Annotated in this window: 45 protein-coding genes (2 of these 45 running past the window's edge); 17 read left to right on the top strand and 28 right to left on the bottom strand. The window is 68.4% G+C overall.

Translation table 11 applies throughout. The annotated features are described in order from the left end of the window. Positions 1-1,654, top strand: the 3' portion of a protein-coding gene (locus tag SYV04_RS07835) for a S8 family serine peptidase (protein WP_321545010.1). It extends 260 nt beyond the left edge of the window; the window shows 1,654 of its 1,914 coding nt (coding positions 261-1,914); its start codon lies off the left edge, out of view; it ends in the stop codon at positions 1,652-1,654. 93 nt (positions 1,655-1,747) lie between these two features. Here SYV04_RS07835 and SYV04_RS07830 read toward each other — a convergent pair whose 3' ends face one another. Then, positions 1,748-2,293 carry an imm11 family protein gene (locus tag SYV04_RS07830; RefSeq protein ID WP_321545009.1) on the bottom strand — a complete coding sequence of 182 codons (546 nt, stop codon included), beginning with the start codon at positions 2,291-2,293 and terminating at the stop codon, positions 1,748-1,750. A gap of 133 nt (positions 2,294-2,426) precedes the next feature. Then, a complete protein-coding gene (locus tag SYV04_RS07825; RefSeq protein ID WP_321545008.1) occupies positions 2,427-2,966 on the bottom strand; it encodes a Wall-associated protein precursor in 540 nt (179 codons plus the stop codon). A 230-nt stretch (positions 2,967-3,196) separates the two neighbouring features. On the opposite strand from SYV04_RS07825, the gene SYV04_RS07820 reads away from it, so the two are divergent. Further along, the gene (locus SYV04_RS07820; protein ID WP_321545007.1) at positions 3,197-3,649 is read left to right on the top strand and encodes a hypothetical protein; all 453 of its coding nucleotides are present in this window, start codon (positions 3,197-3,199) and stop codon (positions 3,647-3,649) included. Here the strand turns inward: SYV04_RS07820 and SYV04_RS07815 are convergent. Further along, entirely contained in the window at positions 3,646-4,038 is a 393-nt protein-coding gene (locus SYV04_RS07815) for a DUF2379 family protein (protein ID WP_321545006.1), read from the bottom strand. The genes SYV04_RS07820 and SYV04_RS07815 overlap by 4 nt on opposite strands. A 249-nt stretch (positions 4,039-4,287) precedes the next feature. On the opposite strand from SYV04_RS07815, the gene SYV04_RS07810 reads away from it, so the two are divergent. After that, positions 4,288-4,743 (top strand): hypothetical protein, encoded by a 456-nt coding sequence (locus SYV04_RS07810; protein WP_321545233.1) that lies wholly within the window; start codon positions 4,288-4,290, stop codon positions 4,741-4,743. Between the two features lies 1 nt (position 4,744). On the opposite strand, the gene SYV04_RS07805 is transcribed toward SYV04_RS07810, so the two are convergent. Then, positions 4,745-5,275 carry a phage tail protein gene (locus SYV04_RS07805; RefSeq protein WP_321545005.1) on the bottom strand — a complete coding sequence of 177 codons (531 nt, stop codon included), beginning with the start codon at positions 5,273-5,275 and terminating at the stop codon, positions 4,745-4,747. A gap of 472 nt (positions 5,276-5,747) precedes the next feature. On the opposite strand from SYV04_RS07805, the gene SYV04_RS07800 reads away from it, so the two are divergent. Beyond that, entirely contained in the window at positions 5,748-7,700 is a 1,953-nt protein-coding gene (locus SYV04_RS07800; protein ID WP_321545004.1) for a DUF7151 family protein, read from the top strand. A gap of 89 nt (positions 7,701-7,789) precedes the next feature. Here the strand turns inward: SYV04_RS07800 and SYV04_RS07795 are convergent, their stop codons facing one another. Beyond that, positions 7,790-8,287 carry a GNAT family N-acetyltransferase gene (locus SYV04_RS07795; protein WP_321545003.1) on the bottom strand — a complete coding sequence of 166 codons (498 nt, stop codon included), beginning with the start codon at positions 8,285-8,287 and terminating at the stop codon, positions 7,790-7,792. A 193-nt stretch (positions 8,288-8,480) separates the two neighbouring features. Here SYV04_RS07795 and SYV04_RS07790 point away from each other — a divergent pair, with 193 nt between their 5' ends. Beyond that, on the top strand, positions 8,481-8,999 hold the full coding sequence (locus SYV04_RS07790) for a hypothetical protein (protein WP_321545002.1): 519 nt from the start codon (positions 8,481-8,483) through the stop codon (positions 8,997-8,999). Between the two features lie 17 nt (positions 9,000-9,016). Here SYV04_RS07790 and SYV04_RS07785 read toward each other — a convergent pair whose 3' ends face one another. From SYV04_RS07785 to SYV04_RS07775, 3 genes are all read right to left on the bottom strand, one after another. Then, positions 9,017-9,328, bottom strand: coding sequence for a hypothetical protein (locus SYV04_RS07785; RefSeq protein WP_321545001.1), 312 nt, complete (start codon positions 9,326-9,328; stop codon positions 9,017-9,019). Positions 9,329-9,846: 518 nt separating this feature from the next. Next, positions 9,847-11,556 carry an N-acyl-D-amino-acid deacylase family protein gene (locus SYV04_RS07780; protein ID WP_321545000.1) on the bottom strand — a complete coding sequence of 570 codons (1,710 nt, stop codon included), beginning with the start codon at positions 11,554-11,556 and terminating at the stop codon, positions 9,847-9,849. A gap of 57 nt (positions 11,557-11,613) precedes the next feature. Next, positions 11,614-12,825: a helix-turn-helix domain-containing protein gene (locus SYV04_RS07775; RefSeq protein WP_321544999.1), complete on the bottom strand. Its 1,212-nt coding sequence runs from the start codon at positions 12,823-12,825 to the stop codon at positions 11,614-11,616. Between the two features lie 115 nt (positions 12,826-12,940). On the opposite strand from SYV04_RS07775, the gene SYV04_RS07770 reads away from it, so the two are divergent. Continuing rightward, positions 12,941-14,740, top strand: a complete 1,800-nt coding sequence (locus tag SYV04_RS07770) for a hypothetical protein (protein WP_321544998.1) — start codon at positions 12,941-12,943, stop codon at positions 14,738-14,740. An 8-nt stretch (positions 14,741-14,748) separates the two neighbouring features. Here SYV04_RS07770 and SYV04_RS07765 read toward each other — a convergent pair whose 3' ends face one another. From SYV04_RS07765 to SYV04_RS07755, 3 genes are read right to left on the bottom strand one after another with little or no spacing between them, the layout of a single operon-like run. Continuing rightward, positions 14,749-15,321, bottom strand: coding sequence for a nucleotidyltransferase family protein (locus SYV04_RS07765; protein WP_321544997.1), 573 nt, complete (start codon positions 15,319-15,321; stop codon positions 14,749-14,751). Then, positions 15,318-16,430: an XdhC family protein gene (locus tag SYV04_RS07760; RefSeq protein ID WP_321544996.1), complete on the bottom strand. Its 1,113-nt coding sequence runs from the start codon at positions 16,428-16,430 to the stop codon at positions 15,318-15,320. Before SYV04_RS07760 ends, SYV04_RS07765 begins: the two co-directional genes overlap by 4 nt. A gap of 46 nt (positions 16,431-16,476) precedes the next feature. Next, entirely contained in the window at positions 16,477-17,490 is a 1,014-nt protein-coding gene (locus SYV04_RS07755; RefSeq protein WP_321544995.1) for a hypothetical protein, read from the bottom strand. Between the two features lie 263 nt (positions 17,491-17,753). On the opposite strand from SYV04_RS07755, the gene SYV04_RS07750 reads away from it, so the two are divergent. Then, positions 17,754-19,664 (top strand): trehalase family glycosidase, encoded by a 1,911-nt coding sequence (locus SYV04_RS07750; RefSeq protein ID WP_321544994.1) that lies wholly within the window; start codon positions 17,754-17,756, stop codon positions 19,662-19,664. Here SYV04_RS07750 and SYV04_RS07745 read toward each other — a convergent pair. Genes SYV04_RS07745 through SYV04_RS07735 form a run of 3 tightly spaced genes read right to left on the bottom strand, consistent with a single transcriptional unit; the run spans position 19,661 to position 23,345 of the window. Further along, entirely contained in the window at positions 19,661-20,668 is a 1,008-nt protein-coding gene (locus SYV04_RS07745) for a trypsin-like serine protease (protein ID WP_321544993.1), read from the bottom strand. The two genes, SYV04_RS07750 and SYV04_RS07745, sit on opposite strands and share 4 nt — an antisense overlap. 13 nt (positions 20,669-20,681) lie before the next feature. Beyond that, complete coding sequence (locus tag SYV04_RS07740; RefSeq protein WP_321544992.1) at positions 20,682-21,593, bottom strand: trypsin-like serine protease; 912 nt, start codon at positions 21,591-21,593, stop codon at positions 20,682-20,684. Between the two features lie 12 nt (positions 21,594-21,605). Then, positions 21,606-23,345 (bottom strand): N-acyl-D-amino-acid deacylase family protein, encoded by a 1,740-nt coding sequence (locus SYV04_RS07735; protein WP_321544991.1) that lies wholly within the window; start codon positions 23,343-23,345, stop codon positions 21,606-21,608. 69 nt (positions 23,346-23,414) lie between these two features. On the opposite strand from SYV04_RS07735, the gene SYV04_RS07730 reads away from it, so the two are divergent. Together SYV04_RS07730 and SYV04_RS07725 are read left to right on the top strand one after the other, a co-directional pair. Next, complete coding sequence (locus tag SYV04_RS07730) at positions 23,415-24,527, top strand: DUF3616 domain-containing protein (RefSeq protein WP_321544990.1); 1,113 nt, start codon at positions 23,415-23,417, stop codon at positions 24,525-24,527. 92 nt (positions 24,528-24,619) lie between these two features. Continuing rightward, positions 24,620-25,654, top strand: a complete 1,035-nt coding sequence (locus SYV04_RS07725; protein ID WP_321544989.1) for a zinc-binding alcohol dehydrogenase family protein — start codon at positions 24,620-24,622, stop codon at positions 25,652-25,654. Positions 25,655-25,671: 17 nt separating this feature from the next. Here the strand turns inward: SYV04_RS07725 and SYV04_RS07720 are convergent, their stop codons facing one another. Further along, positions 25,672-26,112 carry a DUF488 domain-containing protein gene (locus SYV04_RS07720; RefSeq protein WP_321544988.1) on the bottom strand — a complete coding sequence of 147 codons (441 nt, stop codon included), beginning with the start codon at positions 26,110-26,112 and terminating at the stop codon, positions 25,672-25,674. 62 nt (positions 26,113-26,174) lie between these two features. Between SYV04_RS07720 and SYV04_RS07715 the strand changes: the two genes are divergently transcribed. After that, complete coding sequence (locus SYV04_RS07715; protein ID WP_321544987.1) at positions 26,175-28,088, top strand: PEP/pyruvate-binding domain-containing protein; 1,914 nt, start codon at positions 26,175-26,177, stop codon at positions 28,086-28,088. 4 nt (positions 28,089-28,092) lie between these two features. Here the strand turns inward: SYV04_RS07715 and SYV04_RS07710 are convergent, their stop codons facing one another. After that, positions 28,093-28,293, bottom strand: a complete 201-nt coding sequence (locus SYV04_RS07710) for a hypothetical protein (RefSeq protein ID WP_321544986.1) — start codon at positions 28,291-28,293, stop codon at positions 28,093-28,095. Positions 28,294-28,458: 165 nt separating this feature from the next. On the opposite strand from SYV04_RS07710, the gene SYV04_RS07705 reads away from it, so the two are divergent. Both SYV04_RS07705 and SYV04_RS07700 read left to right on the top strand, forming a co-directional pair. Next, on the top strand, positions 28,459-30,126 hold the full coding sequence (locus tag SYV04_RS07705; RefSeq protein WP_321544985.1) for a hypothetical protein: 1,668 nt from the start codon (positions 28,459-28,461) through the stop codon (positions 30,124-30,126). Continuing rightward, a complete protein-coding gene (locus SYV04_RS07700) occupies positions 30,123-31,205 on the top strand; it encodes a hypothetical protein (protein WP_321544984.1) in 1,083 nt (360 codons plus the stop codon). Before SYV04_RS07705 ends, SYV04_RS07700 begins: the two co-directional genes overlap by 4 nt. Before the next feature lie 30 nt (positions 31,206-31,235). Here SYV04_RS07700 and SYV04_RS07695 read toward each other — a convergent pair whose 3' ends face one another. Beyond that, positions 31,236-32,084, bottom strand: coding sequence for an SDR family oxidoreductase (locus tag SYV04_RS07695; RefSeq protein ID WP_321544983.1), 849 nt, complete (start codon positions 32,082-32,084; stop codon positions 31,236-31,238). Between the two features lie 77 nt (positions 32,085-32,161). Here SYV04_RS07695 and SYV04_RS07690 point away from each other — a divergent pair, with 77 nt between their 5' ends. Then, entirely contained in the window at positions 32,162-32,569 is a 408-nt protein-coding gene (locus SYV04_RS07690) for a DUF4190 domain-containing protein (RefSeq protein WP_321544982.1), read from the top strand. A 17-nt stretch (positions 32,570-32,586) separates the two neighbouring features. On the opposite strand, the gene SYV04_RS07685 is transcribed toward SYV04_RS07690, so the two are convergent. The 5 genes from SYV04_RS07685 to SYV04_RS07665 form a co-directional block, all read right to left on the bottom strand. Further along, complete coding sequence (locus SYV04_RS07685) at positions 32,587-33,177, bottom strand: RDD family protein (RefSeq protein WP_321544981.1); 591 nt, start codon at positions 33,175-33,177, stop codon at positions 32,587-32,589. Positions 33,178-33,246: 69 nt separating this feature from the next. Continuing rightward, on the bottom strand, positions 33,247-34,296 hold the full coding sequence (locus SYV04_RS07680; RefSeq protein ID WP_321544980.1) for an alpha/beta hydrolase-fold protein: 1,050 nt from the start codon (positions 34,294-34,296) through the stop codon (positions 33,247-33,249). 113 nt (positions 34,297-34,409) lie between these two features. Further along, complete coding sequence (locus SYV04_RS07675) at positions 34,410-36,458, bottom strand: M20/M25/M40 family metallo-hydrolase (RefSeq protein ID WP_321544979.1); 2,049 nt, start codon at positions 36,456-36,458, stop codon at positions 34,410-34,412. A gap of 181 nt (positions 36,459-36,639) precedes the next feature. Beyond that, positions 36,640-38,007, bottom strand: a complete 1,368-nt coding sequence (locus tag SYV04_RS07670; protein WP_321544978.1) for a RagB/SusD family nutrient uptake outer membrane protein — start codon at positions 38,005-38,007, stop codon at positions 36,640-36,642. Positions 38,008-38,025: 18 nt separating this feature from the next. Then, complete coding sequence (locus SYV04_RS07665) at positions 38,026-40,983, bottom strand: SusC/RagA family TonB-linked outer membrane protein (RefSeq protein WP_321544977.1); 2,958 nt, start codon at positions 40,981-40,983, stop codon at positions 38,026-38,028. A gap of 362 nt (positions 40,984-41,345) precedes the next feature. Here SYV04_RS07665 and SYV04_RS07660 point away from each other — a divergent pair, with 362 nt between their 5' ends. After that, entirely contained in the window at positions 41,346-43,760 is a 2,415-nt protein-coding gene (locus SYV04_RS07660) for a sensor histidine kinase (protein ID WP_321544976.1), read from the top strand. A 7-nt stretch (positions 43,761-43,767) separates the two neighbouring features. Here SYV04_RS07660 and SYV04_RS07655 read toward each other — a convergent pair whose 3' ends face one another. Then, positions 43,768-44,709, bottom strand: a complete 942-nt coding sequence (locus SYV04_RS07655; protein ID WP_321544975.1) for a hypothetical protein — start codon at positions 44,707-44,709, stop codon at positions 43,768-43,770. After that, complete coding sequence (locus SYV04_RS07650) at positions 44,709-47,333, bottom strand: TonB-dependent receptor domain-containing protein (RefSeq protein WP_321544974.1); 2,625 nt, start codon at positions 47,331-47,333, stop codon at positions 44,709-44,711. The genes SYV04_RS07655 and SYV04_RS07650 overlap by 1 nt, the downstream gene beginning before the upstream one ends. A 214-nt stretch (positions 47,334-47,547) precedes the next feature. Between SYV04_RS07650 and SYV04_RS07645 the strand changes: the two genes are divergently transcribed. Both SYV04_RS07645 and SYV04_RS07640 read left to right on the top strand, forming a co-directional pair. Beyond that, positions 47,548-48,036, top strand: coding sequence for a cytochrome c (locus SYV04_RS07645; protein WP_321544973.1), 489 nt, complete (start codon positions 47,548-47,550; stop codon positions 48,034-48,036). A gap of 14 nt (positions 48,037-48,050) precedes the next feature. Further along, positions 48,051-48,410 carry a hypothetical protein gene (locus tag SYV04_RS07640; protein WP_321544972.1) on the top strand — a complete coding sequence of 120 codons (360 nt, stop codon included), beginning with the start codon at positions 48,051-48,053 and terminating at the stop codon, positions 48,408-48,410. Between the two features lie 118 nt (positions 48,411-48,528). Here SYV04_RS07640 and SYV04_RS07635 read toward each other — a convergent pair whose 3' ends face one another. Continuing rightward, positions 48,529-49,794: a DUF418 domain-containing protein gene (locus SYV04_RS07635; protein WP_321544971.1), complete on the bottom strand. Its 1,266-nt coding sequence runs from the start codon at positions 49,792-49,794 to the stop codon at positions 48,529-48,531. Between the two features lie 140 nt (positions 49,795-49,934). Here SYV04_RS07635 and SYV04_RS07630 point away from each other — a divergent pair, with 140 nt between their 5' ends. Further along, complete coding sequence (locus SYV04_RS07630; protein WP_321544970.1) at positions 49,935-51,356, top strand: serine/threonine-protein kinase; 1,422 nt, start codon at positions 49,935-49,937, stop codon at positions 51,354-51,356. 103 nt (positions 51,357-51,459) lie between these two features. Here SYV04_RS07630 and SYV04_RS07625 read toward each other — a convergent pair whose 3' ends face one another. The 3 genes from SYV04_RS07625 to SYV04_RS07615 form a co-directional block, all read right to left on the bottom strand. Next, positions 51,460-52,683 (bottom strand): type II toxin-antitoxin system HipA family toxin, encoded by a 1,224-nt coding sequence (locus SYV04_RS07625; RefSeq protein WP_321544969.1) that lies wholly within the window; start codon positions 52,681-52,683, stop codon positions 51,460-51,462. Further along, a complete protein-coding gene (locus SYV04_RS07620) occupies positions 52,680-54,254 on the bottom strand; it encodes a DUF262 domain-containing protein (protein ID WP_321544968.1) in 1,575 nt (524 codons plus the stop codon). The genes SYV04_RS07625 and SYV04_RS07620 overlap by 4 nt, the downstream gene beginning before the upstream one ends. 193 nt (positions 54,255-54,447) lie before the next feature. Then, positions 54,448-57,671, bottom strand: partial view of a CHAT domain-containing protein gene (locus SYV04_RS07615; RefSeq protein WP_321544967.1) — the 3' portion only. It continues 175 nt past the right edge of the window; 3,224 of the gene's 3,399 nt are visible here — the last part of the coding sequence; its start codon lies off the right edge, out of view — the gene reads right to left on this strand; the stop codon is at positions 54,448-54,450.

The raw sequence follows: 57,671 nt of genomic DNA, 5'->3' as shown, positions 1-57,671 counted from the left end.
GCGCACCCTCATCCTCTCCTTCAATGAGGACGCCGCCCTCCCGGCCGCCCTCAACACCCTCACCGGCACGCTGGGCCTGGTGCTGGGGCAGAACCTCGGGGCGCTCCAGGAACTGCCCATGGTGGCTGTGTCCCTGCCCATCACCCCGAGCCTGCTCAACACCCTCAAGCAGCAGCTCCAGCCGCTGGGCCTCATCTCCATCTACGAGAACCGCCCGCTTCACTACTTCCTGGATGTGAGCAACACCTACATCCGCGCGGACACCGCGCGCAGCGCCTTCCAGGTTACGGGCCAGGGCGTGGGCGTGGGCGTCATCGACTCGGGCATCGACGGCACGCACGGGGACTTCCCCAACGTGGTGGCCAACGTGAAGGTGGTGGGCAACGTGCTGGGCACGGGCATCGGCGGGGCGCTCTATATCGATACGCCCAACAGCGACCTGACCAGCGGCCACGGCACCCACGTGGCAAGCACCATCGGCGGCTCGGGCGCGCGCTCCAACGGGCTGTACAAGGGCGTGGCGCCGGGCGCGAAGCTGGTGGGCGTGGGCGTGGGCGATGCCATCAACATCCTCTTCGCGCTCGAGGGCTTCGACTACCTGATGGATCCGGACGTGCGCGAGGCCCACAACGTGCGCATCATCTCCAACTCCTGGGGCACCAGCGGCAGCCACTTCGCGCCGTTCGACCCGGTGAGCATCGCCAGCAAGCGCGCGTACGACGCGGGGATGATCGTCGCCTTCGCCGCCGGCAATGACGGCCCGGGCGCCGACACGCTCAACCCGTACAGCGCCTCGCCGTGCGTGATTTCCGTGGCGGCCGGCACCTCGCGCGACACGCGGGGGGCGACCAACCCGCTGCTCTCGCAGGACGCGCCGGGCGAGCTGGTGGACTTCTCCAGCCGCGGCATTCCGGGGGACGCGCTCCACCACCCGGACATCACCCTGCCGGGCGTGAACATCGTCGCCGCGCGCGCCACCACGGCGCTGCCCGCCGTCGCCGCGCCGTACCTGGGCCTGGACGGCCTGCACCCGGAGCCCTTCTACGCGGCGCTCTCGGGGACCTCGATGGCGACTCCGCACCTGAGCGGCGTGGTGGCGCTGATGCTGGAGGCCAACCCGACGCTGAACATGGACGGGGTGCTGGCGGCGCTCACGTCCACGGCGAAGCCCATCTACGTGCAGGAGGCGAACGGCACCACCCGGCTGCGCGAGGAGTGGGAGGCGGGCGCCGGCTACGCGGATGCGTACGCGGCGGTGAAGGCGGCGGCCTCGACGGCGGGCACGCGCTACACCACGACGACTACGCCGCTGCCGGGCTGGACGGGGACGGTGAGCACCAGCGTGCGGTTGCCGGTGCTGGACCTGACGCTGGTGTCGGCCGAGCACAACCACACGCTCACGGTGCCGGCGGGTAAGAGCGCCCTGCGCATCTCGACGAACTGGGGCAACCCGGGGTTCGACCTGGACATGTACGTGTACGGGCCCAACGGCAACCTGGTGGCCACGAGCGCGGCGGGGACTTCGGCGGGTGAGGCGGTCTCCATCCCCAACCCGGCCGCGGGTACCTATCGCATCCAGCTCAAGGGCTTCCTGAATGGCCCGACGAGCTACACGGGCACCGCCGCGGTGGATCAGCTCGTGCCGCTTCCGTAGGCAGTCCAATCCCCCATAGGCAGTACCCGAATGGGGCCGAGGCCTCCGGATCACTTGAGAGGGAGTGGTCCGGAGGCCCGGAACTTTTAGGGGTCAGGATGGGGCAGAAGGGGCTGCTTCGGGCGGGCCCAGGTGCAGCGGATCCCAGGTGTATTGCTCGGTGGGGGTCAGCTTCATGTTCGTCAGTCCGTGGCGCTGGATGAACTCGGCGAAGCGCTCGGAGACGACGATGCTCCCTTGGAGTCCTCGTGGACGGAAGATGTCCTCGCCTTGCCAGGTGCCCGGCTCCAGGCTGAATCCGTGGACGGAGTTGAGTCCGCCGTAGCGACACTCGGGACAGGTGATGGGCTGGGCGCGGCGGAAGCGGCTGCGCGTTTCATCCACGGCGCCACGGCCAAAGCACGCGGTGACGGAGAGGTAGCGCGGAACCTCGATTGCCCCAGCGCTCTTGCGCTTCCTGCGCACTCGCACCACCTCCAGGGGGTGGAAGCCCAGCAATCCGATCAGCCCGTCCGTCCGAAAGGCCTCGGCCATGCGCTCGGAGATGAGGAAGTCGTAGCCAGGTCCCTCCACGAAGTCGCCGAAGTCCTTGCCTGGGAGGTCCAGTTCGACGCGGTAGGGAGGGAGCCACGTTCGCATTCCGATGGGATCGCCACATCGCTGGCAACGGGGAGCTCCTTCCAGGCGGACAGGCTCGGCTTTGCTGAATTGGGTGTCGTGGCTCCCAGACAGGTCGTGCTTGAGCAGGAAGAAGTGCTGAGCGGGCTGAGGATCAGAAGCCATTGGGAAACCTCGCGCGCATCTCGGGGCGGTCGTAGATCTTGCGCAGGAACTCCTCGAACTGCTTTGGCGTCGCCTTGCTGTTTTCCTTGAGCCACTGGATGACCTCCGCGTCTACCTTGCGGTGCCAGTCCTGGTAGCCGCAGTGCGCTTCCTCGTCCTTGGCTTGGGTCATGTAGCGCGGGTCCCTCGGCCGGTATAACCCGTCGAGGGTTTCATGCTCCTTCAGCGCCTTGGCGATAGGCCGGGAGATCACATGGTGGTTCTGGCCCGTGCATTCGGGAGGCTCGGAGGTGCTGGATGAGGCCTGGTCGTCGGACTCGGCGGTCGCGGCGGATTGTGCCTGACGGGTCCCCTCTTCGAGCTTCACCGCCAGCAGGGCCTTCTCGATGGCGTCAGCGAGCTTGGGGTCGCTCACCCTCAGCGCCGTGCAGGCGCTGGCCTGGCCCTGCTTGCAGTGGCACACCACGGAGGGTTCGTTCTGTGCGCAGGGAACCTGTGCCACCAGGAGCAGGAGCAGAACGGGGAGCATTCTCTCCAAACTATCACGGGTGTGTTGGCCGACTCGGGCTGTGCATCTCCTGAGGAAGGCGGTTCTTCCCCTCAGCGCTCCATTTCGTTCGGATGGCCGCCTGCTACGGTCCCATAAGTCTTCGGAGGACCTGATACGTGATGGATGTGCGCTGGATGTTGTGGACTCTGCCGCTGGTTGCCTTGGGTGGCACGCCTGAGACGTCTTCTGCCAAGCCTCAGCAGCCGCCTGTGAAGTTCTCCTATAAGGAGTCGGGCTGTGATCCGGTGAAGGATCGCGAGTGCCTCTGCGTGGGGAACCCTGGCACGGCGGCGACCGCGCTCGCAGAGATTGGAGTGGATCAGAGCCTGCTCCCGACGAGTGGGTCTCCATGCATCAAGGGAGACTTCGATAAGGACGGCGAGCCGGACTACGCGTTCCCGGGTAAGGGCTTCTCGTGCAACCAGTCCGTGCCCGTGCGGGTGATCTTCACTCGTGGCGGGCAGGTGCGAGAGGTCGGGGCGCTCCCGCGAGAGGTGAGCTGCCTGCAACTCTATCCCCCGCGCCGCAAGCCCGGCCCTTACGGTGTGCCCGCGACGAAGCGGCAAGGGCTGGTCGATTGGGGCGAGGGGAACGCCACGTGGGTCTATCTCTTCGATGGGAAGAAGTGGCACGCCACGTCCTACCCCTCAGAAGAGGGCTAGGCCCGCTCGTTCATCTTTTCGAGCTCTCCCTGGGCGATCTTCCGGTACAGCGGGACAACCTCCACCGCGAGCACGTCGCGCATCTGCTGACGTGCTCCATCGAGGTCCCCCTTTTCCTGGAGGCGGTACATCCGGTGCAACGCATTGCCCAGTCGGCGCGAGCCGTCACGAATGCGCGCTCGGATGTTCCGCAGCAGGTCGGTGGTGCTTTCCACCCTGGAGAAGGCAGCGACGACCTCGTGCTCGCGGATGTCCACCGTTGGGGCGGCGCGCCGGAGAAGGTCGAGAAGCTCGTCGGTGAGTTCCAGGGCGTGTCCCTGTTGAAACCGGTGCTCCAGTTCCCAGAGTTGATTCCAGAGCGAGTCGAGGTTCGCGTCCCGGGGCTCCATCGCTTTACCTTTTCTCGGACGGCGCACAGAGGGAGAACGGCCATTCCTGCTGCCCTTCGCAACGCCGGATGCAGTCGTGGCAGTTGCCCGTCCATCCCTTGTTCTGACAGTCAACGTAGTACCTGATGCACTCCTGCTTTTGCTTGCGCGCAGCCTGTGCCTCCTCCCAGCAGGACGTGTACACCCAGGATGAGCGCAAGGCTCAGGCGCCTCATGTGACCCACGATAGCTCGGCTATGCTTGTCCGCCATGAAGCGGCGCTCGCTGCACCGCGCGGTGTTCCTGGCCGCCGCGGGCTACAACGTACTGTGGGGCTTGTACTCCTCGGTGGATCCGCAGTGGCTGTTCCGCTTCGCGCGGATGCCGCCGCTCAACCACGCTCCCATCTTCGCCTGCCTGGGCATGGTCATCGGCGTGTACGGCATCGTCTACGCCGAGGTGGCTCGCCGCCCGGAGCACGGCTTCCTGCTGGCGGCGGTGGGGCTGCTCGGCAAGGTGCTCGGCCCACTGGGGCTGGGCGTCCTCATCCTCCAGGGCGAGTGGCCCCCAGCCACGCTCGTGCTCTGCCTCACCAACGACTTCATCTGGTGGGTGCCGTTCTCGCTCTACCTGTATGACGCCTGGCCGTACTACCGGCGCACCTTCGCGCCGGCGACTGCTGGAGGCGAGCCCGCCGTGAGCCCGCCTCCACCCGCCAACGGTTGACTCAGCCGCGCGAGGGGAAGATTCCCTCGAGCGCGATGATGAAGTTCAAGCAGAGGTAGGGCTGCATGTTGGGGTGCGGCTGGTTGCCGCCGGAGATGCCCACGCTCTGCGGCCCCATGACGGTGTTGACCTGCGTGCTGTAGATGTTCAGCGGCTGCTGCGTCGAGTCCACCGCCGCCGCGTTCACGGCCCCCTCCGGGGAGAAGGTATCGCCCTGGCCGTTGTGCGCGCCGAACGGGTGGGTGTGGGCCGGCATCTGGTTGCTGATCAGCGTGACGGTCTCCTGGCCGGCGGCCTCGCCCAGGGTGTGCGGCGACAGCCCAGGGCCCTGGCCCGGCTGAATCGGGACACGCCCACGCAGATCCGGCAGCGCGAAGGTGGTCTGCCCGTTGCCTCCATAGGTGGTGCCCAGGATCGAGAAGAGGGCGGTGTTCTGGGCGATGGACAGCAACTGTCCCTCGCAGAACGCCCAGCCGCGGGGGGCGAAGTTGCCTGCGAAAATCCGGATCTCACCAAGGAACGGCTCGGACATGGGGTGCGTCCTTTCACTTCAGGTGTGGGGTGCGGAACAAACCACGAAGCTCTCTGCCGGTGAAAGGACTGCACAAGTGGTGTGGCTGTTCTGGTCAGAGGAGTCCTTGTCAGGGCAGAATGAGAACGTCGCTTCAGAGACACCGTGCGCGGCCCCGCACCCACCCATTCATTCGGGGCCGTCCTTTGTCCGGAGCTGTCCCGCTCATCGCGTAAGGAGCACGGGGATGCAGAGTCCATCGAGTTGGCGACGTTTTTCAGGAGGCCGCTGGCTGCGTGCCTTGCCGGTCTCGGCGCTGCTGGCGCTGACCGCATGCACGAGCTCGGAGGGCCCCAAGGGCGACCCCGGCGAGACTGGGCCTCAAGGACCCGCGGGCCCCGCGGGACCGCAGGGGCCTGAAGGACCCGCGGGTCCAGCGGGCGGTCCCCAGGGTCCGCAAGGCGAGCCCGGGCCCGAGGGATTGAGGACGCTGGTGGCGACCACGGCCGAGCTGCCGGGAGCCAACTGCGCGATGGCGGGAGTGCGGCTCACGGTGGGCCTGGATGCGGACCGCGACGGCACGCTCGACGACGCGGAGGTCGACGCGACGCTGACCCGCTACGTCTGCAACGGCATGCAGGGGGCGCGGGGTGACACGGGTGCGACGGGCCCTCAGGGGGAGTCGGGAGCACAGGGGCCGCAAGGAGCGCCGGGGCCGCAAGGAGCGCCGGGGCCGGAGGGGCTGGCCACGCTGGTGGTGACCACGACCGAGGCGGCGGGCGGCAACTGCGCGACGGGCGGCGTGAAGCTGGAGGTGGGGCGTGACGCCAACCGGAACGGTACGCTCGATGCGGGCGAGGTGGACGCCTCGCTGACGCGCTACGTGTGCAACGGTCCCCAGGGCCCTCAGGGTCCGCAGGGACTGACGGGTGAGACGGGCCCGCAGGGCGCGGCGGGCCCTCAGGGCCTCACTGGCGAGCAGGGACCCGCAGGTCCGCAGGGCCCGGCGGGTCCGGCGGGTCCGCAGGGCGTCCCGGGTGCCACCGGAGCGCAGGGCCCGGCGGGTGCAGTGGGTCCGCAGGGTCCGGCAGGGCCGCAGGGCGCGGCGGGTCCGCAGGGAGCCCCGGGCGACACGGGGGCGCAGGGCCCGGCGGGTCCGCAGGGTCCGGCAGGTCCGGCGGGTCCGCAGGGCGTCGCGGGTGCCACCGGAGCGCAGGGTCCGCAGGGTCCCGAGGGGCCGTCGGGAGTGCCCACGTTGGCGCGGACCACCGCCGAGCCATCGGGCGCCAACTGCGCGACGGGCGGAGTGAAGCTGGAGATGGGAGCGGACAACAACCGGAACGGCACGCTCGACACAGGCGAGGTGAATGCCGCGCTGACGCGCTACGTGTGCAACGGCGCCCAGGGTCCGCAGGGTCCGGCGGGCGCCACAGGTCCGCAGGGCCCGGCGGGTCCGCAGGGCGCCACCGGTCCCCAAGGTGTGCAAGGTGTGCAAGGTGTGCAAGGTCCGCAGGGCCCCGCTGGGACACTCTCCGCCTATGGGGATGGTTCAGCGGGCGCGCTCTCCGTGCCACTGAGCAGCACGTTGGATCTCTCCAACACCACGGTGGTGAACTCGCTGCCGGGCAGGTCGAACACGCAGTTCACCAACATCACCATCGCCGGAACCCTCATCGTGCCCAGCGGGACGGTGCTGCGCGCCACGGGAGACGTCACCGTGACCGGCACCATCACCGTTCTCCCGGGGACCGAGGACACGGGCAACGGCCCCCCCGCTCCCGGCATCGCGCGAGGGGTTCCGGGGACCTTCCACGGGGGTACGGGAGTCTCGCTGCTCTCGGCGGCGCGGGTGTCGGTCTCCTCCCATCAGGGAGGAGGCGCGGGTGAAGGCGTGTTCACCGCCGGAACAGGTGGCGCAGGCGGAGGTTCCTTCGTCCTCGCGGTTCGCGGCAACGTGAGTATCCCCGTGGGTGGGAGCATCACTGCGCTGGGAGGCAACGCCACCACCACCGCCACCATGGGTGACGTCGGAGGGCCGGGGGGAGGAGGCGGCGGCATCATCTTCGTCGCGGCCAAGGGCAACCTCACCGTGGGTGGATCCATCCAAGCCACCGGTGGCAGGGGCGGCAACGCGGTCAACAGCAACGGTGGCACCCTGGGCGCGGGAGGTGGCGGTGGAGGGGGTGGTGGCATCGTCCACCTCGTCTCGGCCAATCCCATCTCCGTGACGGGAACCGTGCAGGCGAACGGCGGAGCTCCGGGAACGGATCTGCTGGTGGCCTCCCCGGGGAGCAATAACGCTGGAAGTGGCGGAGGCGCTTCCGGTGGCGATGGGGGCGATGGAGGCGGCTCCACGGCGTTCACCGGTGCCGCCAACCCGGCTCAAGCGGGTGCGGCGGGCCACATCCTCCAGGTGGTCATTCCTTCGCCGGAGAACCTGCTCTGAGCTAGCGCGGGAGCGGTCCTGACTTCAGCGGCCCGCGGGCATCCGTGCTCGCGGGCCGTTTCATTCTTGGGCCCGGATGTGTTGGGCGCTCAGTCCTCGCGGGGCGAGGGGCTCCACTCGAGCGCGAGGTATGGATCCAGCGCGCTCTCCGCTCCAGCCGCCACGGGCATGAAGCCGAGGCGCGCGTAGAGCCGCCGCGCCGGGTTGTCCTGGGCAACGCTCAGGCGCAGGGGCGTGCCGGCCCGAGCGGCCTGCTCCTGCAGTACGCGCAGCAGGGCGGTGCCCACGCCAGCGCCCCGGTGCGTGGGAAGCAGCGAGAGGTCCACCAGCCGCAGCTCGGCCGGCTCGTGCGCCACCCAGAGGCGGCCGGCGGGGTGCCCCTCCACGAGGACGAGCTGATGCTCGCCGTGCGGGTAGCGCGCCAGGTAGCCCTGCCGCTGCGCCAGCCACTGGATGCGCAGGAGGGCGCCGCGCTGCGCATCACCGAGGCCCAGGGATGCAATGTCCGGCCGGGTGCTGGCGTACAGCTCGAAGAGGAACGCGTCGTCCTCGGCGGTGACGGAGCGCAGGGAGAAGAGGTGGGCCACGGTCCGTCCACCTTAACGCCCGGGTGTGGCGCTGTCGGCACGCGTGTCTTCATCCACCTTCGGACAGCGCGGCGCCCGACGTCCGGAGGCGGACATCCGGGCTGAAGCAAGGCCTCTGCCAGGCGTCAGTACCGAGGGGAAGAAGCGTCGGACCCACATGAGACGCTTCGGGTGAAAGTGACCTGGAGAGACCATGAAGAAGCCACGACCTGGCAAGTCCACCCCGAACCTTCCGAGCCCCAGCAGTGAAGGGGAGTTGCGAGAGCTGGCGAGCCGGTTGGCGGACATGGACGACAACGCGCTGGACGCGCAGTTGTTGGTGACGTTTCGGGAGGCACGGGACAACGGCACGGTGCCGGCGGACGCGGGCTTTTTCCTGGTGGCGCACATCCTGCTGGCCATGGCGGACGAGGCGATCGCCGAGGACGCGCAGGTGCTGGAGCTGGGCCGCGAGCTGGAGAAGATGGAGCAGGACTACGGGCTGCTGGAGGATGCCGCCTGGGGTTCAGGCGAGGCGCCGGAGGAGTGGGAGGCGCTGTGCCGCCAGTACGACATCGCCTGCGACGAGGCGCGCGCGACCTTCTTCCGCGAGTACGGCGAGCAGGAGATGGCGGAGCTGTTCCTCCACGATCGGGCCTCCTTCATCCGTCGCTTCGAGAACGGGCGAGGTTTCTTCCACGGCCTGCCGATGGCGCCGGACTTCCTGAACTGAGCAGCGCCACCAACGCTTCAGGGACTCTGCACGAGAGGTCGCGCGCGCGGGCTGACCTTGCGCAGCTCTTGGAAGTGCTCTGACACGACGCGCATGGCGTTTCCCAGAGCATCCACGGGTCCGACGCCCACCATGCACAGGATCTCGGGTGCTCGGTGTTCGATGCGCAGCGGGCAGTACCAGTCCCCATTTGGATCTCCAGGGATGGGCGTTGGGCGACCGATCGTCACGCGCACGACGCGCTGGACTCCCTCGTCCGTCTCATACGACCAGAAGTCGTCGGCGATCGGATCATTGATGGAGGTCAGCTGAGGGAGCCAGTTTCCCATGGAGGTGCTCACTCCTCACGCTCTGGGCATTCGGTGGAAGCAGCGCAGAGGTGGAGCCTGTGGCACATATTTCGACAGGCCACCTTGGAGCCTTGTACGACCGACCAGCAGAGCCGCCGCTGCCAGTTCTCCACCAAACCCCGGCAATAGCTTTCGAGCGCTGCGCCACCCGCCTCGCATGCGTCGAGACAGGAATCCAGGTCGAAGGCATCGGGTTGTGAGGAAGGGGCGGGTTCAGGTGGAGGACAGCCTTCTGGATTCAGCGCGCAGAAGCTTCCGGGTCCACGATCGTAACCGGAGCGCAGCACATCCCGTGTACCCGCGTGCTGTGTCCCACACGACAGCAGGCAAGCGGTCGCGCCGCCGAGCACGAGGAGCTCCGCCAGCTGGAGGGTTCGGCCCTGAGGTCGCATCGCTGCTCCGGGCAAAGACAGCGCGAGAGCGTAGCAGTCCGGACGAGGTCTGCTGCTCGCACTCTCCTGCTCGAGGTTCACCACCCGACGCCCTGTTGAAAGTCGTTACCGTGCGCCCTTCCATGCTGGCCCGCGCACCACCCGGCCAGGGGTGGCGCCGGTGTGCTCTCCGTTCCGGAGCACCTGCACCCCGTTGACGAAGACATGGCGCACGCCCGTGGCGTACTGGTGCGGCTTGTCATAGGTGGCGAGGTCCTTCACCGTCGCCGCATCGAAGAGCACCACGTCGGCGAAGTGGCCCACCTTCAACTGGCCGCGCCGCTCCAGCCGCAGGTTCCCCGCCGGAAGTGAGGTCAGCCGTCGAATGGCCTCCTGGAGCGAGAGCACCTTCTCGTCCCTCGCGTAGTGGCCAATGACTCGCGCGAAGCTGCCGTAGGCCCGAGGGTGGATGCTCGACTTGAGGAACACGCCCTCGGCGGCCACAGACGCCATGTCCGAGCAGAAGCTCATCCACGGCAGTCCCAACTGCCGGCGTACGTTCTCCTCGGACATGAGGAAGTACACCGTGGAGATGCGGCTGCCATCCTCGATGACCAGATCGATCGCCGTCTCCGCGGGAGACTTGCCGCGCGACTTCGCCACCTCCGCCAGCGTCTTGCCCTTCAGTGGCTTGAGCGCCTCGCTCTTGAAGCCCGTGAGCAGGATGTTCTCGGGTGAGCCAGCCGCCAGGAAGAAGTTCTCCCAGGTGGTGGAGGGCGTCTCCATCTCCCGCACCACGCGCTGGCGGACGGCCGGATCCTTCAGCCGTTCCTCCCAGGCCTTCTGTCCGCCCTCCTGCACCCACGGAGGCATCGCCGCATCCAACCCCGTGGCGGCGGCCGTATACGGGTACATGTCCGTCGTCACCCGGAGCCCGTCCCGCCGCGCCTGCTCGATACGAGCGATGGCGGCATCCAGCTTCCCCCAGTTCGCCCGTCCCGCCGCCTTCAGGTGGTAGATCTCCACCGGCAGTCCCGCCTCGCGCCCGATGGTGAGGGCCTCATCGAGCGCCTCCAGCAGTCGGCCGCCTTCGCTGCGCAGGTGGGTGATGTACATGCCCCCATGCCCGGCGGCGACCTTCGACAGGGCGATCAGCTCATCGGTCTTCGCATAGGCTGCGGGCGCGTAGATGAGCGACGAGCCGACACCCAGCGCCCCTTCCTCCATCGCCTGACGCACCAGTGCCCGCATCCGCTCCAGCTCCTCGGGGGAGGGTGCGCGGTCGGCATAGCCGACCTCGTGGATCCGCACGGTGGTGGCGCCCACGAACGAGGCGACATTCGGAGAGATGCCGCGCCGCTCGAGGTGCTCGAGGTACTCGCCCAGCGTCGTCCACTTCACCTCGAACTTCAGGTCTCCCTGCTCGTCGATCATCTCCTTCTTCATCGCCGCGTTGAGGGGCCCCATGGACGAGCCCTCGCCGAAGACCTCCAGCGTGACACCCTGGCGGAGGTCACTCTGAGAGCGCCCGTCGACCAGCAGTGACTCCGTGGCCCAGCTCAGCATGTTGATGAAGCCGGGGGCCACCGCGAGGCCCCGCGCATCGACCTCCGTCCGCCCACGCGCCTCGCGCAGGTCTCCAATCGCAGCGAGGGAGTCTCCCCGGATGGCCACGTCGGAGACGAAGGGCTCGCCGCCGCTGCCGTCATAGACGGTGCCTCCCCGAAGGATGACATCGTACTCAGCGGCCTGCGAGCCGGACGCGGAGGGAGTCGTGGCGCAGGCGGAGAACAGCAGCCCGCTGGCGATGAGGAGGGTCGAGGCGATGGCGCGCATGGGACTCCCGGCTCGAGAGGGAGACTACCTAGCGGACCGAGGCCCGAGGAGCCAGGGTTACAGCTCACCCCAGAACAAGGCCACAAGCCCGGCGCGGTTGCTGGTGCCCAGCTTGCGCAGCAGGTTGGTGACGTGTACCTCCACCGTCCCCTCGCTCAGCCCGAGCGTGAGGGCGATCTCCTTGTTCGTCTTCCCGGACACCACCAGCTCCAGCACCTCCACCTGCCGGCGCGTGAGCTGACAGGCCTCGCGGGCCCGGCGCAGCCGGCGCGCCAGCTCGCTCTCCCCGTTCCCCTCGGCCGCATCCGTTTCGGAGCGGGTCATCTGCAGCGACACCGCGATCCACGGCACCAGCTCGCGCAGCAGCTCATCCACCCCGCGCCCGGAGTTGCCGTCCGGAAGCTCCACCTCCAGCCGCCCCACGGACTGGCCCGCCACCTCGAGCACGAAGTGGCGCGTGTCGCCCGCCCCTCGGTCTCCCGAGAGGCAGAGCAGCTGCATCCGCCCGTTGGGGCCCGTGGCCCAGAGCTCCATCCGAGGGCAGCTCAGCATCGAGCGCACCAGCCGCGCCAGCGCCTCGGCCAGCGCCGCCCGGTCCCGATACTGGGTCAGCTCACGGGCCACCGCCGACAGGTCCGCGCGCGTCGGCCGGGCCCCCGTTCGCGGCTCATCCGAGGCCAGCTCCAGATGAGCCCGGAAGATGCACAGCGGAGCGCCCTCGGCGCGACACTCGGGGTGCTCCAGCAGGCCCACCCGCGCACCGAAGAGCTCCATGACGCGGCCCATGTTGCCGAGCACCGTGATGCACGCGGCACGGTGGACGAGCGCCCAGTCCCGCAGCTCCGCGGTGACCTGCGTGCCCTCCTGGCGCGAGTTCCAATGTCCGGTGTCGTGCGCCCTTCGCCAGTACAGGTTCATGTTGCGGATGGCGAACGAGGGGCGCATCAGCCGCAGGAACCAGCGGAACACCGTGGACAGCTCCCGGTCCGCGTCCGCCCGCCCCATCGTCAACAGCAGCGCGTCGTCGGCGTGGAGCTGCTGGCACAAGGCGTTGAGCAGCCGCTCGTGCAGTCCCGTCTCGTACCAGGCGGCCGGATCCACCGCCTCGATGCGGGTGCGGTCCCCCTCCGACAAGGTGGCCAGCAGCGCCTGCCAGGCGGGCATTCCGAAGCGCTCGCAGACGAAGTCCCGCTTGTTGGCGATCTTGATGCCCAGGGTGAAGCCGACCTTGGCTTGAGCCAGTGCGGCTGGTGTGGCTTCTCGACGCAAGCGTTACCTGGGGAGAGAATCGGCGATGGTCGCAGGAGGTGCTTTTGGACCATCACGTCCCAAGACGCACTCCAAGTCAACCCAGGCTAAGTCATTCAGTGAAGGAGAAGCCCTGATGAATCGGGAGCTGAAGTGGGTGGTGTCCCTGGCGACGGTGCTGCTCGTGCAGGGCTGCAAGAAGGAGGAGCCGGTCCCGCCGCCGCCTCCACCTCCCCAGCCGACGGCCGCCGGGACGCAGCAGCCCAAGGTCGGAGCTCCCGCGGAGGGCCCCAGGGGCTCCAAGCCCGTGGACAAGAAGGCGCCCGAGGGCTGCAACAGCGACTTCTCCCAGCGCCTCGAGGTCCACCACACGCTCACCGAGCAGTGCAGCCCGTACACCCTCAAGCAGACGCTGAGCGTGGACGGGTGGGACCTCACCATCGAGCCTGGGGTGGAGATCCGCATCGAAGGGGATCAGCGCATCGAGGTGGGCTACAACCAGCAGTCCCGCCTCATTGCCCGTGGCACGGCCGAGAAGCCCATCCGGTTCGTGTCCAATGGCCGCAAGGAGCCAGGCGCGTGGCGGAAGATCTCCCTGTACGAGCACGCGGCTGGCTCCACGCTGGAGCATGTCCTCATCGAGCACGCGGGCCGTGAGAACGAAGGCGCCCTGGAGAACAACGCCAGCGACGTGCGTATCAAGAACGTCCGCTTCGTGGGCAACCGGGGCCGGGCCTATCAGGAGGACATCAAGGGCAGGACGACCGAGTTCTCGGACAACGACGTGTCCCAGTCGGGAGGCTCGCAGGTCATCGTCCGGATGGCGTTCGAGAGCGCGCCGGCCCTCCAGGGCGCCAACAAGTGGCCGGACAAGGCCGTGGTGCAGCTCGTGGGCCGCATCGAGAAGGATCTGCGGATCCCCAATCCTGGAGTGCCCTACCGGGTGACGGACACGGTGACCGCCGTGGCGAAGGATGCCAACGGCACCGTGAACGTGAAGATTGCTCCGGGCGTGGTGTTCGAGATGGCCGAGGAGACCAAGTGGGACATCGGCTACGCCCAGCACGGGCACCTGGAGGCGGTGGGCACCGCGGAGCAGCCCATCGTCTTCACCGGCTTCGGGGATGCGAAGGCGGGAAGCTGGCGCGGGTTGACGTTCTTCGACGGGGCGCGGGCGCCCGTGCTCGAGCACGTGCGAATCGAGCACGCGGGGCAGAAGGGAGGGGCCGCGGTGCGCTTCGAGAACGCCCGAGGGCTCGGAAAAGTCACGCACGTCACCATCCGCAAGTCCCAGGGCTACGCCCTCTCGGCCCGAGGGCCGAAGAGCGAGGGCTTCACGGCCTTCAGCGACAACACCTTCGAGGAGATCGCCCGGGCCACGCTGCGGCTGGATGCGCACCTGGTCTCCGGACTCGGCGCGGGCAACAAATACCCCCAGGATGGCGCCATCGAGTTCGACGGGAAGATCGAGAGCGACGCGGTGCTCACCGCGCAGGGCGTGCCCTACCGGGTGCTGGGCGACGTCACCATCGAGGGCGTCGAGACGACGCGGCCCACCACGCTCACCCTCGAGCCGGGCGTGGTGGTCCAGTTCGAACCCGAGGCCCGGTTCAGCTTCGGCTACGAGCGGCCGGGGGTGCTCTCGGCCGTGGGCACCGCCGAGAAGCCCATCACCTTCACCGCGGCGACCCAGGGGTGGAAGGGGCTCAACCTCTACTCGAAGGGCCAGCTCCAGCTGGAGCACGCCGTCGTGGAGAAGGTCACCGATGGACGCCCAGGCATCCACCTCAACCGCGGTGGGACGGGCGGCACGGTGAAGAACGTCGCCTTCAAGGCCGTGAAGCTGCCGATCCGCAACTGCGTGGCCGACAAGCTCACCCTGGACGAGGTCGAGGCGGATCCAGGCGTGAAGGTCGCCGTGAAGGACGGGTGCTGAGGCAGACCTCAGCGCAGGCGGCTCAAGTCCGAGGCGGTGTCGATGTCCTCGACGCCGCCCGGTAGGGCCACCTCCACCACGCGGGAGGGCTCGTGGGCAATCACCCCGCGCGCCCCCTGGTCCGCTCCGAGCGCCTCCAGTTCGGGGAAGACGGAGCGAGCAAACAGCGCGGGCACCCCGCGCGTGTCGCCGTAGCCCGAGGCCACGATGGGGGCGCCCGTGCGCGCGAAGGTCTCCGCCAACGCCTGGAGGTGCGCGGCATCCACGCGGAGCTGATCGCACAGCATCACCAGCGCCGCGTCCACCGGCTCGCCGAGCGCCCGCACGCCCACGTGGAGCGAGCTGCCCATTCCGGCCTCCCACGCCGGGTTGTGGACGGTGCGCACGGGGAGCCCCGCCAGCTCGGAGGCCACCTCCTCGGCGCGGGCGCCGAGCACCACCACCACCGGAGAGAGCCCCGCCGCCACGGCCGCCTCGGCCACGCGGCGCACCAGCGTCCTGCCCTCATGCACGAGCAGCTGCTTGGGGCGCCCCAGCCGCGAGGAGCCCCCCGCGGCGAGCACCACCCCGGCCACCCTCACGCAAGCCTCCGCATCTCCGGAGAGGCGGGAGCGTGGATGGGTGCCTGCCGCTCGCGCAGCTTGCCGCCCTCGCGCTCGGCCAGCACCGCGCGCAGCTCAGCCACGATGGAGAGGGCCACTTCCTCCGGCCCCTCGGCGCCCACGTCCAACCCGATGGGCGCATGCAGCTTGTCGAGGTGCGCGGCCATCGGCGCGGGGGACAGCTCCGCCAACAGGCGGTCCGTGCGTGAGCGCGGCCCCAGCACGCCCAGGTAGCGCACCGGCTGGGGCAGCAGCCGGGCGAGCAGCTCACGGTCCTGCGGCAGGCTGTGCGTCATCACCACCGCCAGGGTGCGCGGCGACAGAGTCACCTTCTCCAGCACCTCGACGGCCTTGGAGGCCACCACGGCGTGGGCCTTGGGGAAGCGCCGCCGCAACGTCTCGGCGGGCTTGTCGGCCACCACGGTGACGTGCCAGCCGAGGCTCACCGCCTGCGTCACCACCGGCGCCACGTCGAAGCCGCCGCCGAACACCACCACCGGCGTGGGCGGATCCACCACCTCCACCAGCACGTCCGCGCCGCCGCACGGGCCGCTCCAGGTGCGTCCCACCGCCAGCGCCTCGCCGGCCGCCGTGCGCACCGCGTCCCTCAGCGGCCCCGAGAGGTTGCTGGCCTCCACGCCGTCGTCCCGCAGCAGCAACCGCGCGCCCAGGGCGCTCGAGGGCCCCTGGTACACCGTGGCCACCACCGCGCGCCGCGACTGTCGCCGCGCCTCGTCGACGAAGGCGAGCGGATCCATCGGCCCGGGCTCCCAGCGCTCCAGCAGCACGTCCACCACGCCGTTGCACCCGAGCGCGAAGGACAGGCCGCCCTCGTCCTCGGCGTTGTCTCCCGTGGAGTCGTAGCGCAGCACGCGCGGGCCCTGGGCCGTCCAGAAGAACGCCTTGCGGACGATGTCACCCTCCAGGCACCCGCCGCTCACGCCTCCCGAGAGCCAGCCGTCCTCGCCCATCAGCATGCGCGCTCCGGGCCGGCGGTAGGCCGAGCCCGACACGGCCACCACGGTGGCCAGCACCAGCGGGCCCGAAGCGCGCGCGCGCGCCCGGAGGATGTCCTCGAGCTCCTTCACGTCTCGTCTCCTGTGGCGGTGGGGAGGGGCACTCTAGCCTCTCTCTCTATAGGTAGTCGCGGCAGACATCCTTGCCCATCGTCTTCACACACGCGCGCGCTGGCGCGCTGGGGCCACGCACCGTGGCCAGGCAGCCAGACATCTTGAGCGTGGTGCCTCCCACCGTGGTGATTTCCCACGAGCAGGTGTGCAGGCCGAACAGCTCGCCCTTCGCGTCGAACGCCTGGACCGGCAGCGTCCACCAGTTCACGTTCGGGCCCTCGGTGTCGGGCTGCGCCGCCCCGAGCTCGAGCCGCCAGGCATCCTGTTCGACCGCGACCGTCTCCATGGGCAGCCGGGAGCGGACGTTCTCGAAGGAGATCTCCGGCTCGGAGCCGGGGGCCACCACCTCGAGCAGCGCGATGTGGGTCCGCGCCACCTGGGAAGAGGACTCGATCTGGAGCAGGCCCTTGCGGTCGGTGAGCGCGAGCCCCTCGCCTCCCAGCGGCGTGGGGCCCAGGGCCGTCGTCACGGTGAGGCGCACCTCGGTCAGCACCCGGCCTCCCACCATGTAGCGTCCCGGCGTCAGTCCCAGCAGCCGCAGCCGCGTGGGGTTGTGGCACGTCAGGGTGAAGATGTCCTCGTAGCGCACCTCCGCGCCCTTCTTCACCCGCAGGTGAATGTCGTGGGGGAAGCCCGCCTCGGCGTTGCACATCGTGCGCAGGATGAAGCCCCCGGCGTCATGGCGCTCGCGGAAGTCCTGGGCCTCCTCCGAGTCCGAGTTCGTCACCGAGCTCACCTCGAAGTCGAACCCCGTTGGCGCGTCGATCTCCAGGGTGGTGTCATTGAAGTCCCACGAGGCGGTGCGCGTCGCGGAGGAGCGGTTGGCGCCGATCGGGAAGTAGCGCCGGTCCGGAATCTCCACGCGCGTCCACAGGCCCGCGGCCACCATGTAACCCGGAGGGTGGATGTAGAGCGCCTGCAACTGACCGCCCGTGCCCTGGGGTTCCTCCCCGCACGCGACGAGCCCCACCGCCAGGATGAGCGCGCAGGCTCCCCGCCAAAACAGATGACTTCTCACGGTATTGTCCCTTCAGGATCCGCCTTGCCCGAGACCCTGACCGAGAGGATCCCACGGCGGGCAGGTGGCCTCCCAGGTATGGTCCCCCCCCGCGAAGCGGAATTGGTATCCGGGGGACAGTGAAATGTCCGGGTGTTGATTGGAGGCCCAATTTTTTGGGTTGCAATCAATCGCCCAAGCGAGCAGACTGGAAGGCTAGCTCTCCATTCCGACAGGGGGACTCGTGTACCTTTAGGCTCGTCTTGAGCCGAAGGTCCCTCTGGATGTCCTCCCCGACTGCTTCTCGTTCTGTCTCCGTGCGTGCGCTGAGCGCGCCGCTGGATCGTCCCTCCGTGGCCGATGCTTCGCCACGGCCCCTGTCTCCGAGCACCTTCACCGCGCGCCTGGCGTACGAGGTGTTGATGGCGTTGGATCTCGATCGGGATGGGTGCATCACCGCGCGAGACGCGGAGCGGGCGCGGGCCAGCAACCTGCGCTTCGCGGTGGACATCCAACTGGGCCCGGGGGTGCGACTGGAGCTGGCGGGGCCCGAGCGGTTGGCGCACGCGGCGGACGTGCTCGCCGAGGAGATTCTGGAGGGGCGCGGGGATGTGCCCGGCCTGCCGGTGGCGCGGATGCTGGAGCGGCGCACGGTGGCGCTGCGGCGGCTGGTGGATCAGAGCTGGGGTGGGCTGGTGCGCCGCTCGGACCGCATCGACTCGCTGAAGGAAGCGCTGCGGGTGATGCCGGTGCAGAGTCCGGACGGGCGCCAGCGCGTGTACGTGCCCGCGGGGGACAAGAAGGCGCTGAAGAAGCTGCGGGCCCAGGCGGTGCGCACCGGCATCGAAGTGGTGGCGCTGCGTCCGCCGCGCGAGGCAGCCGACTGGCAGCGGCTCAACCAGGAGCCGGGCATGGCGTACCTGCCGCGCCCCTACATCGTCCCGGGCGGGCGCTTCGTGCAGATGTTCGGCTGGGACAGCTACTTCAACGGGCGGGGGGCGATGGCGTCGGGGCGAGTGGAGCTGGCCCGCGACATGCTGGAGAACCAGCTCTACGCCATCGAGCACTACGGGAAGATTCCGAACTCGAACCTGGGCTACCACCTGTCGCGTACCCAGCCGCCGCTCATGCCCCGGCTGGCGCTGGAGGTACACGCGGCGAGCCCGAATCGCGGGCTGCTGCAGCGGGTGGCGAAGGCAGCCATCAAGGAGCTGGAGACGGTGTTCCGCACGGGGCCGCGCGCCACGCCGAGCGGGCTGTCTCGCTACAAGGACGACGCCGAGGGGCCGGACGCGGAGGACCTGTCGGGCTACTACCTGTGGCGGCCGGACAACACCGAGTTCCACGTGCATGACCGGGCCATCCGCGAGAGCGGCTGGGACATGTGCCACCGCTTCGGCACGGCCACGCACCAGCACGAGCCGGTGTGCCTCAACTCGCTGCTCTACCAGTACGAGATGGACCTGGCGCGCATCCTCCGGTTGGTGGAGGGGGAGAACTCGCTGCGGGCGGCCAAGTACGAGAAGGCGGCGAGGGCCCGTGCGCGGACGATGCGCGCTCGCTTCTGGGACGAGGAGCGGGGGATGTTCTTCGACCACGACTTCGTGGCGGGGCGTCGCTCGGGCTACGAGTCGCTGGCGACCTTCTATCCGCTGTGGACGGGGTGGGCGACGCGCAAGGAGGCGGCCGCGGTGGCCGCCGCGCTGCCGCGCTTCCTGCAGGCTGGAGGGCTGACGGCCACCACCCGCGAGTCGCGCGAGGCGGCCGGGGGAGAGGACCTGCAGTGGGAGTGGCCGTTTGGCTGGGCGCCTCACCAGATCATCGCGGTGGAGGGGCTGCGCCGCTACGGCTTCCACGCCGAGGCGGACCAGGTGGCCTACCGCTGGCTGGCGATGATCATGGACACGGCGGGCCGCCACAACGGGATGATCAAGGAGAAGTACGACGTGGTGCGGCGCTCGGTGGACGTGCCGGTGGAGTACGGCAACCAGGGCGCGGACCGAGGGCCGTACCTGGCGCCGCGCGCCGAGCGGACGCTGGGCTTCGCGTGGACGAACGCGTCGGTGATGGTGCTGATGGACGGGCTGTCCCCGGAACTGCGCGAGGCGCTCGACGTGGGCCTGCCCGCCGAGCCGCTGCCGGGCCCCAGCGACGTGCCGTCCGGAGGCAACGAGCCCCTGCGGGCCATCGGCTAATCGGTTTGGGCGGCTTGGGACTCGCCGATCTTCTTCCGTAGCCAGCCCAGATACCGGGGCGTGCTCGTGTATGCCGACAGCACGATGGGAGGAGCGAAGGTGGACTTGGCGATCCCGACGAGTTCGAAGCCCGCGCCTCTCTTCCGGAAGCAGGGCCCGCCGCTATCTCCGGCGGTGGCGTAGGAGCCTTTCTTGCGGATGACGTCGGGCTTCTCGCCCTCATAGGTGTCCTGGATGTTGAGCTGCCTGCCGACCTGGAACGTGGACCCATCGCTCTTGATGGCCAGGACGTCGTTCTCGCCGTAGCGACGCTCCTTGCCGATGGCACCTCCCACGAGGGTCTCGGAGCCATAGCCGACCAGGACCACCTGCTCGTTCCTCCGCGCGGGCTCCTTGGCGAGGCGCACGGGTTCGACCACGCCCTCAAGCGACTGTTTCAGGAAGATGACCGCGAGATCCGCGTGGCTGGCTACCGTGTCTTTGATCCTTCTACCGGAGTCGGTCTCGACCTCTTTGTAGATGATCTGGATGTCCTCGTTGGGGTGGACCACTCCGGGGTAGGGCTCGCTCTCATCCGAGGGCACGCTCAGGACCTCCTCGGCTTCTACCTCCATGGGTCGGTAGGTAAGCAGTCGAACGGTCGCGACCTTCGCGCAGCTCGATCTGGAGTCGATGAGGGTGATGCCCTGGGGCTCCGGCGGTACCGGTTCGCGCTCGGCACAGACACAGTGCCCGGCGGTCAGGACCACGCGATGGTGGATGAGGACGCCGCTACACGTCTTGACCAGCGCCCCGGTGTCTGGATGCAGGAAGGTGGTGGTGACTTTGACGGTGGAGCGGTAGCGATTCAGGCTGTCGATCTTGCTCTCGGAGACAACGGGCAGCTCGTGGCCGAGTGGGAGGTGCTCGAACTCAGGGCCGAGTGCGGGAGCGCTCGACGAGCAGCCGTGACACACGAGCAGCATCAGGAGGAGGCGCGTCAGCTGGGCTCTGGAGTGAGGCATGGGTTGACTCCGGTCAGTCTTTCACGGTGTCCGAGCGCTGGAGTTCGTCACGCAGCCAGCCGCGGTAGCCATGGATGCTCGTGAAGGTTGAGCCTTCTCCCAGGTATCGACTCGACACCCCGACGAGCTCCGATTCCCGGGCGTCTTCGCGGAGACAGGGGCCGCCACTTTCTCCCCGATAGCGGTGCTGCCCGGGCTGTTCGATCCGGACGATTTCGCCCGTGGATGCCAGAGCCTTGTTCCGGCTGATGCGGCGGTCTGCTCCATGGACGTTGGAGACTTCGTCGTAGCCGTAGCCCACGATGGAGATGGGCTCGCCTACCCGGACGTCTGTCTCCGCGAGAGAGACGGCTCGAACCCCTTCTCCGAGTTCTTCGTTCAGAAGAACGAGCGCGAGATCCGCCTGGCTCGAGACCACGCGCCCGTCCTTATCGAGGAGAACCTGGAGCTGGGGATGGGGACGGACCCTTCCCTGGTAGACGTCCCTGCGCGAGGCGCCGGGCTCCTTGCCGAGCGTGGTGGGCTTGTAGAGGACTGTTTCCACGGTGGCGGTCGTCGCGCATGCCGACGTATCGATGGTGCCGGAGAGTTGGGACCTGCGTCGAGCACAGACACAGTGCCCTGCCGTGAGGACGAGACGACGGCCGATGGCGACCCCGCCGCATCTCATGGTCTCCGCCCCCTCCAACCTCACCGCGATCATGACAGCGGCTGAGTAGCGATTGGAGGAGTCCACCTCTCCACCCAATGCGAGCAAGCGGTTGTCGAAGGAGAGGGGCTCCCACCTCTCGGGAGTACGACTCCCGGCATCTGCCGGTGTGCGGGGGACGGGAACTTCGGCAGTGCGTTCCTTGCATCCTCCGCAGAGCAGCAGTGCGACCGCCGCCAGCAGATGCGGTGCAAGGAATGTCCAGCGGGAGGGCATGGTCGCCTTTTATCAGGTCGCGCGCAGCACCCGCCCGAAGCCGCGCTCCTGGCCGAGCTGAGGGGTGAGGGCCCCGTCTCGTACCGCCTCGCGGCCGGAGATGAGCACCGCCTTCACGGCGGCGTCGTTGCGGCGCACCAGCCGCACGAAGCCGCCGAAGTTCTCCATGGGCGCCTCGGTGGCGACCTCCAGCCGCTCGTCCAGCCCCTCGGGGTTCACCACCACCACGTCCGCGCGCTTGCCGGGCGCCAGCACGCCGGCGTCCATCCCCATCCACTGGCCGATCTCTCCGGTCAACCGATGCACCGCGCGCTCCAGGCTCATGAAGGGGTGGCCCCGCTTCTCGGCCTCGCGCACCCGGCGCAGCAGCCGCAGCGGGAAGTTGTAGTGGGCCATGTTGCGCAGGTGCGCCCCCGCATCCGAGAAGCCGATCAGCGCGTCCGGGTGCTGGCAGATGAAGTCCAGCTCCTCGGGCCGGTCGTTGGCCATCACCGTGTACCAGCGCAGCGCCTCTCCGTATGTCGCCACGAGGTCCAGGAAGACGTCCACCACGTGCCGGCCCTGCTCCTTCGCCACCTGCGCGAAGGACTTGCCCACCAGGCTCGCGTCCGGGCACTGGAGGATCTCCGACTGATTGAAGTCGCGGTGGAAGGCCTTGGGCAGCCAGCGGCTGGTCCACTCGCGCCGGAAGCGCTCCCGGTAGGCCGCATCCTTGAACAGCTCCGCCCGCGAGGCGGCATCCTGGAGGTGCAGCGCCGCCGTGCCCGCGCCGAACTCCTCGAAGACGACCAGGTCGATGCCGTCCGCCCACAGGTCGAACACTTCCGGCAAGGCCTGCCACCGGAAGTCCGCGCCCAACAGCCGGTTGAAGGCGCGCGACAGGTGCCCCACCAGCCGGTGGACGCCGCGACTGGCTCGCGGATCCATCAGTGAGATGACGGTGGTCTTCAGCGGCTTGCGCAGCAGGCCCACGCTCTCCAAGAGGAAGAGCAGCACGTTCACCTTGGTGCTGATGTTGGGCACTCCCTGGAAGACACGGCCGCGCTCGCGCAGCAGGCGGGTGAGGCGGCGGTACTCACTCCAGCGCGCGAAGGTGGAGGGCAGGGGCCGGCTGCGGATGTCGCGGCTGCCGCCCATCTTGTCCCAGCGCAGCGTCTGGATGGACAGGCCCAGGTAGCCCAGGTCCAGCCCCTCGCGTACCAGGGACTCCATGCGCGAGAGCTCTTCCGAGGTAGGGCGCTCGTGCCGGTCCAGGCTGCGGTGGAGGCCCATGATGTGCGCCCGCAGCGCAGAGTGGCCCAGGAAGGAGGTGACGTTGGGCCCCAACGGCAGCGAGTCCAGGTGCTCCAGGTAGCCGCCGAGGGTCTTCCAGCTCTTGCGCTCCTCGAGCAGCGTGCGCACGGTGTCGTAGGGGATGGCCTCCACGCGGCAGAACATGTCCGCCAGGTCCTCGGGCGTTCCCAGGGCGAGGCTCAGCGAGCAGCTCCCCAGGGCCACCGTGGTGACGCCGTGCCGCACCGACTCGGAGAGCGAGGGCGCCAGCTCCACCTCCGCGTCATAGTGGGTGTGCAGGTCGATGAAGCCCGGCATCACCCAGTGTCCGCGTGCGTCGATGACCCGCGTGCCCGGAGCGCGGGGCAGGGGGGCCTCGGACACAGCGGCGACAGTGCCCGCCTGGATACCTACGTGACACTCGCGCGACGGGCCGCCGAGCCCATCGAAGACACGACCGTTCTCGATGATGAGGTCCACGAGACAAAGCCTAGCCGGACCGCTGGCGCCCTGCGCGCGGACGCCCCATGTTGCCCCGAGGAGGAGGGCATGGAATCGGGGCAGCTCCTGGGACGGTTGTTGCTGCGGTTCGAGGAGGGCGCGGAGGAAGTCATCGAAGACCTCTCGGCCGCGGTGTTCTCTCCGGACGGCAACCTCTGGGTGGCCTCGGACGAGCGGGGCATGGTCGAGCGGCTCACCCCTACCGGCCCCCGCGCCTACGCCCAGCACACCCGCTTCGAGGTGGCGGACTTCTTTGGCGAGGTGGAGAAGGGCGCCGAGATCGACATCGAGGCGCTGGACATGCACGCCGACTACCTCTGGGTCATGGGCAGCCACAGCGCCAAGCGCAAGCGGCCCAAGGGCAAGCGGATGGGGAAGGACCTGGCGCGCCTGGCCACCGTGGCGCACGAGCCCCAGCGCTTCCTGCTCGCCCGCATCCCGCTGGTGAAGGGTGAGCTCGTCGCGGAGCTGAAGAAGCCGGGCACCAAGAAGCGCACACGCTCGGCGGCGCTGGTGAAGCCCGTGGAGACGCCGTCCGAGAACCTCCTGGTGGAGTTGCTGCGGAGGGATCCGCACTTCGCTCCCTTCCTCGCGCGCGCTGATGCGGAGGGGGGACCGCTGCTCCCCATTCCGAGCAAGGACAACGGCCTGGACATCGAGGGGCTCGTCGTCACCGACACGGACCGGGTATTCCTGGGGCTGCGCGGGCCGGTGCTGCGCGGCTACGCGGCGCTGCTGGACATGCGGCTGATGGGGGCGGGGCAGGGCGTCCTCGAACCCCGGCCGGGGAAGAAGGGGCGCCGCTATGCCAAGCACTTCCTCAACCTGGACGGGCTGGGCATCCGCGAGCTGTGTGTGCGCGGGGAGGACCTGCTGGTGCTCGCCGGGCCGACGATGCAGGTGGAGGCCCCCATCCGCCTCTTCCGGTTGAGGAACTTCCTCGAGCTCGAAGGCGACAACCTCCTGGACCAGGGGAAGGGAGTGCTCGAGCCGTTGTTCGACATCCCCCCCGTGGGTCAGCTCGACCACGCGGAGGGGATGGCCAACTTCAGCTACTTCGATGAGTCCGACAGCGTGCTCGTGGTCTACGACGACCCAGCCCCTCACCGCCGGCATGGCGCCAGGGGCGTGTATGCGGACGTCTTCCGCCTGAACCTCTGAGCCCAAAGCGGTTCGGGTGCTCGGGGGAGGTGCAGCGGGCCCGGGTTCGTAGCAGGCTCTCTTCCTGGTAACGCCATCCGGGGAGCGGAGACATGCAGGAGACGATGAAGGCGCTGGGGCAGAAGCGGTTTGGGGGCACCGAGGTGCTCGAGGAGTTCAACCTGCCCATCCCCGAGCCGCAGGGGACGGATCTGCTGATCCGCGTCAAGGCGGTGGGCATCAACCCCGTGGACTCGCTGGCGCGGCAGAACACCAACGGCTTCGGCCAGCTCCAGAAGCAGGAGATCTCCCTCACCGGCTGGGACGGGGCCGGCATCGTCGAGGCGGTGGGGCCCCTGGCGGATGGGCGCTTCCGCGTGGGAGACGAGGTGTTCTTCGCGGGGAACCTGGCGCGCCGTGGGTGTCAGTCCGAGTACACGGTGGTGGACTCGCGCATCGTCGGCCGCAAGCCCGTCTCGCTGTCCTTCGCCGAGGCGGCGGCCATTCCCCTCACCGCGCTCACCGTCTGGGAGGGGATGATCGAAGGCTGCGGCATCCCGCTCGAGCCGCGTCCCGGCAAGCCGAAGACGGCCCTGGTCGTCGGAGGGGCCGGAGGGGTGGGCTCCATCGGCATCCAGATCCTCTCACGCGTGTGTGGCCTGAGCGTGGTGGCCACGGCCTCGCGCCAGCAGAGCGCCGACCACTGCCGGAAGATGGGCGCCTCGGTCGTCATCGACCACTACAAGGACATGAAGGCGCAGCTGGCCGAGAACCGCATCGACGCGGTGGACTACGTGCTGAACACCACCGACCCGAACACCAACTTCGACGCCGTCGTCTCCCTGCTGGCGCCTCTGGGGAGGATGTGCTGCATCCTGCCCGTCGTCCGGCCGGTGAACCTGGCGGCGCTCTTCGACCGGCGCATCTCGGTGTCCTTCGAGCTGATGTTCACCCGCGGGTTGTTCAACGCGCAGCCCGAGATGCAGGGCTCCATCCTGGACCACCTCTCGGCGCTGCTGGACGCCAAGACGCTGCGCAGCACCCTGATGACGCAGACGCCCTGGACCCTGCCCGGGCTGGTCGAGGCCCACCGGCTCAGTGAGAGCGGCAAGGCGATTGGCAAGACCGTGATGTCGCCCGTCGGCTGAGGCCCCGCGCCGGACCTTCAGAGGTGGATGAGCTCCAGGTCCTTCCACTTCCGCTGAAGCGCCTCGGCGACGAGGCGCCGGTGGCAGTGCTTGGGGCTCGCCTCGCTGCACAGCAGGCAGCAGGGCTCCTCCTCGAAGAACGGGCGCTTCAGGCGCTCGATGGCGCGCCGCTCCCGCATCAGCGCCTGGAAGCGCGGCTCGTAGTCTTCCCACGAGCCCTTGTGCTTCTTCATGGAGTCGAGCAGCTCCTGCGTGGGGGCGAGGTCCGGCAGGTGGTGGTAGCTGGCGCCGCAGAGGGACTGGGCGAAGTAGCCCAGGTCATCCCGCTTCGCGAACCCCGAGAGCTGGGAGGTGTTGTTGAGCCGGATGTCGAGCAGCTTCCGGACCCCGGCCTGCTTCAGCGCCTCGAAGAACTCCTGGGCGCTCTTCTGGGTGAAGCCGATGGTGTAGAGCTTCATGGCCGCCTGCCTACCTCAAAGGTGGATTCCGGCGTGGGCGTGGGACGCTAGACTGTCGGGCCATGCAACACTTCGCACGGGCGTTGTCCTCCGCGTGGCTGCTGGTTCTCTTCGTCGCGCTGTTCCAGGCAGAGGCCGCTCCTCGCCGCCATGCTCCCTATGTCTCGGAGATTCGGGACGCGGCCACCTTCTCCGCCTACGCCCTGCCAGTCGAGACCGACGACGTCGGCAAGTTCCTCATCGATCTGAAGTCGGGGGGCATCTACTACTTCGACGTCAACCTCTACCGGCTGCACCAGGACTTCGTCATCCAGGTCCTCTTCCGGCGGCCGATGACGGACGAGGAGCGGACCGAGTACTTCCGCAACTACCGGGAGGACAAGCCGCACTACATCCTCGGTTACGTCACCCACCACCGCGCCGCGAAGCGCTGGACGTTCAGCTTCTGGGAGAGCGACCGGATCCGCCCCGCCGACGTGCGCCGCGCGCGGGACACACTGCTCAAGACGTTCTTCGTCCAGGACATCGCCTTCCGGCCCGAGTCCACCCGGCAGGAGGAGCTGCTCGCCGAGCTGAAGGACATTCCCACCGTCACCAGCGACACGCTCTACAAGCAGGCCGACTACCGGCCCTTCAACACGGGTGCGGCCACGGGCCGCCTGCGCGTCGTCCCTCCGGGGACCCCGTACGAGTCGCTGCTGTTCGACTCCGAGGACATCGTCATCCTCCAGGAGTCCTATCCGGACCTGCCGCCCGTGGCGGGCGTGCTCTCCACCCAGTTCTCCACGCCGCTGTCCCACGTGAACCTGCGCGCCCGGGCCTGGGGCATCCCCAACGCCACGCTCAAGGACGCCGCCACGCGCTACGCCGCGCTGGACGGTCAGGTGGTCCGGTTGGATGTGCGGGGCAACACCCACGTGCTGCGCCCGGCCACCGAGAAGGAGCTGGCCACCTGGAAGCAGGCCCGCGAGGCGGCTCGCACCGTCCTGGTGCCGGCCGCGGACCTGACGGCCCACGAGCTCCGTCCGCTCAAGCGCATGCGCGCCCGGGACACCCGCCTCTACGGCACCAAGGCGGCCAACCTGGGAGAAATCATTCACGCCAAGCTCCCGGGAGTTCATGTCCCGGACGGGTTCGGCATCCCGTTCGCCTTCTACGTCGAGCACCTCCAGCGCCACGGCCTGCACACGGAGCTGGAGGCGATGCTGGCCGAGCCTCGCTTTCAGCAGGAGGCAGCGTTTCGCAAGGAGCGGCTGGAGAAGTTCCGCGCGCGCATCGCCGGGGCGCCTCTGGATGAGGCGTTCCTGAACCAGGTGGAGACCCAGGTGCGCGAGCAACTGGGAGGCAAGGGCGTCTTCGTGCGCTCGTCCACCAACGCCGAGGACCTGAAGGGCTTCAACGGCGCGGGCCTGTACGACACGGTGCCCAACGTGGTGGGACGCGAGGCGCTGAGCGCGGCCATCCGGCAGGTCTGGGCCTCGCTGTGGAACTTCCACGCCGTGGAGGAGCGCAAGCGCTTCGGCATCGAGCCGCGCTCGGTGTTCTCGGCGGTGCTGGTGCAGGTGGGAATCAACGCCACCGCCGCGGGCGTGCTGGTGACGAAGAACCTCTATGACCCGCGCGACAAACACACCTTCACCATCAACGCCAAGCGCGGGTTGGGGCTGAGCGTGGTGAGCGGCGTCACCGTCCCCGAGCAGGTGCTCTACGACATCCGCTACCCGGGCGCCCGGGTGCTGTCGCGCTCGGACGACGCCACGATGCTGGTGTTCGACGCGCAGGGCGGCATCAAGGAGGTGCCCACCGGGAGCGCGGCCCCCGTGTTGGCGGAGGCGCGCGCCCGGGATTTGTCGCTGGCGGCGGCGAAGCTGCGCAAGGTCTTCCCCGACAGCGGGCCGTTGGACATCGAGTGGGTGCTGGAGGGCGAGAAGGTTTGGATCGTCCAGTCTCGCCCCTTCATCGACGGCGCGCGCTGAGGGCTCAGCAGCCGGTCTCTTCGCCCACCGCCAGCGTCGTGATGGGGCCGCCGCTCTCCTCGCCGATGGCCTTCGTCGTGATGGGACCGCCGCCCTCTTCTCCCAGGGCCATTGTCGTCATTCCCTGGCCACCCTGAACCTGCTTCAGGGTCTTCTCGGGCAGCTCGTACTGGATGAAGGACTTGCGGGGGGTGTGCTTCTTCATGGGGATCTCCTCGGATGGGGGCGCGCCGGAAGGCAGCGCTGGTGCATTCGAGAAGGGCTGAGTCCACCACCATGGCGTGTGACAGGACCGGTCGCCGTGGAAGTCCACCCTGACAGGCAGCCCGCTGATGCGTCATGCTGGAGGCGGGAGGGAGACATCCAAAACATGGGTCGCCTGGGAGTCACGGGAGCCGTGGTGGCGCTGCTCGCGCTCACCGCGTGCGGTGGCGCGCGGCAGGAACGCGAGAAGAAGGAACAGGAGGCCGCCGCCGCCGAGAAGAAGCTGTCCGACGCGCGCGCCTTTCACGAAGGGCTGGAGCGCGAGAAGACGCTGCTCGCCAAGAAGCTCGCCGAGGCCAGGGGACGCAAGGAGGAGGTGCGGGGGCTGCACCACCAGACCCTCGCTGGAGCCGCCTACCTTGCCGCCGAGAAGGGGAGTGGCCTGGTGCTCGACGCGGAGATGACCGCCGCGCGGGAAGGCTTCCAGCTCGAGGAAGCCACGCGTCAGAAGGACGGAGAGGCGCTCAAGGAATTGGTGTCCACGACTCTGGATGACCTGCGCCCCTGCGTTGCCAGCAAGGAGACGGACGAGATGGGGGACGCGTGCCCTCCGTGCGAGGTGGCTCCCTTCGAGGATGCCTGCGTGGGCGTGGAGACGAATCGCATTCCCTCTCCCGAGTGGGAGTGCGAGGCGCTGGCGCGGACGGGCGAGGGCCTGCCGCCCGCGGCCTTCTGCACCTTCCGGCTCCGGCACTCGGCGCCCGCTGGCGACGTGAGCTCGGACTATGCCGAGCGTGACTTGAGCACCTGGCTGCGGGTGGTGCGCGTAGCCTTCGCCCACCAGGGGCGCCTCCACGTGAGTGACTTCCCCGCTCCGGATCCCACCCTCTACAACCCCGCCAATGTGGAGCCGCTGGTGGCGTGCAAGGCGGAGACGAGCCGCAACCAGTGCATCCACGACTGCGAGGTGAGCTTCGACCGCTACGACGACCCGTGCGCCTGCAGCCAGCCCGAGCCCGCGTATGACACGACGAGCGAGTACTCGGAGCCCGGGGACGAGGAGGACGCGGAGGACGAGGAGCCGTACGAGGTACGCCAGGCGCGAGAGGCCGCTGCCGCCGCGCAGGCCGAGGCGGAGGAGGCTCAGGCACGCGTGCAGGAGGCCGAGCGCGAGTTCCAGTACCAGCAGTGCCTCTCCGTATGCGAGCCGGAGAAGGGCTCCGAGGCGGGAGCGTCCGACGAGGGAGGAGCGCCGGTGGCCGTGTCCACCGAGGTGGCCGTGAAGCTGCAAGCGACCCCTGCGCCGGGCATCTTCGTGGTGTCGCGAGAGCTGAGCGTGCTGGATGGGAGCGAGAAGGTGCTGGAGAGGGAGCTCCACACGCTCGTGCTGAAGCACCCGGCGCTCGTGTCGCTCTGGCTCAAGGAGGCGCTGCCGAACAAGGACGCCCTGGGCGAGCTCGAGGAGGTGGCTGCTCTGAGCGAGGTGCTGAGCGAGGGAGGCAAGCCCTCGCTGGCGCCGCTTCCGGGCATGGAGGGCCCCACCCTCATTGGACTCCAGGGGGGCAAGGTGCGGGCGTATGCCTTCAAGAATCAGCCTGGGCAGGCGCCGGTGGTGGCGCTCGAGCCCCAGGCGGTCTGCGCGGCGATGAACGCCGACCCGAAGCGCTTCCCGGAGGCCTTCCTGAAGAGCTGTGCCGAGCCGGCGCCCGTCGCGGCGGAGGTGGATGCGGGCACGCCCACGTCCCCTGAGGAGCCCGCCGATGCGGGGACGTCCGATGCGGGGACCTCCGATTCTGATGCGGGGACGTCCGATGCGGGGGAGGTGGCGCCATGAAGCGGCTGGGAGTGGCCATGGTGGTGGGGCTGGCGCTGGCGGGATGCCAGGGCGACAACCTGGAGGCGGTGAGTCAACGGCTGGAGGTGGCGCAGCGAGACCAGCGCGAGTTGGAGGCGAGGACCCAGGTGCTCACCGAGGAGGTGGGCTGGATGCGCAAGCAGATCCAGGTGGAGGAGGACGCCCGGGCGGCCGAGGAGCGCAAGCTGGAGGCGCTGCGGGACAGCCTCGCGGAGAGCTGGCGCGGGGACCCGGCGGCCATGCGAGAGCGCATGAAAGAGGCCAAGGTGCCCCCTCCGCTCCAGGCCGCGCTCCAGCAGGCGCAGGAGCAGAAGGGCGGCGTCGCCGCCGAGCGCCTCTTCATCGAGGGGACGGAGAAGGAGGACCTGAAGCAGGTGGCCACCGCGCTGAACACCTGGGAGCTGCGCACCGGGGTGACGAACCCGCCAGAGGCGTCCGAGGCCGAGGCGCCGGAGGAGACGTGCGAGCGCCAGCAGGTGACCTTCTCCTGCGTGTCCCTGCCGCTCGAGGGGCCGAAGGATGCGGTGACGCAGCTGTGCCGCATGAGCGATGCGGACTCGGTCTGGGTGCTGCGCTCGGACATGGGCTCGCTCGCGCGGGTGAACCTCATCGGCAGCCGGCATGACAACTACCGGCCGGTGCGCAAGTTCAGCCCCGAGGTGTGGGTGCTCGCGGGCGAGGACGACTCGCCGACCTCTCCCGGAACGTCCAATGTGAGCGCGAAGGCGTGGCTCGAGGTGTTCAAGCTCACGGGAGGCTCGGAGCTCAGCCGCCAGGCCGTGCGTCGGCACGCCCTCCCCCTGGAGCGGCAGGGGCAGCGCGTCGCCATGGCGGAGCTGGACCTCGATGCGGACAGCACCCCCGAGGTGCTCGTGCTCGATGGCAAGGAGGTGCGCACCCTGCGCTACGACGCGCGCCACGATGAGGTGAACCTGTGGACCGAGGCGGAGACGTGTCCCCTCATCGAGAAGCGCACGGAGAAGGAGCTGGAGCCGGCGCGCGCGCCATGCGCGGCGTGGGCCCAGGCCCGGCAGCCGAAGGACGGAGGGGCCCGCTGAGGCAGGGCGGGGGCCTCCGTCACCGAGGGGTCAGCGCAGGCTGCACAGCTGTTCGCTGAGCTCCCAGAGCCTCCGCCTCGCGCCCGTGTCCTGGGCCTGCGGGGCGGGGGAGGCCTCGCGCTGGCGCACGAAGTAGCGCCCGGTCACGCCCTCCACCTCGGGCGAGGTCGCCAGGTACACCGAGGTTGCCGCCGCTTCCTCCACCGTGTCGTTGCCCTGCATGCCGAAGCCCTCGGTCAGCAGCTTCGTGCTCACGACGCCCGGGTGCAGACAGTTCACGGTGGCCTGCTCGGCCGGGAGCCGCTCCGCCAGCTCGAAGGTGAAGAGGATGTTGGCCAGCTTCGACTGCGCGTAGGCCCCATAGGGGCTGAAGCCCCGCGCGAGCTGCGGGTCCTCGAAGGACATGCGCCCGCGCGAGTGCGCGATGGAGCTCACGTTGATGATGCGCGCCCCGGGCCCCGTCAGCGTCCCCTTCAGCAACAGGTTCGTCAGCAGGAAGGGCCCCAGGTGGTTCACCTGGAATGTCGTCTCCTGCCCATCCTCCGTCACCACGCGCTCGTTCATGTACACGCCCGCGTTGTTCACCAGTACATCCAGCCGGGGGAAGCGTCTCGCGAGCTCCTCCGCACCCTGGCGTACGCTCGCCAGCGAGGCGAAATCGAACGTGATGCCCTCCGCCCTACCCCCTGCCTCCTCGATCGTCTTCCGGGCCTTGTCTACCCTCGCCGGGCTTCGACCATGCACCACGAGCCGCGCGCCCGTCCGGGCGATGTCGAGGGCCGTCCTCAGGCCGATGCCATCCGTTGCTCCTGTCACCAAGACGATGCGCCCATCCGCCATGCGCGACTTCTCCTCGAAGCTCTCCCAGGTGGGGAGCAAGTCAGCCCCACTGGTAACACTCCCCCGCGAGCGCTGCACGGCACGGAGGCCGTGCGGCTCCCGCGTGAGGCCCGACCATGCATGAAGCTCCGGGGACACCCCCGCCCGCGTGTCCCTTTCATCCCGCGCAGGGCACGGTGGTGGCCTGCCATCGGTGTGGTGTCCTCACCTGCGTGGCGTGCCTGTCCCTCTCGGGTGCGCGGGGCTGGTGCCGAAGCTGCGAGGAGCACTCGCGGAGGGGCCCAGCCTCCCGGCGCGCCGTGGCCTCCGGGGTGCTGGGGAGCGTGGGCCTGTGTTGCGCCTTCGCTCCAGGGCTGCTCGGGCTGGCGCTCGGCTACGCGGAGCTGCGGAGCATCGAGCGGGGAGACTCACCGCGCGCTGGCCGGGAGTGGGCCAAGGCTGGGGTGGTGCTCGGGTGGATGAACGTGCTGATGGCGGTGGCGGTGGGGCTCGTGTCGGGGTGGATGGGCTTGTCCCGGAGCTGAGCGCCGGGCCCCGCGCGTCACAGCGCCCGAAGCACGCAGGAGAGGACGATGCAGAGCCCCCACAGGGTGCTGCCGCTGAAGAGGCCCAGGAGGATGAGTCCCGTGCCTTTTCGCGCATCCGGCAGCACGGAGCTGGCGCGCAGCACCACGGTGCCGCCCCACTGGTCTCCGTAGCGCTGGTTCATGATCGACCGGGACATGGCCAGGTACGCGGGCACGCAGAGGGCGTCCACGCAGAGGGCCAGGTTGCGCAGGAGCGCGCCCTTGAAGGAGGAGGGGGTGAGGTCCTCCGCCGTGACGCGCAGCCGGAGGATGAGCTTGCCGAGCGTCGCGCCACCGACGGCCTCGGCGGTCATCTGGTACAGCAGGCCGCCCAGGGTGCCCCACACGACGCCCGCCGGGCTCGCCAGCTGCAAGGCGGTGGTCCAGTTCCCCTGCACGAGGCCCCGGGCCGCGAGCACCTCGAGGACGACGCTGCCGACCATGCCGCCCAGCGTCATCACCAGAAGGCCGAACATCACGTCGATGAGCCGAGCGGCGAGGCGCAAACCAAAGCCCGCCGAGCTGTTGCTCGCCACCTCCACCACCATTGAGGGGGACAGTTCCATCGTGACTCCCGGGCCTGGGCACAGCGTACACGCTCCGGGCGTGCGTGCCCACGCGCACCGCGTCACCGCCTACGGCGGGAAGAGCCACTCCAGGCCCTGCACCACGTCATCCCGCCACGCGGGGTAGTTATGCCCACCGGAATATTCCTGGTAGCGCACCCGGTGGCCGGCCTCCTTCAGGACGGGGAACATCCGCCGGTTGCACCCGGTGAGCCACTCGAAGCGGCCGCAGTCCATCCACACCTTGAGCCGGCGGCTCGGCGCCGCGCGGGCCAGGTCGAACACGACGAAGTCCCCATGCTCGGGGATGGCGAAGGCCCCCGACTGGCTGAGCACGTGTCCGAAGACCTGGGGCGCGCGCAGCCCCAGGTACAGGGCCATGAGCCCTCCATAGGAGGCACCGAGCACGGCATGGACGCCGGGCTTGCGGCGCTCATCCACGAGGGGCAGCTTCTCTCGGGCGAGGGCCAGCACCTTGTCCCGCATGAGGCCCAGGGTGGCCTCGCTGCAGGTGTACTCCACGGTGCGTGCGGGACCGCCGTTGGCCACCAGGGCCATGGCGATGGGGCGGATGCGCTTCTGGCGAATGAGGTTGTCCAGCACCACGGCGAGGCTCGCGCGCCGCAGGTAGTCGGGCCCATCCAGCACCAGGAGCAGCGGGTAGGGCCCGGGCGCGGCGGGCTGGTAGAGGAACACCTCGCGCGTGCGGCCCACCGCGAACTCCGAGGTCTCCAGCTTGTGGCGGGTGACGCGGCCTCGCGGGTGAGCGCCACGGCCGCGTCGGGCAACGGCCGCGGGCCTGTTCTCGGGCATGCGGAAGAAGTGGTTGAACTTCCCCATGCCATTGTCGGAGAGGCAGTGGTTGAGCGGGTCCTTCACCCGGCGGCCTCGTGCGTCCACGAGGGCGTACTCGACATAGGAGTCCGAAGGCAGGGGCAGCGAGCGGGCCCACAGTCTGGGCGCGAGCTGCTCCAGCGGCAGCGGCGCTCCTTGCCAGTCCTGGAAGTCTCCCCTCACGGAGACAGGCTTGCTTCCCCGCCACACGAAGGTGGCCTGGTCCAGGTCGATGACCGGCGAGCCCTCGTCGAGGACCCGCGCCTCCAGCGTCTTCACGTCCATGGCGTGCCCTCAAAACACAAAGGCCCGGGAGTGTCTCCCGGGCCCATGAAACAAGAGGTGAGGACCCGACAGCCCGCACCTCTAGCCTTCGCCCAACGGGGCAGGGCGTGATGCTACGGCGTCACGGCGAAGATCAGATCGTCGTGGTCCGTGTACGAGCCGGCCGCGCAGGTGCCCGCCGTCCCGCCGTAGCGGAAGTTGGCGCGCACCGCCTGCAGCCCGCCCGCCGGCAGCGCGTACGTCGCCGACAACACCTGCGAGCCCGCCTTCGTCGGGGTGTACGTGCCCAGGAACACCCAGCTCGGCGCGTTCGCGTTCGCCGCGTAGTACAGGTCCAGCTTGTCCGAGGTGTAGGTGGAGTAGGCCCACACCGTGGCCTCGATGCGAACCGTCTTCCCCGCCGCGAACGGCGTCCCATCCGTCGTCAGCACGCGGATGCGGTCGTTCGACTCGTCCGAGTGGTACACGCCCTGGGTTCCATCCGCGCACGTCCCGCCAATCGTGTTCGGCTTGTTCACCTCGGGGCCCAGGTTCGCGCGCCCGTTGAGCAGCGACAGGCCCGAGTCACACACGCTGTTCACCGTGGCGCACTTGGGCGCCTTCAGCGTCGGGTCATACGTCGCCGTGGTGCTCGTGTTGCTCACGTTCACCGTGACGCCCGCGCTCGTGCCCACGTTGCCCGAGGCGTCATACGCCTTCACCACCAGCACGTGGCTGCCGTTGCCCACGCTCGTCGTGTCCCACGCGAACGTATAGGGCGACGTGTTGTCCGTGCCCTTCAGCGCTCCGTCCACCAGGAAGTCCACCCGGCTCACGCCCACGTTGTCCGCCGCGTTGGCCATCGCCGTCGTCGTGCCGCTTACCGTGGCCCCCGGCGCCGGCGCGGTAATGGCCGCCATGGGAGGCGTCGTGTCTCCCGTGTCGTCGCTCACCGTGCCCTTGGCCAGCTCCGCCATGAACGCCGCGCCCAGCTTGGAGAACTTCACCGCGTGCGTCGCCGAACCCGCGCTCCGCGCCAGCGTGTCCCCCGTGCTGTGGATCGCCGAGTTGTGCTGGTTCATCAGCGCCTCGAACGGCATCGACGCCGGGAAGCCCTGCGCGTGCCACGAGGCATGGTCCGAGCACCCATAGCCGCACACGGTGGTCGCCCACGTGGCGATCTGGTACGTGTCGATGACGCTGGTGAGGAACGAATTCTGCGCCGCGTTCGTGTTGTCGGTCACCAGGCCGATGTCCACGCTCGAGCCGCGGTAGTTCGTCATGTCCAGCTGCAGCACGCCCACCACGTTCACCTGGTTGGTCTTGTGCCACTGGGCGATGGCCTGGGAGCCGCGCAGGCCCACCTCCTCGGCCGCGTAGCCCATGAACTTCACCGTGCGTGCCGGCCGGTACCCCTTCACCATCGCCGAGCGGATGATCTCCGTGAGCGAGGCGATGCCCGAGGCATCATCATCCGCCCCCGGCGCCGCGCCACCCGAGGTGTTGGTCGAGTCCAGGTGCCCGCCCAGCACCACCACCTCGTTGGGCAGGCTGGTGCCGGTGATGGTGAGGATGACCGAGGGCTGGTTGTAGCCGCTATGGGCGAAGGTGGTGACGCTCACGTCCGAGCGCCCCGCCGCCAGGTTCTGCCACGTCGTCTTGATCCAGTTGGCCGACTCCAGGCCCGTCGCCGAGGTGTAGTAGCGCGTGGTGTAGCTCGACAGCGTGCCGATGGTGGCCCGGATGTTGGGCTCCGCCATCTCACTCATCAGCGCGTTCACTGTGCCCGCGTTGTCGATGCTGTAGGTCACCTGTGTGTGGATCGGCGGCGTCGGCGAGCCCGCCTTCGTCAGCGCTGCCCGTGCCTCCTGCTCGGACTCATGCGCCAGGAAGCCGGCGCACCGGTTGTACTTGTCGTGCATCACCCGGGAGATGGTGTGCAGCTGCGACTCATGCACCTTCATCATCGCCAGGTCGTTCTGCACCTGCACCCCGACGGGTGGCTCGAAGCCCGCGGCGCGGAACTCCGACTGCACGGGCTCCAGCGCCTCGGCGCCAATGCTGATCCACAACTCGCGGTCCACCGCCGGCTGCTCGATGCCGGGCACCACCTGTGCGTGCGCCATGACCGGGGTGACACCCCAGAGCAGCAGCGCCGCGGGAGCGAACTTCTTCAAACCCATGATGCTCCTCCAACTTTTTCGGGAAAGACCTCTGCGCGGGGAACCCCGAGGCCGCCGGCACTCTAGCGCGCTCCGAGGGCACTTCGCTCAGGGTGAACCCCGAAATGAGGAAGGGACCCCCACCGGCCGCGGAGCGCGGCACGGCGAAGGTCCCTTCAGGGTGAAGCGAATGCCTGGTTGCCTACTGTCGCGCGTCCGTCTCCAGCACGGGGATGGGGAAGCGCTCGTGGACGACGTCGTTCGTCCGATCCTTGGGCAGCTGGTTCAACCGGTTGTAGCGCCGCATGTCGATCCAGCGGTGTCCGCCCTCGAACAGCAGCGAGTAGCGCCGCTCCTTGAGCAGCACGTCCACCGCGTTCTCGGTCGTGAGCAGCACCGGCTCCAGGCCGTTGATGACCCGGATGCGGTTGAGGTCCTCCTCGGCCGCCGTGAGCGCCGCTTCCGTGCCGATGTTGATGTTGGCCTCGGCGCGCAGCAGCACCAGCTCCTCGTTGCGGATGATGGGCAGCGGGGCGGTGGGCTGCTCGTACATGGTGAACCCATACGTGGAGCTGAGGTTCTGGTAGGTGCCCTGCGCCACCTGGGCGATCTTCCGGCCCACGCGGGCATCCAGGCACCGGAACGGCTCGGCGCCCACATCCACGCAGTCGGGCTTGCGCTCCGCATCCCGGACGATGGAGGGGTGGGCGTAGATGGCCGTGTTGGTCAGCCCGTTGATCGTGTCTCCCGAGCCCGTGCCGAAGGAGTAGTAGGTGCCCAGCGTCAGCTCCCGGTTGGTGTCCAGGAAGGACTCGCCCAGCGACGTCAGCGTCCCGGTCCAGTCCTTCAGGTACACCTGGGCCCGCGCCTTGAGGGCGCGGTTGAACTTCACGTAGGTCGACGGCTTTTCGAAGCCCGCGTAGCCGCTACCGAGCGTGAAGGGGAACGCGTCATTCTCGGCCGCCACGCTCGCGTCCAGGTGCCCCTTGGCCTCGTCCAGCAGCGAGACGACGCGCGTGAGCATCTCGTCCTTGGAGACGATGGGCGCCAGGGTCCGGGGGTCACCGCTCACGTCGATGGGGCCGCCGTTGGTGTCGCGCGCGGAGACGATCGTCAAGAACTCATGCGCCTGGATCGTCTTGGCGAAGCCGCGGATGGCCTCCTTCTGGGCGTCATTCAGGTCGTCCGCCGGCACCTTGTCCAACGCCTCCATCAGCGTGTTGGCGTTGCGGATGTTGGCGTAGGGGCCGGTCCAGAAGTTGCCGCCGAAGGCCGCGTTGCCCGGGTTGAGCGTGCCCGTGAGCATCTCGTTGCCGAAGCGCGGGTCCGTGGTGTCGAACGTGTACGACTCCCGGCCGAGCAGGCCCAGGTGGGCGACGTACCCGTTGTGGTCCGACTTGTTGTCCCGGTTGCCGATGAGCAACCCATGGGCAGCCGCTGTCACGCTGGAGCGCGTGGGCGTCTGCTGGAGCGACTCCAGGCTGGGGTTGTTCAGGTCGGGGATGTCGAGACCGCAGGCCCCGAGGCCCACGGAGGAGGCGCAGAGCGCCGCGATGAAGGTCTTCTTCATGGTGCGATTCCTCATGGCTTAGAACCCCACGTCCAGGGACGTCCAGAAGCTGCGGCTCGGGGGGAACGGAGCCACGTCGATGTTGCGGGCCACGGCCTGGTTGCCGAAGTTGCTGACCTCCGGATCCAAGCCCGAGTACCCGGTCAGGGTGAGCACGTTGCGGGCGGCGAAGGTGATCTGCGCGCTCTTCACCTTCGGGATGCGCACCACCCAGTCGTCCGGCAGCTGGTACGTGAGGGAGATTTCACGCAGCTTCACGAAGGTAGCGTCCTCCACGTAGATGCCGGCGTTGGTCTTCTGGTCGGCCAGACGCTGCTCGCCGGCGCCCACGTAGTCGGGCGAGGTGTGGCTGGCGTCGTAGATGTAGCGGGTCAGGTTGATGATGTCGCTGCCCTGCTGCCAGTCCACCAGGAACGAGAGGCTGAAGCCCTTGTAACGGAAGCTGTTGGAGAAGCCCATGCGGAAGTCCGGCTCGGTGTCGCCGATCTTCTGCTCCACGCAGCAGGAGTTGGGGTCGTTGGGGTCCTTCAGGCCCACGTTGCCGACGATCTGCGTGACGCTCCGGCCCTCCTGGATGCGGAAGGCGCCCAGGCCCGTGCCGAAGCCGCCCGCCAGGAAGGAGGGCACCGACAGGCTCGTCACCTTGCTGCGGTTGACGGTGAAGGTGGTGTTGGACACCCACTCGAACTCGCGGCCGTTGAACGGGTTGAGCTGGACCATCACCTCGACGCCGCGGTTCCGCAGGGTGCCACCGTTGATGTACTCGAAGGTGTAGCCCGTGGAGGGCGCCAGGGCGCGGCGCAGGAGCAGGTCGCTGATGTTGCGCTGGTAGACGCTCAGCTCGGTGACGACGTTGCCGCCCAGGAAGACGGCGTCCAGGCCGGCCTCCACCTCGCGCTGACGCTCGGGGCGGATGTCCGCGTTGCCGCGGATGCCGCTGCCGATGATGCCGGGCAGCCCGTTGATCTTCGAGTCTGCGCGGAGCGGGGAGTTCTTCCAGCCGTACTTGGGCTGGTTGCCCGTCTCACCGTAGGCCAGGCGCACCTTGAACTCGTCCACCGCGGAGTGGAACGAGGGGATACGGTAGGCGGTGGCCAGCTTGGGGAAGAAGAACAGCTTGTTGGCATCGCCGTTGTTGCTCGACTGCTCGCCGCGCACGGCGCCCACCAGGGTGAGCCGCTCGTCCAGGAGGATCATCTCCTCCTGCACGTAGTAGCCGCGGTCGCGAATCAGCTGCCGGTCCTCTCGCACGTCCGTGTTGCCCAGGTCCACGTTGGACTGGTCGGGCGGCAGGTTGCGGCTGACGATGTAGAGCGAGTCGAGCGCGCGCTCCTCGAACGAGAAGCCGACCGAGGTGTTGGAGGTGATGCCGGTGCCCGCGGGCTTGTAGTTGTAGACCGCGTTCACGCCGGTGTTGAGGTTGCGCGCCTCGCTGCTCGCCGCCAGCGACGCGCCCGGCTGGCTGCCGGTGGCCTCGAAGTAGAGCTCTGGCGGGAAGAGGATGTTGTTCTGCTGCTGGAAGCGGTCCACGCCGAAGTTGCCCAGCACGCGCAGCTCGCTGACATCATCCTTGTAGAGGTTGATGGTGGCGTCGCTCGAGGCGATGAAGCGCCACACGTCCTCGTCGTTCTTCACCAGCGCCGCCGTCTGCAGCGGGTTGGCGCCGTTGCGGAGGAACGGGTTGGACGGGTAGTTGCCGTTCTCGTCCGGCTGGATGTCCAGGAAGCTGGGCGTGGAGGGCAGCACCATGTGGTAGGTGATGCCCGTGTTGTCGTTGTTCGTCAGACCGCGGTCGCTCAGCGAGTGGACGACGTTGGCCGAGGCGTTCACGTCCACGAGGTCGCCGAGCTTCTGCCCCACGTTGAGGCGGAAGGACTGCTTCTCGTAGCCGGTGGCGCCGATGATGCCGTTGTCGTCCTTGACGAGCACCGAGCCGAAGTAGCGCGTGTCACCGGAGGCGCCGCTCACGCTGGCTACCGTCTCGCTGGAGAGCTTGCGGTTGCCGGCCAGCTCCGCCTCGTGGTCGAACGTGCGGCCCTCGACGTACTCGGCGCGGGCCTTCTCGCCGAACTCCGCGACGGCCTCTTCCAGGCTGAACTTGCGCGTGCCGAGCTTGTTGGCCAGCGTGTACATGCCCACGCGCTGGGTGATGTCCACCCGGGGCCCGGCGCCGGCGCGGCCGCGCTTGGTGTTGATGATGACCACGCCGTTGCTGGCCTTGGAGCCGTAGATGGCGGCGGCGGAGGCACCCTTGAGGATCTCGATGCTCTCGATGTCGTTGGGGTTGATGTCCGCGATGCGGTTGACCTGGTTGTCCTGGGTCGGGTCCGGGTTGGAGCCGCCCGTCGACTCGGTGATGGCGAAGATGCCCGAGGCGATGGCCACGTCGCTGATGAGCACGCCGTCGATGACGTAGAGCGGCGAGGCCTCGGCGTTGATGGTGGACACGCCGCGCAGCCGCATCTGCATGCCGCCGCCGGGAGCGCCGGAGTTCGACTGGATGTTGGCGCCGGCCACCTTGCCCTGAACGGCCTGATCCACCGTGGCGACCGGCGTGCGGGCCAGGGCCTCGGCGTTCACCGTGGCCACGGAGTTGGCCAGGTTCTTACGGGCCACCTCGGAGGCGCGGCCGATGACGACCATCTCCTCGGTGAAGCTGGCCTCGAGGGCGATGGTGACGCTGCCCTGGTTGGCGCCGACCAGCACGTCGCGCTGCTTGTAGTCCTGGCTGGAGATGTCGAGCGCCACCGGGCCGGTGGGCACTTCCAGGGTGAAGCGGCCCTCGAGGTCCGTCTCCACGCCCTGCGTGGTGCCCTTGAGGATGACGCGGACCAGGGGCACGCCCTCGTTGGACACCTTGTCCACGGCGCGGCCGCGGATGGTGCGCGTGCGCTGCGCCTGAGGCGCCGGAGCGGCCGGAGCCGGAGCGGCTACCGGAGCGGCTACCGGAGCATCTGCGGCCGGTGCGGGCGCCACGGGAGCTTCGGGCGCTGGCGCGGCGGCTTCTGTCGCCTGCGCCGGAGTACCCGTGTCTTGAGCCATAGCCTCGGATGAGAGGAGCGCGAGCGCGCACCCCGAAACCAACACCCGTCTCATCATTCGGTGTCTACCTCTTAAGAATTGGCGGCGGATGAACGTCCACCCGGATGGTTGGACCGTTCGAAACTCAATCGTCCGTGGGACAACGCATGGAGTCAATGTGTCGGGACTGGAAATCCGCCCTGTGGGGGAGGATCCAAGGCGTTGGAGCTCAAAGGACGGGCGGTGGACGCTCTGGGTTCTTTCCGGGAGGACAGGTTGTGCGGGAGTCGCGTCCTCGTGTTGGAGTCCCCAGCCCCATGCCGAGCGTTGCTGACTTCATCGAGGAACATCGCGCCCACCTGGTCCAGCGGTACGCCGAGGAGGTGGCCAAGCTGGACTCCGCCCGCGGCCTCTCCGTCTATGAGCTGACGAACACGTTCCCCGAGTACCTCGACACCCTGTCCGCCAGCTCGCGCCGGGGCGACCGGGGAGACACGGCCCGGACGAAGCGACGGTTGGAGGAGACGCACCTCTCCTTGCGCCTGCGGCTTGGCTACAAGCAGGAGGAGGTCACCACCGAGTACGCCATCATGGGGCGCCTCATCGCCGGCCTCTGGTCGGGGCTGTCGCGCGAGCAGCAGCCGTCCCCGGAGGACACGGCCCTGCTCTTCGCCGAGCTCCAGGAGGCGATGGACTTCGCCATCGCGCTCTTCAGTGGCTACACCCTGGAGGACCGGCAGAGAGAGAAGCGCACCCTGCGCCGCCTGGACGCGCTCTCCCCCAAGGCCCTGGAGCCGAGCCGCGAGCCCGCCGCCTTGAGACGGCAGCTCACGCCCCTGGTGGAGGTCATCCAGGAGGCGATAGGCGCGAGCGGGGCGGAGCTGTATCTCGCGGATGCGTCCGGTGAGCGGCTCTTCGCGATCACCGCCACGGGGAGCTGCGAGAGCCACCCGTTCAGCGCTCCGGTGGCCCTGTCCCCCGCTTCCTTCCTGGGCCAGGTGGCGGAGTCCGAGGAGCCCCTGCACCTGCCGGATGCCGCCAGCGCCTTGAAGGAGACCACCGAGGGGCTGTGTTCCTCGCGGCTGCGCTCGCTGCTGGGGTTGCGGCTCTGGCCCCATGGCAAGCTGCTCGGGGTGCTCTACGTGGGCCTCGCCGAGGTGCGCTCCTTCGAGCCCCAGGCGCGTCGCTACTTCGAGACGCTGGTGGAGTACCTCTCCGGCATCATCGACCGGACGCTGCTCTTCGGGCAGCTGCACGATGCCAACACCCAGCTGCGCGAGAGCGAGGACCGCCTGCGCCTGGCGGTCATCGCCGGGCAGCTGGGCACCTGGGACTTCCGCCCCGTGACGGGGGTGCTGCACTGGGACGAGCGGTGCAAGGCCTTGTTCGGCCTGCCGCCGGAGGCGGAGGTGACGTACGAGACGTTCCTGGCGGGACTGCACCCCGAGGATCGCTCGCGCGTGGATGCCGCCGTGCAGCAGGCGCTGGAGCCGCACGGGCGCGGCGAGTTCGACATCGAGTACCGCGTGGTGGGGCTCCGAGACGGGCAGGAGCGCTGGGCGCGGTCCATCGGGCGGACCCACTTCGAGGAAGGGCGCGCGGTGCGCTTCATCGGCACCGTGCAGGACATCTCCGCCCTCAAGCAGGCGCAGGAGTCCCTGGAGCTCAGCGAGCGGCAGTTCCGCACCCTGGCCGATTCGATTCCGCAGATCGTCTGGGCCGCCCGTCCCAACGGCCAGGTGGACTACGCCAACCAGCGGTTCGCGGAGTACGTCGGCAAGAGCGTCGAGGCGCTCCTCCGCGACGGCTGGGAGAAGCTCCTCCATCCCGACAACCTCCCCCTCGTGCTGGAGGCCTGGAGGCGGTCCATCGCCACGGGTGAGCCCTATCAGGTGGAGCAGCACCTGCGACACGCGGAGGGGACCTACCGCTGGCACCTCACGCGCGCCGTGCCCGTCCGGGACGAGCAGGGACGCATCATCCGGTGGGTGGGCACGAGCACCGATATCGATGAGCTCAAGCGCTCCGAGGCGGAGCTGCGGCGAACCGCGAGCTTCGAGCAGCAGCTCATCGGCATCGTCAGCCATGACTTGCGCAACCCCCTCAACGCCATCACCCTGTCGGCGCACGCGCTGCTGCGGGGCGAGGAGCTCACCGCGCGCCAGGCCAAGTCGGTGGCCCGCCTCGTGTCGTCGGCGGAGCGCGCCACGCGGATGACGCGGGATTTGCTCGACTTCACCCAGGCGCGCCTGGGCGGAGGCATCCCCATCGAGCGCAAGCCGCTCGATTTCCAGGCGGCGGTGCGGCAGGTGCTCGAGGAGGTGCAGGCGGCCCACCCCGAGCGGCTCATCGCGTTCGACGGGAGGGGAGACCCGCGAGGCTCCTGGGATGCGGACCGGCTGGCCCAGGTGGTGACCAACCTGGTGAACAACGCCCTGGCCTACAGTCCCCCGGAGACACCGGTGCGGGTGGAGACGCGCGGGGAGGAGCGCGAGGTCCTCTTGTGCGTCCACAACCAGGGGCCGCCGATTCCGTCGGACATGCTGCCCTTGCTCTTCGAGCCCATGCGGCGCGGCACGGAGCAGGGGAGCGCCGGTCGCAGCATCGGGCTGGGGCTCTTCATCGTCGACAGCATCGTCCGCGCGCATGGGGGGCGCATCGAGGTGCGCTCCGACGAGGCGACGGGCACGACGTTCACGGTCCACCTGCCGCGCGGCGCTCCCGGGGGGTGAGCCCCGCTTATTCGAAGCGCACCTCGCGGCGCTCCCAGTGGATGCCGCCGCGACCGTCGCGAATGACGACCCAGATCGTCGCCCCCGCGTTCTTTGTCGGTGGCTCGCGCCACTCTGCCTTGGGCCCGATGTTGTCGGGTGAAGGGTCCCTCGGGTCCTTCTGGTCCGTGCGCCCACGGCGGAACGAGCCCGCGTCGGAGAACCAGTTGAACCGGAGCCGCTCGCGCTGCGTCTCAGGCTCCCCGCTCAGGCCCCGCTCCTCGTAGAACTGGGCCTCGGCCTCGTCGAAGATCGGCTCGATGTCGTGCTCGCATACCCGCACGCGGCTGCCATCCTCCGCCTCCACTTCCTTCCGCTCCTCGTCCGGGCACTCGCCGTACCTCAGCACCCGCGGCACATCCGGCAGCCACTCCTCGCCGTTGAGCATGAGCCGCTGGAGCACCGGGTTCCGGTTGGCCTCCTGCCCCTCGGGCAGCAGCGGCGTCACCGCCACCTCCTTGATGGCGAACAGCTCTCCCTCCCCCGAGCCGACCTTGAGCTGCACCTGGACCTGCGGCGCGGGCACGTCGCGCCCCGAGGCCAGCACGCCCACCACCTCTGGGGGCAGCGGAACGGTCTGCGAGACGGCGGACAGCGGCGCCTCTCCGCTGGCGAGCAGGACGGTGGCCTCGCCCTCCGGACAGCGGGAGTCTCCCGCGCCGCTGGCGAGATCAACCACCATGCACGACCACCAGTGAATCTCTGTGACCGCATCCGGCGCGCTCGGATCCACGACCAGCGCCCGGGCCTGGACGAAGGCAGGCAGCGCGGCGCCTCCGGCCAGCTCCGGGGGCTCCACCTGGATGGCGAGGATCCGCCGGTCGGTGACGTCGGTCGAGCGGGCGAAGTCGAAGGAGCACGCCGGCAGGGCCAGGAGCGCGGCGAACAGCAGGGTCTTGCGGGCAGACATCAGAACTCTCCCTTCACGCCGAAGGTGGGCAGCAGCGGCAGGCCCCGGAGCGGGGCGTTCTCGCGGTAGCGGTAGTCCCAGAGCACTCCCTCCGGGTTGGCGGCGTTGTAGATGTTCTGGATGTCCAGGTACGCCGAGAGCCGCCAGCGCTCGAACGTCCACTGCCGCTCGGCGCGCAGGTCCAACTGGTGGAACGTCGAGCCGCGCGCCGAGCCGGGCACACCCTCCAGGGGCACGTACCGGCCCCGGTCCGCGTCGAACGTCGAGCCGATGATGGGCGTCTCCGGGCGCCCCGTGGTGAGCCGGAAGCGCGCCCCCAGCTCCCACCCGTTGTCGAGCTTGTAGGAGCCCACCAGCGTCAGGATGTGGGACTGGTCGAACTGGACCGGGGCGTAGAGCTTCGCCTCCTCGTCGAACTGCTCGGAGCGCGAGAGGGTGTAGGCCACCCAGCCGTAGAAGCGCTCGGTGAGCTCGTGCTTGAGCAGCACCTCCATGCCGTACGCGCGCCCTCGGCCCGCGTGGGTGTAGAGCTCGGGCACCCGCTCGCCATCGCGCTCCACGAACTGATCCGACGAGACGACGAGCCGCTGCCGCCAGTTGTAGAAGCCCTGCATGTCCAGCAGCACCGCGTCGGTGAGCTTCCACTCGAAGCCCGCCACCGTCTGGTGGCTGCGCGAGAGCCCCAGGTCCGGGTTGCCGAACACCGTGTCCACCTGGCCCGGCTGCGGAGCCTGCCGGTAGAGGCCCCACGCCGCCTTCGCGGTGATCAGCTCGTTCACCTCGAAGCGCGTGGCCAGGCGCGGCTCGAGCGAGGGGTGCCAGCCGCTGGGCAGCCGGTACGCCTCGAAGCGCAGCCCGGGGACGAACTTCAACCGCTCGATGGGAGACCACACCGCCTCGGCGTACGTCGCATAGGAGGCCATGGGCACGTCCTGCTCGCGGGTGACGGGAGGTGGGTCCTCCTCGCCGGGCCCGGCGACTCCCGGCACCTCGAGCTTGAGCGTGTAGAAGGTGGCGTTGACGTCCACGCCCGCCTCGAAGGAGAGCGACTTGGAGAACTCCTTCTCGGCGGCGCCGCGCAGGTTCAGGTCGCGCGAGTTCAGCCCGCCCTCGAACTGGTCTCCGATGCCGATGTTGTTGACGGTGAGCCCGACGGTGGGCGCCAGCGACAGCCTCCAGCCGGACTCGGTGGGCCGGCTCCAGGCCAGCCGCAGCCGGTGGAAGGACTGGTGCGTGTCCAGCGAGAAGGGCTGGGTCTCCTCCGAGCCGGTCTGCGAAACCACCAGCGTGTCGCTGGAGCCGAAGGCGACGACCTCGAAGCGGTCCTTGCCGAGCTTCAAGTCATAGCGGGCCTGGTAGTCCCAGTAGTACGGCGCCACCGCCGTGGAGGCCGAGCCGGGCTCGCGGAAGGCCTCCAGCACGGGAGGCAGCAGCACGTCGATGTAGCTGCGCCGCGCGGCGAGCGCCAGCGTGCCCCGGTTCTTCGTCTGGCTGAGCGGAGACTCGACGTAGAAGCCCGCGTCCAGCAGGTCGATGTCCACCAGGCCGTGGAGTCGCTTGGGCTCGGGGGGCCGCGTCCCCACGTCCACGATGCCCGCGATGGCCCGCCCGTACTTCGCCCCGTAGGCCCCGGGGAAGAAGTCGATCCGGTCGATGATGGACGGGGTGATGACCGAGGGGCCGCCGGCGAAGTGGTAGAGCAGCGGGATGGGGACGCCGTCGATCATCACCTGGCTGTCTTCCGGCTGCGCGCCGCGCACCAGCAGGGCGCCGGAGATGTAGGGCGCCCGCGCCATGCCCGGCATGTTCTGCAGCACGCGCACCGGGTCGCCGAAGGTGCCCGGCACGCTCTGGACCTCCTGCTTGGCGAGCGTGCGGCGGGCGACCTCCTTCTTCTCCCGCGCGCCCACCACCACCGTCTCGAAGCCGTTCTCCACCTTCTTCCAGATGTAGGCGGTCAGCTCGGTGACTTCCCCTTCGCGCACCTCCTCGACGGTGAAGAACTTCTTGTGCTTCGGCTCGGAGATTTCCACCCTGAGCCGGCCCGGGGTGACGCCGCGCAGCTCGAAGTTGCCGTCCGCGTCCGTCTCCGCGGAGAGGTTCTGCTCGGGCAGGTACACCGTGGCGTTGGCGACGGGGTCTCGCGTTCCTCGCTGGACGACGCGCCCTCGGAAGTTGATGGGCTTCTCGACCTCGGCGGTCGGCGCGGTCGGCGGCGGCGGCTTCGGCTCGAAGTGGTAGGCGTATTCGATGCGCACGGGGGCGGGCTTGCCGTCCACCTCGGCCGGGGAGAACTCGAGCTGCAGCACGGCCTCGCGCGCTGCCGCGTCGAACTCGGCTCCAGCCGAGCGCGTCACCTCCGCCTGCGTCACCTTGCCCGTCTCGTCGATGTCGATGAAGAAGACCACCTGGGCCGTCTCGCCTCGCGCGAGTGCCTCGGGCGGGTAGGTGGCCTCGACGAACTTGAGCACCTCGGGGGCCTTGGTGAGCTGGGGCGCCGGAGGTGGAGTTTCGGCCTCGGCGGCCTGCTGCTCGCTCGGGGGAGTCGCGCCTTCGTAGGCGCTGGCGCTGCCCGTGAGCAGCACTCCGAGCAAGAGGAGGTGCCGCGAGGCGTTCCTGGGCACACGAGTCCTACGTGTGGAGGGGGGACCGAGCAGAGGATTCATAGGTAGGGGAGCACGCCCAGGGAGTTCCGGCCGGCTCCCGCTCGCTCGGGGGGAAATGGTCGATCATTGATTCTCACCCGTCAACACTGTTGGGGCTCGTACGACCTGTCCCTCCGGTCATCACCCCGACGTGCGTCTGGATGCTTAAGTCCTGAGAAAGCGAGGTGATTCCATGAAGCTGTCTGTCTTTCGCAGGACGTTGGTGGTGGTGGGTTTCCTGTGCGCGGGCTTTCTCCTCCACGCCTCGGCCGCCGAGCCGAAGAAGAAGGTCTCCGAGGCGAAGGCGAGCCCCGGGCTGCCCGCGCCGGACTACCTGCCCGAGAGCGCGCGGGGCTTGCTGCGCAAGAAGATGGAGCGCCACGGGCAGGATGCGCGGGACCTGATGTTCGGCGTCGCGTTGCTCCAGTACGACGTGGCGCGGGCCACCGCCCTGCGCATCTCCGCCGAGCCTCGGCTCGTGCGTCCCATCGCGGGGGGCGAGGATGATCTGAACGCCCTGCTGCCCGAGCGCTTCTTCGTCCTCCAGGACGAGGCGCGCACGCGGGCCCAGGCCGTCGCCGCCGCCGCCGAGAAGAAGGACGACAAGGCTCTCGCCGAGAGCTATGGCCGCCTCATGGAGACGTGTGTCGCCTGCCACGCGGCGTACCTGAAGCGACAGTGAGGGCGGGAGTCTGAATGGCACTCTGGACGAAGCTGAAGCCGGAATGGGAAGCGGGGGTTCGCGAGCAGTTGGAGCGAGACCGCCAGTGGCTGTTCGGGCCTGAGGGCGAGCGGCTCCTGTCGGCGCTGCGGGAGAAGTTCCCAGGCCTCGCGAAGGCCTACCTCGTTTCCCGCATCCCTGATCAGGGCGAGGACCTCTACACGGTGGTCGTGGGCCCTGACCTCATCGCCTTCGTCGAGCTGGACAGGTACGAGCTCGAGGCCGAGCCGGTCATCACGACGCAGTCCGCTCGGGAGTATCGGAAGCGGCATCCCAAGCCGGGGAGAGAGATGCGCGAGGGCCTGGAAGTCGCGGTCCAGTTGATGAGCGAGTGAGATGGACTGCCGAGGCCGCTTCGGTGGCACTTTTGCCAAACCTGTCTGATGTCGGACAGGTTTGTGCCCTACCCAAAACCGGTAGCAGCCACTCAGCAGTGCCAGGGGACGCGAGCCGTTACACAGCCACTGTTGGGACTGTGGCGGGGGCGCGGCGCATGGGCTGGGCCTTGCCGTAGGTCAGCGAGCGCCATAGCCACTCGGCGGGGCCGAAGCGGAAGCGCGCGAGCCACAGGTGGCTCAGGGCCAGTTGCACGGTGAAGATGCCCACGGCGAGCGCCACGCACAGCGCGGGCCCGGCCTTGCCGAAGAGTCCCAGCCCGTATCCATAGAAGAGCAGGACGCTGCTCACGGTCTGGCACAGGTAGTTCGTGAGCGTCATGCGGCCCGCTGGCGCAAGCACCGAGAGCCAGCGTTGCCAGTGGGGACGCTGGAAGAGCAGGGTGAGGCTCGCCACGTAGAAGGCGCCCAGGCCCAGATCGCCCAGGTGCCGCAGGGGCGTTGTGATCAGGGGCAGCCAGGGCATGCTGGCGGGATCCAGCACCTTCTGTGCGGTGAGCTGGCGCACCACCAATCCGGCGCTGGTGCCGAGCACTCCGGCCACGAAGCCCCAGAGCAGCACCTTGCGGAAGAGGCGCTGGTGCTGAGAGGCATGGTGGAAGAGCCCGCTGCGGCCCGCCAGCAGGCCCAGCAGGAACCTGCCCAGGACGGCGCACGTTCCGAACAGCATGGGCTTGAGGATCTCGTGGAGGTAGTAGGTGGCGCTGGCGCTCAGCACCTCGAAGTAGCTGCCGCTCGTGAAGGCCTCCCACGTCTGGGTCCTGAGGGCCGTGGCGCGCTCCGTGGCTTCCTGGGTGGCGGCGGCCGTGGCCTCCGCGGAGCCCAGGAGCTGGGGGAAGCGCTGGATGGCCAGGATGGCGATGGGCACCAGGAAGATGAGGACGGCGGCACAGCTGAGCAACGCCTTGTCCGAGCGGCCTCGGAACAGGAGCAGCGTGAAGCCCACGAGCGCGTAGGTGGTGAGGATGTCGCCGTGCCAGAGCAGGAACAGGTGTGCGAGGCCGAGGCACAGCAGCACGCCCAGGCGGCGGGCGTAGAGTGGGACGATGGAGGCACCCCGCTTCTCGGCACGTCCCATCTGCACGGCGAAGCCCAGGCCGAAGAGGAACGCGAAGAGGGTGATGAACTTCCCGTAGACGAAGAACTGCGCCGCGTGCCGCGCCACCGTGTCGAGGAGGGACTCGTTGTCCGCGAGGGCAGTCTGCTGGGCGCGGGACAGGTAGAAGCGGCCGCTGAACCACATGAAGACGTTCGACACGAAGATGCCGCAGAGCGCGAAGCCTCGCAGCGTGTCGATGAGGACCAGGCGCTCGCCGCCATCCATCGGTTGAGACTCGGAGGGCGATGCGGAGTCAGGAGATGGAGAGGCGCTCATGAGCTTGGAGAGCGCATGGTAGGCGAGCCGCGACCTGGAGGGTAGGATGTGCTCAGGGGACGTGCGCGTCTCGCGAGAGGAGAAGTCGGATGTCTGGTCGTGAGATGGAGTGGAGACCGGATGCACTTCCCTCTGGCACGGAGATAGGCGGCTGGCGCGTGGAGGGTCTGCACGGCCGAGGCACCTACGGCACGGTGTATCGCGTGCGGAGTGTGGAGCCTGCGGAGGCGGGGTTCTTCGCGCTGAAGCTTGCGCACTTCCCCCTGGATCCGCGCTTCGAGCGAGAGGGGGAGTTGCTCTCGCGCATTCGACACGACCACGTTCCGAAGCTGAGGGAGCGCGGTTGGTGGAGACGGCCGGGCGGGGAGCCGTACCCCTTCCTGGTGATGAACTGGGTGGAGGGCGTGGAACTGTACGCGTGGGCTGCCGAGGGCGAGCGCACCAGCCGGCAGATGATGCGGGTGCTGGCGCAGCTGGCCCGAGCGTTGGAGGCCACGCATCGAGCCGACGGCCTGCACCGGGATGTCAAAGGGGAAAACGTGCTGGTGAGTCCCGAGGGGTTCGCGACCCTGTTGGATTTAGGGGCCGGGACATTCACGGGAGCGCGTCTGGTGACGCGGGAGACACTGCCTCCAGGTACCGAGCCGTATCGCAGTCCCCAGGCACTGCGCTTCCTGTGGGCCAGCTACCGTGACCCTCGGGCTCACTACGCGGCCACTGAGGCGGATGATGTGTATGCGCTGGGGGTGACGGCCTACCGAGCGGTAACGGGGCGCTACCCGCCGCCCGGGACGGACCTGGGTCGGGCCGTCGATCCGACACGTGCGCCGCAGCCTCCGCTTCAGCCGCCGAGCGCGCTTGCCACCGTGTGCCCGGAACTCGATCTGCTCATCTTGCGGATGTTGGCGGACTCGCCAGCGGAACGAGGCAGTGCGGCGGAGGTGGCGCTGGAGTTGGAGGGGGCGGCGCACTCCGCGGGTCGCAAGGCGAATGCTTCCATCGCTCCACGTTGGCACGAGGTAGTTTCCGAGAAGAGGGCACGCAGAGGCCGCCGTTTGCGCCAACGCCTCATCCTAGCAGGGCCTTGGCTCGGAGGCGCCATAGGAGGCGCCGCTCTCACTGCCCTGACATGGTGGGTGGTGCATCCATGGGAGGGACTATCTCAGGAGAGTCAGGCGGTAAGCACCGCCGCCGAGGAGGACGAGAGTCCGGTGGCGCTGGGAGACACCATCTCTCTGGTGCCTGAGGCACTTGGAGCGCGGCGAGCTCAGCCCACAGGGATCGGGCTGGAGATGCCCAAGCGGCCCTTCCCTGGACAGAGCCTTCCCCCATGTGACCGAGACATCGAGGTGGAGATCGAACTGACCCCTGGCAAGAAGGAGACGCGGAGTTGCTGGGTCCATGTCTACGCGTCTGACGAGAAGTGCAAGGTGAAGGGCTACGAGTATCGAGGCGGATGCTACCTGCCGATCTATCCGTCAGCTAAACTGCCGCAGTCCCTGAAGGAGTAGGGCGGTGTCCGAGCAGTACCGTGCCCATACACGACTCTCAATGAGCAGAGTTAGTCGCCAAGCTAGACTATGATGACGTTGGGAGTAAGGCTGCGGGTGTCGCTCAGGACCTTGTGCTGAGAAGCGGCACTTCCTTCCAGTGGTCCTCGATGGCAGCCTTGAAGGAGTCTGGCATCGGTAGGTCTGTTCTCAACGTCCTCCACTCATCGCGTATGCGGTCTACCATCTCTAGGACGATACGTTCGACCTCGTCGGGGGAGGCGCCGCTCTTTTCAGCGAAGTGTCGGAAGGCTGGAAGATTCACTTCCCTGTATTCGCGGATGCGGACCAGTTTTTGAGAGAACCTTGCCGAGCGGAATCGCTCATAAACTTGGGTCGAGACGAGATCGTATGCTGGAGAAAGCTGTGCGTGTACTCCGTCCGGGTAAACGAGTGACCAATTCTTCAAGTGAGCGTCCGAGTTACCGCTGGCCATCATGAAGACAAGTCGTCGCACGAACTGCTCGAAGCCATGGAGGTCAGGGAGGGTAACCAGCAGTCGCCCGATGTGCTGGTAATGCCGCTCCTCATCTTTCTTCTCCGGCGGTAGATCGAAGACCTGCGCCATGTCTTCGATGTGGATACGTCCACCTTCTTTAGGCCGATCGAAGCGCTGGATGACATAGGCGTAGCCTGACGTTCGTGCCACGCTTGGTGGGAGTCCTTCGACTCGCTCCATCGGGAGGAGTTCTACCTCTGGCACGTCTATGCCGCATGCACCCGCCCAGCACATCATCGAGTACTCATTCTCGGGAACATAGGGAATGTCTGGGTCGGGCAGCTTGACGATGACGTTACCGCCTCGACCACCGGAGGGGTATGTGAGGCGCTTGCCTTGGCGAACCATGGAGAACTTGAGCTGGGCCCCTGCCAGCGAGAAACGCATTACTCCCTGCTCTCTGGGGCGCGCGGGCTCGACTTCTTCCGCGGCAGAATGCATCAGGGGCTGGCGCGCACGGAGGACGACCGCGCCGGGTAGATCTTCTCCCAAGGCGGAAATCAACGCAAACTCATGGTGGCGCTTCACGCCCAGTTGATGTGCGATCAACCCACGTAGGTGACCATCCGGGTCTGGGAGTAGGTTTGAGAAGAAACTTGGCAGGGCATAGAGCTTGCCCGCATACGTTGCTCCTGGATCGTCTAAGAAAGACTGGCTCATTACGGGACGAGGGCTCTGCTCCAGGTACTCGGCCGTGAACCGAAAGGCTGTCCTCCCGTTCTGCTCCTCGCGAAGCTCTCCCACGAGCAACTCGTTCAGGAAGACGTCGAGAGTCTGCTCCTTGCTCATTCGTTCGCCTCGGCAATTAAGGCCGCTAGGGACGGTCGATCCGTTTCCCCCCACCGGGCGCGTTTGGATACGTAGATTTCGACATGGCGCGCGAGAGCTTCCGTTCGATGCGCGAAGAAACCTTTCCAATCCCCCCTGGCCAATGCAACTCTCGCATGCTCGGGCACGATGTGCCCTGAAAGACGTTCTGAGTGCGACTGGGCAAGCACTTGGAGAAGTTTCTGCAGAGGGACACCCTCTGTCCCTCGGTACACAAACCTGTTGGCGAGCGCGCCGGGTTCTATCTTCATTCCCAAGGGGCTTTGCAGGAAGACGCGTGCGAAAAGTGAAGGCCCCTGATCCAGAAGGAGCGTCTCGATATCCAGGGGAGTTCCCTGATCAAGATCCACAGGATCTTGGGCGAGCAGAGCAAGTGCGGCCATACGGCTCTCTGCTGTCCTGGGATCGAAGCGCGTGCTGATCGAGAAGGAAGGCTTCTCGTGACTTACAAGGGTGAGCAGTGCTTGCACACTTTTCTCTTCGTTGTCCTGGACGATCGCGCGCACAGCGGCGCGGAGCGGCGGCGCTCCACCACGCAGGGTCCCCGCTGCAGAGGTTCGCCAAAGCCATCGTGCAAGCAAGTCCCTGGAACGGGGCCTAGGCTGAGGAAACCAATCGAAGAACCGCACGAGAGGAACTACCAAGAAGCTGTAAGGCAGCAATCGCACATGAGGAATTCGAGCGTCCTTTTTTAGGAAGATGATGGTTCGACGTAGGGCCTGAGTAGCCTTGGCCATTGCGCCACGCAGGCTGTCTTTATCAAGGGAGAGTTCCTTCACCGGCCTTGTCGGATCGACACCCTGCACAACAAGCACTGTTTGTCTTAGCGGAAGTTCACGTGCGTCGCCGAATCGAAGGTCCGCGAGAGCTGCGGCCATTTCGTCCAGTCCCTTCGGAGTTTCTCCGGGCCGTGCTGCGTACAATGCGTGGAAGATGTCATCCTGCGTGAGCGGCCGGCCCGCGCTGTTGGTTCGCGCGAAGATTTCGCGGAGAACCTCGTCGCTGTCACTCTCCACGACGATGCCTGGGACTTGATACTCGCGAAAAGACTTCCCGAGCTCGATGGCACGGGCTTCGGTTTCTTCATTCAGTGCGTTTCCATGGGCTCGCAGCCACTTGAGCAGACGCGCTGAGTCGAGGACTTCCCACATAGGAAGCCAGTTCGGCAGAGGTTTGTTGCGGATGGCACGTCGGACGAAAGCTTCCTTTTCAAGGTCGAAGTAGAACTCGAAGTCATCCGGAGGCAAGCCGTAGTCTGGAGGAGGGTGAAGAAGGGTGCCGGTCAGCGCTGTCAGGCGCTGCTGCCCATCCACAACCCACAAGGCCTCAGCGGATTGCGGTGCATCAATCCGCACAGGCCCGAGTTGGAGAGTCTGGGCCTCTGCTGGCGTGGTGCGTTTCCAAAGCAGCAGCGTCCCGATGGGAAATCCTCGCCACACACTGTCGAGCAGCTTCCGAACGTCTGCCGCATCCCACTTCAATGCTCGCTGAAAGGGGGGGACGCGAACTTGCCCTTGGACGACGCGGTCCAACAGGGAGTCTACCATGTAGGACTGCGCAACCGGGCGCCGTGTGACCGTAGGCCTGGAGGACTTCGTCTCGTTCATCGGAACCCCGCGACTGGACGCGCACACTACCTGCGCTCCATCCTTCCTGATAACGACTGCTTGGAGAAGCTGTGCTTCAGTAGCTTCGTCACCAAGATGAACGCCCGGGCTCATCGCTTCAGCTGCGTGTCCGTTGTCCCCGCCGCTGGCGTGTCGTTCGGGCTGGTGTCTTCTTCGCGCGGGCGGGCCGGGTGGGCTTGGGTTCCTCCTGGAAGCCGGCGGGCTCGAAGAGGCGCAGGAACGGGTTGCCGTAGTGCTGGTACGCCGCCCACGTCCGCGTCCCCGCCGAGGAGGTCGCGATGTCCCGCCGCGCTTGCATCATCGCCTCGTGCATCGGCAGCACCGGGCCTCGGACGTACTGGCCGTTCCGGTACGCCAGGCCCAGCAACCCCGCGTAGAGCGTGAGCGCGAACTGCCTTGCCGCGTGGTCCTCCACCGGCCACGCCGTGCAGACGAAGTTGGATACCCCTCGCTCGAAGAAGGACTCCGCGAACGTCGGCGCCAACCCCACCGAGCGCAGGTCCGCCCGGTCCGGCGTCTTCCCCGACTCGCACGCGTTGGAGAAGACGAAGGAGGGCACCCGGTCCAGTCTCTTCAGCTCGTTCGCCGTCAGCCGCTCGGCTCGGCTGAACACCCAGCCTGACGCGCTTGGATCCTTCTCCTCGTAGACGCAGTGCCCCGCGAAGTGCAGCACGTCGTACGGCTCGGTCCGCATCAACAGGTGGCGCAGCACGTTCGTCCGCGTCGCGTCGTGCGGACCAAACAGCTTCACCACCTCCACCCGGTTGGGCCCGTCCGTGTATACCCGGTTGAACTGCTCGAACAGCTCCGCCACCTCCAGGCCTTCCTGCTCCGCTCCTGGCAGGTGGTCGTCCTCGGCCGGGTCCGCTACCACCAGCACCCGCAGCACCCGCCTCGGCGGCGGTGGCGGCTCCGGCGGCGGCGCGAACGTCGTGCGCAGCTGCCGCGTCAGCCCCCGGCTCGTGCCCAGGAAGAGCTCCATCGCCGCCTCCGCGTTGTCCGCGATCGCCTCGGATGGCACCTCCGCGTCCGATTGCGCGATGGCCTCCCAGTGGATGCGCGCCGTGGATGCGTCCAGCATCAGCACCACCGGGTTCTCCCGGTGCCGGTAGAACTCCTTGCGCAGGTCCGGCGGCACCAGCAGCCGCTCCAGGAACTGGCCGTGGTAGAGCTGTTTGGCCGTCGTTCGCTCCGCCGCCAGCTCGTCGTTGGCCTGCATCACCAACAGCGGATCAATCGATACCTCCCGCTCCGGAATGGCTGCTCCCTCGGTGATGGCGCCGAAGCGGTAGATCTTGTTGGCCAGCGCCAGCGTCACCCGCGTAGGCACCGGGTTGCGCTCGGCCGGTGGTGGTTCGTTCTGCTCCGTGCCCGCTGGAGGCCGCAGCTTGCGGCGCAGTTCTTGGGGCGAGAGCGGCACGAAGTCCAGCTCCAGCCTTGGGTCTCGCGCCAGCCGCTCCTTTTCGGCCTCCAGCGCCTCCTGGAGCAGGCGGGCCTTGTCGGCGTCCACCTCCACGAAGGTGATGCGCTCCAGCAACGTGCGGTTGGCCCCCGCTGTCACCTGCTGCAGTCCTCGCACCCACGCGCGCACCGCCTCCTTCACCTGCAGGTTCCCTTCTCCCGTGCCGATCAGCACCGTCGCCAGGTGCTTCTTCCCCATCCGACTGAGCGACCAGAACAGCTCGCGCACGGTGACCGTCAGCTCCGGCATCCCGAAGCGTCCCGGCACCCCCATGCCCGCGAGGACGATGAGCCGCCCTGGTGAGCGCGGGTCGTCCACGAAGAAGGGCTGCCCCAGGTCTCCTCGCAGCACGCCTCGCTCCGAGTATTGCGTCAGCAGCAGCTCGGACTCCGGCAGCCGCGTCAGCGTGCGGCCCTGGCGCTCCAGCAACGCCCGGCTGATGGCCTCGTCCAGCGCGCGCTCGGCTCGCTGCGGCACCACGCCCAGGTAGTGGCCCACGGAGATCGCGTCCACGGGCTGGCCCTTCCCAGGCGTCTCCTCGAAGGACTGGATGTACCCTCGGGCGATGCGCAGTTCCACGCGCACCCGCTGCGGTACCGCGCCCGTCGGGCCCTTCTGGGAGAAGGGGGCCTCCGGCGTGCCCAGCAGGGAGCCGGCCAGCAGCGTCTCGAGTTCCACCTCCTCCTTCGTCAGGTAGGGCGGCGTGGTGCCCCGCAGCGTCCGTGCCTGGAGGTGCTGCACCAGCCGCTCCACCTCCTGGTCCTGGCGCGCGACCTCCTGCTCCAGCTCCTCGCGCGCGCGACGGTCGTCCTGCTTCGAGCCGCGCTCCAGCTGGGGGAGCGTCTTCGTCAGCTGGGTGGTGCTGCCCTTGGACAACACGTCCTCCAGCGCGCGCTGCACCCGCTCGTCCAGCGCCAGCGCCGCGTGGCCTGCCTCCACGAAATAGGTTTCCACGTCCTTCAGCAGGCCCAGCGAGTGTGGCACCCGCCCATCTCCCGCCCGCGTCACCGTATAGGCGTTCGAGGACTGGAGCTGATCCACCCGCGTGAGGCCGTGCAGCGTGGGCTGGTTGTAGCCGGCGATGTAGTGCATCCGCTTCGGGTCCACCACGTCCGCCAGCCGCTCGTGGTGCGCGCGCGCGAGGTCCAGCCGCGCTTGGGCGATGCGCAGGTCCCCGTAGGTGGCTGCCTGGTACAGCGCCTTCAGGTGAGGCATCTCCAGCGGAGAAGGCAGCATCTGGAAGGTGCCCACGAAGGTGTTGAGCACCGACAGCAGCTCCACGTGCGAGTGCTTCAGGTCCAGCCGCGACAGCCAGCGCACCAGCGACTCCAGGCCGGTGATGACCTGCAGCGCGGCGAACGAGCCGTGGTTCGGCGTGCCCATCATGATGAGCCGGCCTCCCTGCGCTCCGGGCTGGCTCGGGTCCCGGTCCAACATCGTCCGCCAGCGCTGCGGGTAGGCCTGGATGAAGGTGCGCGCCACCAGCCCTCCCATCGAGTGGCAGACCAGGTGGACGGGCGCGTCCTCGGGGAACCAGGCCCGCAGCCGCTCCTCCAGCGCCGCGGCCGAGTCCCTCAAGTCCCTGCGCCAGTCGTACCAGAACGTCTGCACGTTCCAGCGCTCGGACAGCGCGAGGATCAGCTCTCCATAGAAGAGCTTCACCACGCCCGAGGGGCGCACGTCGAACTCCGGGCGGCCCTCGGAGTCCAGGCGCAGGCGGCCGATGCGGCCCCCCACCAGCCCCAGGGGGTTGACCCAGATGCGGCTCGCGTGGGTGCCTGAGTACTCGGACAGCTCGCTGCCCATGATGCCGGGCAGGACGACGACGTTGCCCTGCGCGCCTCGGAACCCGCGCCGGG

It is taken from the genome of Hyalangium ruber, from assembly GCF_034259325.1.
Lineage (GTDB): Bacteria > Myxococcota > Myxococcia > Myxococcales > Myxococcaceae > Hyalangium_A > Hyalangium_A rubrum.
This window is presented reverse-complemented; position numbering and strand designations above follow the sequence as displayed.

Bases quoted from the DNA above. Each gene is read 5' to 3' on its own strand.
- SYV04_RS07785 (WP_321545001.1), bottom strand. From the start codon at position 9,328: ATGGGAAACTGGCTCCCTCAGCTGACCTCCATCAATGATCCGATCGCC.
- SYV04_RS07810 (WP_321545233.1), top strand. From the start codon at position 4,288: ATGAAGCGGCGCTCGCTGCACCGCGCGGTGTTCCTGGCCGCCGCGGGC.
- SYV04_RS07635 (WP_321544971.1), bottom strand. From the start codon at position 49,794: ATGGATGGCGGCGAGCGCCTGGTCCTCATCGACACGCTGCGAGGCTTC.
- SYV04_RS07655 (WP_321544975.1), bottom strand. From the start codon at position 44,709: ATGTCTGCCCGCAAGACCCTGCTGTTCGCCGCGCTCCTGGCCCTGCCG.
- SYV04_RS07715 (WP_321544987.1), top strand. From the start codon at position 26,175: ATGCAACACTTCGCACGGGCGTTGTCCTCCGCGTGGCTGCTGGTTCTC.
- SYV04_RS07700 (WP_321544984.1), top strand. From the start codon at position 30,123: ATGAAGCGGCTGGGAGTGGCCATGGTGGTGGGGCTGGCGCTGGCGGGA.
- SYV04_RS07675 (WP_321544979.1), bottom strand. From the start codon at position 36,458: ATGGGTTTGAAGAAGTTCGCTCCCGCGGCGCTGCTGCTCTGGGGTGTC.
- SYV04_RS07830 (WP_321545009.1), bottom strand. From the start codon at position 2,293: ATGCGAACGTGGCTCCCTCCCTACCGCGTCGAACTGGACCTCCCAGGC.
- SYV04_RS07745 (WP_321544993.1), bottom strand. From the start codon at position 20,668: ATGCCTCACTCCAGAGCCCAGCTGACGCGCCTCCTCCTGATGCTGCTC.
- SYV04_RS07770 (WP_321544998.1), top strand. From the start codon at position 12,941: ATGAATCGGGAGCTGAAGTGGGTGGTGTCCCTGGCGACGGTGCTGCTC.
- SYV04_RS07660 (WP_321544976.1), top strand. From the start codon at position 41,346: ATGCCGAGCGTTGCTGACTTCATCGAGGAACATCGCGCCCACCTGGTC.
- SYV04_RS07780 (WP_321545000.1), bottom strand. From the start codon at position 11,556: ATGCGCGCCATCGCCTCGACCCTCCTCATCGCCAGCGGGCTGCTGTTC.
- SYV04_RS07645 (WP_321544973.1), top strand. From the start codon at position 47,548: ATGAAGCTGTCTGTCTTTCGCAGGACGTTGGTGGTGGTGGGTTTCCTG.
- SYV04_RS07685 (WP_321544981.1), bottom strand. From the start codon at position 33,177: ATGGAACTGTCCCCCTCAATGGTGGTGGAGGTGGCGAGCAACAGCTCG.
- SYV04_RS07640 (WP_321544972.1), top strand. From the start codon at position 48,051: ATGGCACTCTGGACGAAGCTGAAGCCGGAATGGGAAGCGGGGGTTCGC.
- SYV04_RS07815 (WP_321545006.1), bottom strand. From the start codon at position 4,038: ATGGAGCCCCGGGACGCGAACCTCGACTCGCTCTGGAATCAACTCTGG.
- SYV04_RS07790 (WP_321545002.1), top strand. From the start codon at position 8,481: ATGAAGAAGCCACGACCTGGCAAGTCCACCCCGAACCTTCCGAGCCCC.
- SYV04_RS07705 (WP_321544985.1), top strand. From the start codon at position 28,459: ATGGGTCGCCTGGGAGTCACGGGAGCCGTGGTGGCGCTGCTCGCGCTC.
- SYV04_RS07740 (WP_321544992.1), bottom strand. From the start codon at position 21,593: ATGCCCTCCCGCTGGACATTCCTTGCACCGCATCTGCTGGCGGCGGTC.
- SYV04_RS07625 (WP_321544969.1), bottom strand. From the start codon at position 52,683: ATGAGCAAGGAGCAGACTCTCGACGTCTTCCTGAACGAGTTGCTCGTG.
- SYV04_RS07630 (WP_321544970.1), top strand. From the start codon at position 49,935: ATGTCTGGTCGTGAGATGGAGTGGAGACCGGATGCACTTCCCTCTGGC.
- SYV04_RS07825 (WP_321545008.1), bottom strand. From the start codon at position 2,966: ATGCTCCCCGTTCTGCTCCTGCTCCTGGTGGCACAGGTTCCCTGCGCA.
- SYV04_RS07680 (WP_321544980.1), bottom strand. From the start codon at position 34,296: ATGGACGTGAAGACGCTGGAGGCGCGGGTCCTCGACGAGGGCTCGCCG.
- SYV04_RS07725 (WP_321544989.1), top strand. From the start codon at position 24,620: ATGCAGGAGACGATGAAGGCGCTGGGGCAGAAGCGGTTTGGGGGCACC.
- SYV04_RS07710 (WP_321544986.1), bottom strand. From the start codon at position 28,293: ATGAAGAAGCACACCCCCCGCAAGTCCTTCATCCAGTACGAGCTGCCC.
- SYV04_RS07805 (WP_321545005.1), bottom strand. From the start codon at position 5,275: ATGTCCGAGCCGTTCCTTGGTGAGATCCGGATTTTCGCAGGCAACTTC.
- SYV04_RS07750 (WP_321544994.1), top strand. From the start codon at position 17,754: ATGTCCTCCCCGACTGCTTCTCGTTCTGTCTCCGTGCGTGCGCTGAGC.
- SYV04_RS07690 (WP_321544982.1), top strand. From the start codon at position 32,162: ATGCATGAAGCTCCGGGGACACCCCCGCCCGCGTGTCCCTTTCATCCC.
- SYV04_RS07670 (WP_321544978.1), bottom strand. From the start codon at position 38,007: ATGAAGAAGACCTTCATCGCGGCGCTCTGCGCCTCCTCCGTGGGCCTC.
- SYV04_RS07720 (WP_321544988.1), bottom strand. From the start codon at position 26,112: ATGAAGCTCTACACCATCGGCTTCACCCAGAAGAGCGCCCAGGAGTTC.
- SYV04_RS07730 (WP_321544990.1), top strand. From the start codon at position 23,415: ATGGAATCGGGGCAGCTCCTGGGACGGTTGTTGCTGCGGTTCGAGGAG.